The 57,671-nt window shown below is 43.8% G+C and carries 42 protein-coding genes and 1 pseudogene (1 of these 43 running past the window's edge); 38 read left to right on the top strand and 5 right to left on the bottom strand.

Annotation, left to right across the window (positions count from 1 at the left end; all coding sequences use genetic code 11):
* Window positions 1-64: pseudogene (locus K0625_RS17220) on the top strand (IS200/IS605 family transposase); the annotation flags it as partial.
* A gap of 129 nt (window positions 65-193) precedes the next feature.
* Here the strand turns inward: K0625_RS17220 and pyk are convergent.
* Window positions 194-1,633 carry a pyruvate kinase gene (gene pyk, locus K0625_RS17225; protein WP_012325159.1) on the bottom strand — a complete coding sequence of 480 codons (1,440 nt, stop codon included), beginning with the start codon at window positions 1,631-1,633 and terminating at the stop codon, window positions 194-196.
* 184 nt (window positions 1,634-1,817) lie between these two features.
* Window positions 1,818-2,672, bottom strand: coding sequence for a MurR/RpiR family transcriptional regulator (locus K0625_RS17230; RefSeq protein WP_012325158.1), 855 nt, complete (start codon window positions 2,670-2,672; stop codon window positions 1,818-1,820).
* 308 nt (window positions 2,673-2,980) lie between these two features.
* Between K0625_RS17230 and zwf the strand changes: the two genes are divergently transcribed.
* From zwf to K0625_RS17250, 4 genes are read left to right on the top strand one after another with little or no spacing between them, the layout of a single operon-like run.
* On the top strand, window positions 2,981-4,453 hold the full coding sequence (zwf, locus tag K0625_RS17235) for a glucose-6-phosphate dehydrogenase (protein WP_220110833.1): 1,473 nt from the start codon (window positions 2,981-2,983) through the stop codon (window positions 4,451-4,453).
* 12 nt (window positions 4,454-4,465) lie between these two features.
* Window positions 4,466-5,164, top strand: coding sequence for a 6-phosphogluconolactonase (pgl, locus tag K0625_RS17240; RefSeq protein ID WP_220110943.1), 699 nt, complete (start codon window positions 4,466-4,468; stop codon window positions 5,162-5,164).
* Window positions 5,165-5,173: 9 nt separating this feature from the next.
* The gene (gene edd / locus K0625_RS17245) at window positions 5,174-7,000 is read left to right on the top strand and encodes a phosphogluconate dehydratase (RefSeq protein ID WP_220110834.1); all 1,827 of its coding nucleotides are present in this window, start codon (window positions 5,174-5,176) and stop codon (window positions 6,998-7,000) included.
* A 16-nt stretch (window positions 7,001-7,016) separates the two neighbouring features.
* Window positions 7,017-7,658 carry a bifunctional 4-hydroxy-2-oxoglutarate aldolase/2-dehydro-3-deoxy-phosphogluconate aldolase gene (locus K0625_RS17250; protein WP_220110835.1) on the top strand — a complete coding sequence of 214 codons (642 nt, stop codon included), beginning with the start codon at window positions 7,017-7,019 and terminating at the stop codon, window positions 7,656-7,658.
* A 75-nt stretch (window positions 7,659-7,733) separates the two neighbouring features.
* On the opposite strand, the gene eco is transcribed toward K0625_RS17250, so the two are convergent.
* Window positions 7,734-8,306, bottom strand: coding sequence for a serine protease inhibitor ecotin (eco, locus tag K0625_RS17255; protein ID WP_220110836.1), 573 nt, complete (start codon window positions 8,304-8,306; stop codon window positions 7,734-7,736).
* 195 nt (window positions 8,307-8,501) lie between these two features.
* On the opposite strand from eco, the gene dmeF reads away from it, so the two are divergent.
* The 4 genes from dmeF (at window position 8,502) to K0625_RS17275 (ending at window position 13,079) form a co-directional block, all read left to right on the top strand.
* Complete coding sequence (gene dmeF / locus K0625_RS17260; RefSeq protein ID WP_220110837.1) at window positions 8,502-9,455, top strand: CDF family Co(II)/Ni(II) efflux transporter DmeF; 954 nt, start codon at window positions 8,502-8,504, stop codon at window positions 9,453-9,455.
* 27 nt (window positions 9,456-9,482) lie between these two features.
* Window positions 9,483-9,902 carry a MarR family winged helix-turn-helix transcriptional regulator gene (locus K0625_RS17265; protein WP_220110838.1) on the top strand — a complete coding sequence of 140 codons (420 nt, stop codon included), beginning with the start codon at window positions 9,483-9,485 and terminating at the stop codon, window positions 9,900-9,902.
* 318 nt (window positions 9,903-10,220) lie between these two features.
* Window positions 10,221-11,855, top strand: coding sequence for a phosphoethanolamine transferase (locus tag K0625_RS17270; RefSeq protein ID WP_220110839.1), 1,635 nt, complete (start codon window positions 10,221-10,223; stop codon window positions 11,853-11,855).
* Between the two features lie 180 nt (window positions 11,856-12,035).
* A complete protein-coding gene (locus K0625_RS17275) occupies window positions 12,036-13,079 on the top strand; it encodes a GGDEF domain-containing protein (protein WP_220110840.1) in 1,044 nt (347 codons plus the stop codon).
* A gap of 58 nt (window positions 13,080-13,137) precedes the next feature.
* Here the strand turns inward: K0625_RS17275 and K0625_RS17280 are convergent, their stop codons facing one another.
* Complete coding sequence (locus tag K0625_RS17280) at window positions 13,138-15,828, bottom strand: bifunctional acetate--CoA ligase family protein/GNAT family N-acetyltransferase (RefSeq protein WP_220110841.1); 2,691 nt, start codon at window positions 15,826-15,828, stop codon at window positions 13,138-13,140.
* An 837-nt stretch (window positions 15,829-16,665) separates the two neighbouring features.
* Between K0625_RS17280 and tssB the strand changes: the two genes are divergently transcribed.
* The 24 genes from tssB (at window position 16,666) to K0625_RS17400 (ending at window position 49,997) form a co-directional block, all read left to right on the top strand.
* Window positions 16,666-17,154: a type VI secretion system contractile sheath small subunit gene (gene tssB / locus K0625_RS17285; RefSeq protein ID WP_220110842.1), complete on the top strand. Its 489-nt coding sequence runs from the start codon at window positions 16,666-16,668 to the stop codon at window positions 17,152-17,154.
* An 89-nt stretch (window positions 17,155-17,243) separates the two neighbouring features.
* Complete coding sequence (gene tssC / locus K0625_RS17290; protein ID WP_220110843.1) at window positions 17,244-18,719, top strand: type VI secretion system contractile sheath large subunit; 1,476 nt, start codon at window positions 17,244-17,246, stop codon at window positions 18,717-18,719.
* A 6-nt stretch (window positions 18,720-18,725) separates the two neighbouring features.
* Window positions 18,726-19,151, top strand: coding sequence for a type VI secretion system baseplate subunit TssE (gene tssE, locus K0625_RS17295; RefSeq protein WP_012325145.1), 426 nt, complete (start codon window positions 18,726-18,728; stop codon window positions 19,149-19,151).
* Between the two features lie 2 nt (window positions 19,152-19,153).
* Window positions 19,154-20,920: a type VI secretion system baseplate subunit TssF gene (gene tssF, locus K0625_RS17300; protein WP_220110844.1), complete on the top strand. Its 1,767-nt coding sequence runs from the start codon at window positions 19,154-19,156 to the stop codon at window positions 20,918-20,920.
* Window positions 20,884-21,891 (top strand): type VI secretion system baseplate subunit TssG, encoded by a 1,008-nt coding sequence (gene tssG / locus K0625_RS17305; RefSeq protein WP_220110845.1) that lies wholly within the window; start codon window positions 20,884-20,886, stop codon window positions 21,889-21,891. The genes tssF and tssG overlap by 37 nt, the downstream gene beginning before the upstream one ends.
* Window positions 21,892-21,902: 11 nt before the next feature.
* A complete protein-coding gene (gene tagH, locus K0625_RS17310) occupies window positions 21,903-23,234 on the top strand; it encodes a type VI secretion system-associated FHA domain protein TagH (protein WP_220110846.1) in 1,332 nt (443 codons plus the stop codon).
* Entirely contained in the window at window positions 23,234-23,764 is a 531-nt protein-coding gene (gene tssJ / locus K0625_RS17315; protein WP_012325141.1) for a type VI secretion system lipoprotein TssJ, read from the top strand. Before tagH ends, tssJ begins: the two co-directional genes overlap by 1 nt.
* A gap of 2 nt (window positions 23,765-23,766) precedes the next feature.
* Window positions 23,767-25,101: a type VI secretion system baseplate subunit TssK gene (gene tssK, locus K0625_RS17320; protein ID WP_012325140.1), complete on the top strand. Its 1,335-nt coding sequence runs from the start codon at window positions 23,767-23,769 to the stop codon at window positions 25,099-25,101.
* A 2-nt stretch (window positions 25,102-25,103) separates the two neighbouring features.
* Window positions 25,104-25,889 carry a type IVB secretion system protein IcmH/DotU gene (gene icmH, locus K0625_RS17325; protein ID WP_220110847.1) on the top strand — a complete coding sequence of 262 codons (786 nt, stop codon included), beginning with the start codon at window positions 25,104-25,106 and terminating at the stop codon, window positions 25,887-25,889.
* Window positions 25,890-25,898: 9 nt separating this feature from the next.
* Complete coding sequence (gene tssH / locus K0625_RS17330) at window positions 25,899-28,520, top strand: type VI secretion system ATPase TssH (RefSeq protein ID WP_220110848.1); 2,622 nt, start codon at window positions 25,899-25,901, stop codon at window positions 28,518-28,520.
* Window positions 28,520-30,073: a sigma 54-interacting transcriptional regulator gene (locus K0625_RS24795; RefSeq protein WP_220110849.1), complete on the top strand. Its 1,554-nt coding sequence runs from the start codon at window positions 28,520-28,522 to the stop codon at window positions 30,071-30,073. Before tssH ends, K0625_RS24795 begins: the two co-directional genes overlap by 1 nt.
* 38 nt (window positions 30,074-30,111) lie before the next feature.
* Window positions 30,112-30,714 carry a type VI secretion system-associated protein VasI gene (gene vasI, locus K0625_RS17340; protein WP_220110850.1) on the top strand — a complete coding sequence of 201 codons (603 nt, stop codon included), beginning with the start codon at window positions 30,112-30,114 and terminating at the stop codon, window positions 30,712-30,714.
* Window positions 30,715-30,718: 4 nt separating this feature from the next.
* On the top strand, window positions 30,719-32,122 hold the full coding sequence (tssA, locus tag K0625_RS17345; RefSeq protein ID WP_220110851.1) for a type VI secretion system protein TssA: 1,404 nt from the start codon (window positions 30,719-30,721) through the stop codon (window positions 32,120-32,122).
* 17 nt (window positions 32,123-32,139) lie between these two features.
* Window positions 32,140-35,703: a type VI secretion system membrane subunit TssM gene (gene tssM, locus K0625_RS17350; protein ID WP_220110852.1), complete on the top strand. Its 3,564-nt coding sequence runs from the start codon at window positions 32,140-32,142 to the stop codon at window positions 35,701-35,703.
* A 71-nt stretch (window positions 35,704-35,774) separates the two neighbouring features.
* Window positions 35,775-36,980, top strand: coding sequence for a type VI secretion system ImpA family N-terminal domain-containing protein (locus K0625_RS17355; RefSeq protein WP_220110853.1), 1,206 nt, complete (start codon window positions 35,775-35,777; stop codon window positions 36,978-36,980).
* Between the two features lie 219 nt (window positions 36,981-37,199).
* Window positions 37,200-37,718 carry an Hcp family type VI secretion system effector gene (locus tag K0625_RS17360; RefSeq protein ID WP_012325132.1) on the top strand — a complete coding sequence of 173 codons (519 nt, stop codon included), beginning with the start codon at window positions 37,200-37,202 and terminating at the stop codon, window positions 37,716-37,718.
* Window positions 37,719-37,989: 271 nt separating this feature from the next.
* The gene (locus tag K0625_RS17365; RefSeq protein WP_220110854.1) at window positions 37,990-40,038 is read left to right on the top strand and encodes a type VI secretion system Vgr family protein; all 2,049 of its coding nucleotides are present in this window, start codon (window positions 37,990-37,992) and stop codon (window positions 40,036-40,038) included.
* A 9-nt stretch (window positions 40,039-40,047) separates the two neighbouring features.
* Window positions 40,048-41,433: a Tle-like phospholipase domain-containing protein gene (locus K0625_RS17370; protein ID WP_220110855.1), complete on the top strand. Its 1,386-nt coding sequence runs from the start codon at window positions 40,048-40,050 to the stop codon at window positions 41,431-41,433.
* Window positions 41,434-41,528: 95 nt separating this feature from the next.
* On the top strand, window positions 41,529-42,239 hold the full coding sequence (locus K0625_RS17375) for an ankyrin repeat domain-containing protein (RefSeq protein WP_232847159.1): 711 nt from the start codon (window positions 41,529-41,531) through the stop codon (window positions 42,237-42,239).
* 77 nt (window positions 42,240-42,316) lie between these two features.
* Window positions 42,317-43,336, top strand: coding sequence for a DUF4123 domain-containing protein (locus tag K0625_RS17380; RefSeq protein ID WP_220110857.1), 1,020 nt, complete (start codon window positions 42,317-42,319; stop codon window positions 43,334-43,336).
* Window positions 43,333-44,259: a DUF4123 domain-containing protein gene (locus K0625_RS17385; protein WP_220110858.1), complete on the top strand. Its 927-nt coding sequence runs from the start codon at window positions 43,333-43,335 to the stop codon at window positions 44,257-44,259. Before K0625_RS17380 ends, K0625_RS17385 begins: the two co-directional genes overlap by 4 nt.
* Window positions 44,256-49,415 carry an RHS repeat-associated core domain-containing protein gene (locus K0625_RS17390; RefSeq protein ID WP_220110859.1) on the top strand — a complete coding sequence of 1,720 codons (5,160 nt, stop codon included), beginning with the start codon at window positions 44,256-44,258 and terminating at the stop codon, window positions 49,413-49,415. The genes K0625_RS17385 and K0625_RS17390 overlap by 4 nt, the downstream gene beginning before the upstream one ends.
* A gap of 1 nt (window position 49,416) precedes the next feature.
* Window positions 49,417-49,755: a DUF7716 domain-containing protein gene (locus K0625_RS17395; RefSeq protein WP_220110860.1), complete on the top strand. Its 339-nt coding sequence runs from the start codon at window positions 49,417-49,419 to the stop codon at window positions 49,753-49,755.
* 53 nt (window positions 49,756-49,808) lie between these two features.
* Entirely contained in the window at window positions 49,809-49,997 is a 189-nt protein-coding gene (locus tag K0625_RS17400; protein ID WP_333473867.1) for an Hsp70 family protein, read from the top strand.
* A gap of 37 nt (window positions 49,998-50,034) precedes the next feature.
* Here K0625_RS17400 and K0625_RS17405 read toward each other — a convergent pair whose 3' ends face one another.
* Entirely contained in the window at window positions 50,035-50,883 is an 849-nt protein-coding gene (locus K0625_RS17405) for a hypothetical protein (protein ID WP_220110861.1), read from the bottom strand.
* Window positions 50,884-51,062: 179 nt separating this feature from the next.
* On the opposite strand from K0625_RS17405, the gene K0625_RS17410 reads away from it, so the two are divergent.
* The 5 genes from K0625_RS17410 to prpF all read left to right on the top strand — a co-directional run.
* Window positions 51,063-51,725 carry a GntR family transcriptional regulator gene (locus tag K0625_RS17410; protein WP_012325118.1) on the top strand — a complete coding sequence of 221 codons (663 nt, stop codon included), beginning with the start codon at window positions 51,063-51,065 and terminating at the stop codon, window positions 51,723-51,725.
* Window positions 51,726-51,773: 48 nt separating this feature from the next.
* On the top strand, window positions 51,774-52,652 hold the full coding sequence (gene prpB / locus K0625_RS17415; protein WP_220110862.1) for a methylisocitrate lyase: 879 nt from the start codon (window positions 51,774-51,776) through the stop codon (window positions 52,650-52,652).
* Between the two features lie 106 nt (window positions 52,653-52,758).
* The gene (gene prpC / locus K0625_RS17420; RefSeq protein ID WP_220110863.1) at window positions 52,759-53,883 is read left to right on the top strand and encodes a bifunctional 2-methylcitrate synthase/citrate synthase; all 1,125 of its coding nucleotides are present in this window, start codon (window positions 52,759-52,761) and stop codon (window positions 53,881-53,883) included.
* Window positions 53,884-54,056: 173 nt separating this feature from the next.
* Window positions 54,057-56,666, top strand: a complete 2,610-nt coding sequence (acnD, locus tag K0625_RS17425; RefSeq protein ID WP_220110864.1) for a Fe/S-dependent 2-methylisocitrate dehydratase AcnD — start codon at window positions 54,057-54,059, stop codon at window positions 56,664-56,666.
* Between the two features lie 91 nt (window positions 56,667-56,757).
* Window positions 56,758-57,671, top strand: partial view of a 2-methylaconitate cis-trans isomerase PrpF gene (gene prpF, locus K0625_RS17430; protein WP_220110865.1) — the 5' portion only. 304 nt of this gene lie beyond the right edge of the window; the window shows 914 of its 1,218 coding nt (coding positions 1-914); it begins with the start codon at window positions 56,758-56,760; the stop codon falls past the right edge of the window.

Raw genomic sequence — 57,671 nt, forward strand, 5'->3', positions numbered from 1 at the left:
AAGATATGTAAGGCATCAAGAAAAGGTTGAAAAACAGGAGCAGCCGCAATTAGATTTGAAGTAGACAACGCCCCCTTTTAGGGGGCTAATGCAAAGCCACCTTCTTCAGAAGGTGGATTCTTTACTTCTCTGTAAACTGTTAGACATAAAAAAGGTTCGCCGCGGCGAACCTTTTATCATCACTCGATAGAGATTATGCGACGATCAATACTTTACAAGTATTGGTGCCGCCGATTGTCTCCATTGAATCACCCTTAGTCATCAGGACCATATCGCCGCTTTTCAGATCACCAGATTCTGCAAGAGTTTCTAATGCTTTACGTGCGATATCATCTGCGCTCACTGTGGTTGAATCAAAGTGAACAGGCTTAACACCACGGTACAGTGCCATCTTGGCCAATGTCACTTCATGGCGTGATAGAGCAAAGATAGGCAGAGCTGAACTAATACGAGACATTAACTGCGCGGTAGCACCAGATTCCGTTAAGGCAACAATGGCCTTGATACCTTTAAGGTGGTTCGCAGCATACATAGTCGATAGGGCGATGGTCTCTTCAACTGAGTCAAAGCTCTCATCGAGTCTGTGCTTGGATACTTGCACGCTTGGGTGAGCTTCAGCGCCAAGACAGACGTTCGACATCGCTTTTACTGTCTCTTCAGGGAAGTCACCAGCGGCTGTTTCTGCTGAAAGCATAACCGCGTCAGTACCATCGAGAACCGCATTCGCCACATCCATCACTTCTGCACGGGTTGGCATTGGGCTAGTGATCATCGACTCCATCATCTGGGTTGCTGTGATCACACTCTTGTTCAGTTGACGAGAGCGACTGATTAACTTCTTCTGCACAGCGACTAACGCTGGATCGCCGATCTCAACACCTAAATCACCTCGTGCAACCATAACTACATCAGAGGCAAGGATGACATCATCCATCGCTTCATCTGTTGCCACAGCTTCAGCGCGTTCAACTTTAGAGACAATCAGTGCATTACTGCCTGCAGCTTGTGCTAATGAGCGAGCATAGTTAAGGTCTGCACCACTACGAGGGAAGGAGACGGCAAGGTAATCAACTTGAATTTCAGCAGCGGTGACAATGTCACGCTTATCTTTTTCAGTAAGCGCTGCTGCTGATAAACCACCGCCTTGCTTGTTGATCCCTTTATTATTAGATAAAGGACCCGCAACTGTGACTGTGGTGTGAACCTTATTGCCTTCTACTTTTTCAACACGTAGTTGAACACGACCATCATCAAGCATCAGGATATCACCGATGTTGACATCATTTGGAAGCTCTTTGTAGTCGATACCAACTTGATGCTCGTCGCCTTCACCTTTCTCAAGATCAGCATCCAAGATGAAGCTGTTACCTAAGTCCAGCTGCACCTTTTTGTTGTCTTTGAAAGTTGATACGCGGATCTTTGGACCTTGTAGATCGCCAAGAATAGCGACATGAACACCAAGCTCTTTTGCTATATTGCGTGCATCAGTAGCGCGCTTTAGGTGATCTTCAGGTGAACCGTGAGAGAAGTTAAGACGAACGACATTTGCGCCAGCTTTGATAATACGACGTAAATTGTCATCGCGGTCAGTTGCTGGACCTAGAGTTGTTACGATTTTGGTTCTGCGGAACATGGGATACTCCGGTAAGTTTAAAAAAAATCTGACACTATATTAACAGAGAATTTGTGGTTTTGTAGGAAAATTACAAACAAAATGATCTAGCGCAAGATATAAAATATGTGAAGTTAAGCTAAATTAGGGAAGAATTGTGGCAGTAATAAGAAAGTCGTACTGCCACTTTGGGGAGGAAATTGAGTTACAGTACTGAATCTTTGTCGATCCTAGACTCTTTTAAAACCTCTTTTACACGTTTTAAACTTTCTCTAAAACGTGGTCCGCGGCGCAGAGTAAAACCTGTTGCGAGGACATCAACGACCACCAATTGTGCTAAACGTGAGGCCATGGGGAGGTACATATCTGTATCTTCAGGCACTTCCATTGTCACCGGTAGAGTACACTCGGTTGATAAGGGGGAGTAACGGGCAGTAATACCTATGACTGCCGCGCCGTTTTCACGGGCTATACGGGCAATATCTATCATAGATTTAGTGCGTCCAGTGTGCGAAATGAGTACAATGACATCACCTTCTCCGCTATTGATACAACTCATTCGTTGCATCAAAACGTCATCAAAACAGATAACAGGGACGTTAAAACGGAAGAATTTATTTTGAGCGTCATGGGCCACAGAAGCCGATGCGCCTAGGCCAAAAAAGGAGATCTTTTTGGCTTGAGTCAAGATATCAACGGCCTTGTTAATGGCTGCTGTGTCTATACTTTGCCTTGCAGTATCAAGGGAAGCCATTGATGACTCAAAGATTTTTGTTGTGTATGAGTCAGGACTGTCATCCTCCTCAACATGTCGACTGACGTAAGGTGTACCATTCGCTAAGCTTTGAGCTAAGTGAAGTTTAAAGTCTGGAAAACCTTTAGTGTCCAAGCGACGGCAGAAACGATTTACAGTAGGCTCACTCACATCAGCCATTTTAGCCAGTGTTGCGATACTAGAGTGGATCGCGGTTTGAGGGGAGGCTAGTATAACCTCTGCTACTTTTCGCTCTGATTTACTAAAATGTGTAAGGCTTTTTTGAACCTTTTCTAGGGTATTCATATGCGTATATCCACTCGAAAGTAATGTAATTATATTTTTTCTTTTTTGTCGGTTTCGAAAGTTTCTAAAAGGTAGAAACTTGACCTGTACGACGAATTATAATTAATGAACTGATAAAACTTTCTACTATATATAGTAATTTAATCACAAAAAGCATATCAGATAATTCATAGAAATGCCTAGTTCAGTAAGTGTCGTCTTTTTGCAGAATTTTGATGCAATTCATAAATTCTGTTGTTATATTACAACAAACATGTGAATTCTCATCGATTCGATGGGACACAGCGATGAAAGGAGATTAAGAAGCTATGGGCATAACAACACCAGAAGCCAAAGCTTGTGATTTTGTATTGTTTGGAACTAAAGGTGACTTGGCTCGTCGCAAATTACTGCCTTCTTTATACCAATTGGATAAGGCTGGTTTGCTTAACGAAGATACGAAAGTGATCGGCGTTGCTAAAGATGCTTTTACCCATGAAGAGTTTAATGAGTTAGTCGTTAAAGCACTAAGAGGCTTTGTAAAAGAGGAACTCTGTGAAGAGACTCTGGCCCGTTTCCTAACTCGTTGTCACTACATAGGCACTAACTTTACAGAGTCAGAAGGTTATCAGGCTTTCCATGAACTGTTAGAACCACACAAGCGCGTGATGGTCAGTTATTTCGCTACTCCCCCTGCTATCTTCGGTGATATCTGTCGCTGTCTTCACGAACAAAACCTTATTCAACCTGACTCTCGCGTTGTACTTGAAAAGCCTATTGGCTCAGATCTCGCTTCATCGAAAGTGATCAACGATCAAGTTGCTGCGTTTTATAATGAAGATCAGGTTTATCGAATCGACCACTATTTAGGTAAAGAAACGGTACAGAATCTTATTGCTCTGCGTTTTGCCAACTCTTTGTTTGCTTCTAAGTGGGATAACAGAACCATAGATCATGTACAGATCACTGTGGCTGAAGAGGTTGGTATCGAAGGTCGTTGGGGTTACTTCGATAAAGCGGGTCAGATGAGAGACATGATCCAAAACCATCTTTTGCAAGTATTAACACTTGTCGCGATGGATCCTCCAGTCAACCTTGATGCTGACAGCATTCGTGACGAAAAAGTGAAAGTGCTTAAGTCACTTCGTCCAATTAATCTCGATAACATCTATGAGAATACCGTACGTGGGCAGTACTCTTCAGGATTCTTAAAAGGTTCGCCAGTTCCTGGTTACTTGGAAGAGGAGGGCGCAAATACCCAATCAAATGCAGAAACCTTCGTTGCTCTGCGTGTCGATATCGACAACTGGCGTTGGGCGGGCGTACCTTTCTATCTTCGAAGCGGTAAACGCATGCCAACTAAGAGCTCTGAGATTGTGGTGTACTTTAAAAATCCGCCTCATAATCTCTACCGCTCTAACTACCGTAACTTGCCGCCAAATAAGTTGACTATCCGTCTTCAGCCCCATGAAGGTGTTGAGATCCAGATGATGAACAAAGTACCAGGCCTTGAGCAGAAGCAGCGTCTTCAAACCACCAAGCTGGATTTAAGCTTTACCGATACCTTTAAAAATGAACGTATCGCGGATGCTTATGAACGTTTGCTACTTGAGGCTATGTTGGGTAACCAAGCGCTATTTGTTCGTCGTGATGAGGTTGAGCAGGCTTGGACTTGGGTTGATGGAATCATTCAATCTTGGGAAGAGAGTAACGAGAAGCCTAAACCTTATCCAGCGGGTAGCTGGGGACCGGTAGCATCAGTTGCTTTGATAGCAAAAGATGGCCGTTCTTGGGACGAGTAAAGGATTGAGATGATGATTAAAGAAAGTGTATTCAAATCATTTGATAACAAAGAAGCGTTAGAGAACCAGCTTGCTGAGCGCATTGCAAAGCAACTTCAAGAGGCTGTTGACTCCCGTGGAAAGGCAAGCTTAATTGTCTCTGGTGGCTCTACGCCATTGAAACTATTTCAACTCCTCAGTAATAAGCCGATTGAATGGAGTGATGTGTATATCACGCTAGCTGATGAGCGTTGGGTGGATGGAGACTCTGATGACTCTAATGAGAAATTAGTTAGAGCCCACCTTTTACAAAATAAAGCGGTAAATGCCAAGTTCCGTGGTTTAAAAAACATGTTCTCAACACCTGAAGAGGGGTGTGACATGGCGATAGAGCAGTTGTCGCACTTTCCACGTCCTTTCGATGTCGTGGTATTAGGCATGGGCAATGATGGACATACCTGTTCTTGGTTCCCCTGCTCGAAAGAGATTGAGCAAGCACTCTCAACGGATAAGCTTTGCATCGCCGTGAATCCTGGCGCTGCACCCAATCCACGACTTTCGCTGTCAAAAACAGCGATCTTAGCCAGTCGCCAAATTTATTTACACATTGTCGGTGAACAAAAGTTAGCTGTTTATCGTCAAGCGCTCGAAAGCCAAGATGCTAATAGCATGCCGATCAGAGCTGTCTTAGATCAACATAAGACACCTGTCGACGTTTATTGGAGCGCTTAAGGAGAAATTATGCACTCAGTAGTCCAGACAGTAACAGATAGAATCATAGCTCGAAGTCAAGCGTCCAGAGCTCAATACCTCGCGGCACTTGATGAGGCCAAGAACAGTGGCGTTCACCGTAGTTCTCTGAGTTGCGGTAATCTAGCCCATGGTTTTGCAGCTTGTAAACCCGATGAGAAGCAGTCAATCAAGGCATTAACTAAGGCCAATATCGGCATTGTTACCGCATTTAATGACATGCTTTCGGCGCACCAGCCCTATGAAACTTACCCTGATCTGCTTAAGCAAGCATGTAACGAAGTAGGCAGTGTTGCACAAGTTGCAGCAGGTGTTCCTGCTATGTGTGATGGTGTGACCCAAGGTCAACCTGGCATGGAGCTTAGCTTGCTGAGCCGTGAAGTTATTGCCATGTCAACAGCGGTCGGTCTCTCTCACAATATGTTTGATGGTGCTTTACTACTGGGTATTTGCGACAAGATTGTACCGGGTCTGTTGATCGGTGCATTGAGCTTTGGTCACCTACCAATGCTATTTGTACCAGCTGGCCCAATGAAATCAGGGATCCCAAATAAAGAGAAGGCGCGTATACGTCAACAGTTCGCTCAAGGGAAGGTTGATCGCAGTGCGTTGCTCGAAGCAGAGTCAGCCTCTTATCACAGTGCAGGTACATGTACTTTCTATGGCACGGCTAACAGTAACCAGTTGATGCTAGAGGTGATGGGCCTGCAACTACCAGGTTCATCATTTGTTAATCCTGACGATCCATTGCGTGAGGCGCTCAATAAAACTGCCGCTAAGCAGGTGTGTCGTTTGACACAAATGGGAACCCAATACACGCCTATTGGTGAAGTGGTCAACGAAAAGTCTATCGTGAACGGCATCGTTGCATTGTTAGCGACTGGTGGCTCTACTAACTTAACCATGCATATCGTGGCAGCGGCTCGCGCTGCTGGCATCATTGTTAACTGGGATGATTTCTCTGAGCTGTCAGATGCGGTGCCATTAATTGCACGCGTTTATCCAAATGGCCATGCAGATATCAACCATTTCCACGCCGCTGGTGGCATGGCATTTTTAGTTCGAGAGCTGCTTGATGCAGGTCTTTTGCATGAAGATGTGAATACCGTTGCAGGTTACGGTTTACGTAAATACACCCAAGAGCCTCGTCTTATTGATGGTGAGCTTACTTGGGTAGATGGCCAAGTCGATAGCTTAGATGCTGAAGTGTTAACTAAAGTCAGTGAGCCTTTTCAAGCAAACGGTGGCCTTAAGCTACTGAAAGGTAATCTTGGCCGAGCTGTGATTAAAGTCTCTGCGGTGCAGGAGCAGCATCGTATCGTTGAAGCGCCAGCTGTTGTGATTGACGATCAAAATAAGCTTGATGCCATCTTTAAAGCGGGTGAGTTAGATAAAGATTGTGTTGTGGTGGTAAAGGGTCAAGGCCCTAAAGCCGTAGGCATGCCAGAGCTGCATAAACTCACGCCGATTTTAGGCACACTACAAGATCGCGGCTTTAAAGTTGCGCTCCTTACTGATGGCCGTATGTCTGGTGCATCGGGCAAGGTACCAGCCGCAATCCACCTCACGCCAGAAGCGTTAGACGGTGGGTTAATCGCTAAGGTCCAAAATGGCGATATGATCAGAGTCGATGCTAAAACAGGTGAGCTAACACTGCTGGTTTCTGAGTCAGAAATTGCAGACAGAGAGCCTGAAAAGGTCGACCTTCGCAGTACAAGTTATGGAATGGGCCGAGAGTTATTTGGTGCATTACGTTCAAATTTAAGTAGTCCGGAAACTGGCGCTCGTTGCACCAGTGCCATTGATGAAAACTATTAATTAGGAAAATACCGCAATGTCTAAGAATAACTGGTCATTACAACCACAAGATATTTTTAATCGTAGCCCGATTGTTCCTGTAATGGTGATCAACAAGATTGAAGACGCTGTACCATTGGCTAAAGCGTTAGTGGCTGGTGGAATAAGCGTGTTAGAAGTTACGTTACGTACACCTTGCGCTTTAGAAGCGATCACCAAGATTGCAGAAGAGGTGCCTGATGCATTGGTTGGTGCAGGTACTATCTTAAATGAAGACCAGCTGCAGCAAGCGGTTGACGCTGGTGCACAGTTTGTTATTACACCTGGTGCAACTCCAAGTCTGTTGAAAGCGGCGATGGATGGTACTGTGCCATTAATTCCTGGTGTTGCCAGTATCTCTGAAGTGATGACAGGTATGTCGCTTGGTTACACCAACTTTAAGTTTTTCCCAGCTGAGGCATCTGGTGGTGTGAATGCGCTTAAGGCTTTTTCTGGCCCACTTGCTGATATCCGTTTCTGCCCAACCGGTGGTATAACCCCAAGTAGCTATAAAGACTATTTAGCACTTAAAAACGTTGATTGTATCGGTGGAAGCTGGATTGCGCCAACTGATGCGATGGAGCAGGGAGATTGGTCGCGTATTACTCAACTTTGTAAAGAAGCGATCAGCGGGATCTAATTCAATTAGAATTCGCGTTATAAGAAAAGGCTACCATCTGGTAGCCTTTTTTGTTGGGAATGAATTTAACTTAACTTAATTTACTTTAGAGACATTGAACTGGCTATCAACACACCAGATCCGGTATCTAAGCTCACTTCCTTGCGGTAAGTAAAATACCTTAGGTAAACGGCTGTCATAGTTAACTTTTAGAGAGCCTGGGATAGATAAGAAGGCTTCAGTTTTGGCTTTATCAAAGCAAGCCATCATGGTACTTGGCCCTGGGTTAATACTGTCTACTTGATAGTAGTTATAGCCCCAACCTTTGACAGCATGCTCTGTAAGCTCACCAGATAAACCATGTTTGTTGCAATCTACTAATTGTGTTTTCCCTATCTGTATCTCCACCATATAGTCACTTTCGTTGTCTAGTGGTTGTAAGGTCAAAATGTGCTGTTCCATACCTTCACTTGGCGCCGGAAACATCTCAGTTTTCTTTTCAGCTAGATAGTTAGTTGAGTCGAAAGCCGTTGAGGTGATCATGTTTTGATTGAGTCCGCTTGGGTGGGCAGGGCTAGTCGCCAATGCATTGAATGAAAGCATTGAGAGTGCCAATGCTGATGCTGTGATAATACGTTTAGCCGAAAAAGTGATGCTAGGTGTTGTCATAATGTCTCCGTATGGACTTATATAAAATATAATTTAACTCTATAAACGCATCGGATACAGAAAAGGGTTAATTATTTTTAAATTAAATATACTTTGATAATCAAACTATATTAGAATGATTTTAGTTTGATTATCAAAGTACCTTAATCAAAAAAGTGATAAATCACATCTACAAAAATATAGAGTTAGTTAGATATGACTGAGAAAGAGCATTCGATAGCACCATGGCAACATCCACATCAATTCGCACATCTCAATCATAATGGAGAGCGAAATACGCGCTACGTTCTCTATCTGACTGTGATCACTATGATTGTTGAGATAGCAGCAGGTACAATATATGGCTCCATGGCTCTACTGGCCGATGGCTGGCATATGGGGACCCACGCCGCTGCTTTTATGATCACACTTTTTGCTTACTATTATGCGAGAAAGCATGCTGATAATCCTGACTTTTCATTTGGTACAGGCAAGGTGAGTGTTTTAGGAGGGTTCACCAGTGCTATTGCACTTGGTATGGTTGCGTTAATTATGTTGGTAGAATCTGTTGTTAGGTTTTTTAGCCCTCACCAGATCCAATTTAGTGAGGCGATATTTGTCGCCATTATCGGTTTAACAGTCAACCTTATTAGTGCTGTACTGTTAAAAGATCACCATGGACATAGTCATGCTCATGGTCACCATCATAATGAGCATGAGCATGAAGGTCATGATCACAATCTACGTGCTGCTTATATGCATGTTCTTGCAGATGCTTTGACCTCTATTTTGGCCATTGTTGCTCTACTGTTTGGTAAGTGGTATGGCTTAACTTGGTTAGATCCCTTAATGGGAGTTGTTGGCTCTATCATTATTACTCGTTGGGCGTGGCAACTTTTAGGTCAAACTTCACCAATATTATTGGATCGGAGTATCGAGGATCGCTATCGACTTAAGATAACTGAGTTGATTGAAGCTGAGAGCGATCATCAAGTCGCCGATCTGCATATTTGGAAAATTAGTGCCGATCATTACGCTGCAGCTATCTCTATCGTGAGCCACAACCCAGAAGACGTGGAGTATTTTAAAGCAAAGCTAAGTGATTTTACTCAAGTTAGTCATTTGACCATTGAACTGAATACTTGCCGTCAGGCAGAATGCTTGTCATGAACAGCCCACATATGAAGTGTTATTACGATGAAGTCTACTGAAGATATGCTCAACCATGCCATGGTTGAGTTTTATGAAAAACTCTCATCTTGGGAGCAAGCCGTGGTTAAAGGGAAGGAGGTTTCATTACCTCAAGTTCATACGGTTGAGATTTTAGGGGGCAGTGGCCCCATGAGGATGAAAGAGCTTGCTGATAAAATTGGTGTCACGACAGGCACATTGACAGTACAAATAGATAAAATGGTTAAGTCAGGTTTAGTGATCAGAAAACCCAATGAGTTAGACAAACGCTCAATTTTAGTCGAGCTGACGGAGAAAGGGCTGGAGATGTTTGAGGAGCATGATGAGTTACATCATCAACTCACGAGTGAGCTAACCGTTAAATTTACCCAAGAGGAGAGAGAGCTGTTACTCAATTTCCTTGAGCGCGTTAACGCTGAGTTTTAATCTCACCATAGGATGAGTTTCTATATTTTCGGTTAAGGTTATGGATGAAGTTATAATTCATAACCACACTGAACTCCCCATTTTTTTCAAGGTCATAGCAATTAACTAGAGTAATACATCTCATATAGATAGCCAAATTGGCAATGTTTGTTACTGCCTCGTGTCGGACTGGCTGCTTCTTTGTTGCTATGCTTAATAAGTGTTAAAAGATGAATTGATGACTCTATGTTGCGTTGTTATTATGGCGCGCATTCATCTAACCTTAGATGTTTTGCTTATATATCTTGCTTGTTTATCAACAATTTGTGAGTGAATCCTGTGCTATCTCGTTTTAAAATACTAACCATTAACCAATTTACCCTGACTATTGCCATATTCTATGTGTGCATCTTTAATGTTCCTTTTTTTCATATTGTTCAGAAAGGAGTAGAGAAGCAAGCTGAAGTCGATCCGCTCTTTATCGCTAGCATTCCCCTTTTTCTCACTTTTGTACTTAGCTTTATCTTTTCACTTTTCAGTGTCAAATACCTATTGAAACCCATTTTTATTGCAATGACGCTACTTTCATCGAGTGTTTTCTTTGCTGCGCTTCAATATGGGGTAGTGTTTGATACCGGTATGATTGAGAACATGGTGCAGACAAATCAAGCAGAAGCCTTTACCTACATTAACTTCTCATCTGTACTCAACTTTATTTTGACAGGCTTAATACCCGCTTCTCTTATCTGGAAGGTGAAAATTGCCTATAAACCTGTCATGAAAGAGGCGATCCATAAACTGGGCTTTATGCTGATGATGTTGATAGGTGTGGGCGTAATAGGCTTCTTTTATTATCAGAGTTATGTCGCTTTTGGTCGGAACAATGATGAACTTAAACGTTTTATTGTTCCAACCTATGTCATTGCTTCAATAGCAAAATATACTAATCGTCACTATTTTCAAACTCCGCTAGATTATCAGCAGCAAGGCTTAGATGCTGTAAACATGCACACTAACAGTACCGGTAAGCCCAATCTTATGGTGCTCGTGGTTGGTGAAACGGCGAGAGCTAAGAATTATGAGTACTATGGCTATGATAAACCGACGAACTCCTATACCAAGAAACATGGCGTTACCGCATTTAAAAATATGACATCATGTGGAACGGCTACAGCGGTTTCTGTTCCCTGTATGTTTTCAAATATGAAGCGTGAGAATTACGATGCCAGAAGAGCCCAAGCGCAGGATGGGGTGCTCGATGTACTTGATCATGCAGGTATTCAGCAAGTATGGCTTGATAATGATAGTGGCTGTAAAGGTGTCTGCGACAGAATAACCAATATCACTATTAAACAAGACATCGACCCTGAGTTATGTGATGGTCATTCCTGTTATGATCAAGTACTGCTAGATCAATTAGATAAGGAACTTGCCAAGATAGAAAGTCGTGATGCTTTAATCGTATTACATATTATGGGCTCCCACGGTCCTACCTATTATTTAAGGTACCCATTAGAGCATAAGAGGTTCATACCAGATTGTCCTCGCAGTGATATACAAAACTGTAGCGATGAAGCATTAATGAACACCTACGATAATACGATCCTCTATACGGATTACATTATCAGTCGGGTAATAGATAAATTAAAAGCTGAGAGTGAAAAGTTTAATACTGGCATGATATATATGTCAGATCATGGTGAGTCATTGGGAGAGAAGGGGCTATATCTGCATGGCTCTCCCTATGTTGTGGCGCCAGATGAGCAGATAAAGATCCCAATGCTTACCTGGTTCGCGCCTTCGTTTGTAACTGAAAATAGGCTGGATCCTGTTTGCCTAGGAGAGAAAGCTGAAAAAGGTGGCTTCTCACACGATAACCTTTTTGACTCCCTCTTGGGGGTGATGAACGTGAAAACATCTATTTATGACAAAAATCTTGACCTATTTAACTCTTGTAGGGTGAAATCCAGTTAAAAACTTCAAAAAAATGGATGGCAACGCCATTTTATTTGGTTATTGTTATAGAATGGTTAAATGTCATACTTATTCATGAGTAGGTGTTAATGATGAATGATCTTTTATTTGATGACAGATATCATAGGGATGTGGCAATTTAACCATTGAAAATACAATAATAATCCATGGCGGTGAAGCATGAACTTAGCGAAACATCTTTCTGATATTGAGGTCTCAGCAAAAATTCTTAGGCATGCTGTACCTAAAATGTCTGAACTGGATATTCCTGTTACTCCAGATAACTACTCTGTTTGGTATGAGTATTTTTTGGGGGTTAATTTAGACTTAAATCGTACCATTGATGAGTATATCTCAAAAGGTGTGACTTTTACGGCCGAGATAAACAGTGAGCTGGTAAAAAATTATATTTTGGAGCAATCTCCTGAAGTGATAGAAAATGTCCATGTAGAGACACAATTGGTGATCAATAATCTACTGGAAAAAGTCACTCAGATGAGTAGCGGTACTGCAAACTTAACTGAGACATTAAGTGAGTTTCATCAAGAGCTTAAACAAACTGTTGATGCCGATGTTTTGTTGAAGTTGGTAAATACATTAGCCGACGAAATGGGAAGTGTCATCAGTGATAACAAGCAGATGGAGGCTAGTCTCAATACCATGAATGAAGAGGTTAACTCGCTTAAGTCTGAGATGGAAAACCTGAGTATTGTGGCGCAAACCGATCAGTTAACTTCTCTCTTTAACCGCCGAGCGTTTGAGAAAGAGATTGAATCGCACATGATACATTACAAGCAAGATCATAGTGCAAGCTGTTTGCTAGTCGTCGATATTGATCACTTTAAAACCTTTAATGATACCCATGGCCATTTAATTGGTGACAAGGTGCTCGCTTATGTTGCCTTAGCTCTTAAGAAAACAGTCAAGGGAACTGATTTCGTTGCCAGATATGGTGGAGAAGAGTTTGTTGTCTTATTGCCTAATACTGAGTTAAATGATGCATTGACGGTGGCGGAGCTAGTGCGCAAGAAGATAGCGAATCAAAAGCTCAGCATTGGTAAGGAGGATAAGCACTCCCTTGGTTCAATTACCGTTTCTGTTGGTGTTTCTACTTTGCACAACTCTGATGACAGAGAGAGTTACTTTATTAGAGCCGATGAGGCACTTTACCGAGCTAAATCCTCTGGCCGTAACTGCATCTGTAGTGAGTTGGCTGAATCTTAGTCGGAGCTAGGGTTTTAACGGCGACTTTCAAAGACTGTTAAAACCCCAAAGGCAGCTATTATTTTAGTTGCATATCCATCTTAATTAGATGCTCCTCCATATCAAAAGTAACTGTAAAACCTAAGCTTTTAGCCAGATTTGCCATGCTTCGGTTTTCAAACATGGTAAACCCTGTCAACACCTGTGTGTCGTTAGAACGATAGTAATTGATGAGTTTTTCAAGTAGTAATCGGCCTAAACCTTGTCCCTGATGATCGCTTCGTACCGCCATGGCAAATTCAGCTTCGGTGTTGTCGGGATCGATAGATGCTCTGATGGCTCCTAAGGTCAGATCTTCTCCGTTTTCATCTTTACCAATGGCGATAAATGCCATCTCTCTCGCATAATCTATCTGGGTTAATACCGCCATCTCCTCGTGGGTCATTTTAGATCTAACGCCAAAATAGCGTTTATACCTGTCTTCATCGGAGAGTGAGTTATCGAAAATAAGGTGTTTAGGTTCATCTTCTGGCAAGATGGGCCTTAACATCACATCACGACCATTTTTCAATGTGGTTTGCTGTTCGAGCTCTTTTGGATAAGGTGAGATTGCAAGCCTTGAGGCGTTATCTATCTGTACTTGATGCAGTTGAATATTCACATCAAGCAGGGTGATGTTTTCACCAGCGCACAGTACCGGATTGAGATCTAAACGAGCAATTTCAGGGCAGTCGATGACTAGGTGCGAGATCTGTGTCAGCATGACACACAAGGCGTTCATGTCTAGGCCTAGTGGCAAGTGCCTGTCTTTTAATTTCTGTGTCTTAAGTGCCTGAATCACCATATAACGGGCTAAGGTCATATTTAATGGCGGTAGTGCAACAACAGCATCTCTTGCAGGATCCCACTCTGAGCCTCCTTCTCCTAATAAAATCGCTGGACCGAAAACGGGATCGTCGATAACTGCAACTCGTATCTCCTGTGCACCGGCTGTTAGAGCCATCTTTTGGACGATTAATCCCTCAATCTCTGCATCTGGGTTGATATCATGTACACGCGTTTTAATCGCCTTTGCTGCAAGGCAAACCTCATCTTGACTGCTTAAATTTAGCATAACGCCATGTACATCAGACTTATGATGAATGTCAGGGGATTGCACCTTAATGGCGACAGGATAGCCAATCGCGTTAGCAATTTTTACGGCGTCTTCTGGGGTATCTGCTACATAGGTGTCGATGGTTTTTAATCCATAAGCTGATAGAATATCTTTCGACTCATGGGTTTCAAGAATGCGTTTGCCTGCGTCATAAGCTTGAGTGAGTAGCGTTCTTGCTAACTCAACATCTGTAGGTATATTTTCGGGGATGGACTCTGGGACTTCTTGGAGGAGTTTTTGGTTACGACGATACTCTACCATGTGCATAAAGGCACCTACCGCCCCCTCTGGTGTTCGATAGGTTGGGATCCCTGCTTTGTTAAAGTGCTTTCGGGCCAAATAAGCTGAGTCTTCACCACTCCAGTTTGTCAGGACGTTAACCTTGCTGTGTTTAGGGTGGGTTGAGATCATCTCAGCGAGGCAGCTTGCAATCTCTACACTATCACCTAGTGCAGAGGGGGAGTGCAGCACCAAAATGGCGTCTGCTGTACCACTGTCCATCATTATTTTAACTGTCTGTGTATAGCGTTTGGCGTCTGAGTCACCACCTATATCTACTGGGTTTTGTTTTGACCAGGTAGAGGGCAGTTGCTCATCTAGCTGTGTAAAGGTATCGATATCCAGTGTCGTACTCTTACCGCCTCCCAAGATCAACTGATCTAAGGCGAGGACTGCGGGGCCACCGCCATTACTGACAATGGCCAGTCGTTCACCCAGTAGAGGGGATGAGTGAGCTAAGGTCTCCACAGCGGCAAAAAGTTCAATCAGATCATTGACTCGTAACATACCCGCTCGTCGAAAAGCGGCTTCATAAACGGCGTCATTTCCCGTCAATCCCCCTGTATGTAACTTGGCCGCATTAGAGCCTTCAAAACTTCGGCCTGATTTGATCACTAAGATAGGTTTATTTCTTGCCGCTGCTCGTGCTGCTGAAAGAAAATGGCGCTTTTTATTGATAGAGTCAACATAGAGCAAGATAGCGCTGGTGCGAGAATCTCGTCCAAGGTAGTCGAGCAATTCATCGAAATCGATATCGGTCGCATCGCCTAAAGAGATAAAGGAGGAGAAGCCAATTCCTTTATTATTCGCCCAATCTAGCACTGTGGTGCAGATTGCAGCAGATTGAGATACGAATGCTATTTTACCTGGTAGGGCACTGGTATGGGCTAAACTGGCATTAAGTCCTAGGTTGGGTAGCATCATACCTAAGCTGTTCGGGCCTAAAATGCGCATTCCATAACGTTGAGCGTTCTGTTTCGTTTCCTCTAATAAACTGAGTCCATCTTCATGGCTTTGATCTGCCATACCTGAAGCCATAATGATCGCTACTTTACAACCAAATTGTGCCAAGGTCTCCGCTATAGCCGGTACACGAAATGCTGCTGTACAGATAATGGCAAGATCGGGAATTAATGGCAGTGCTTCAATATTGGGATAAGCCAACACCCCCATTACAGCTTCATATTTTGGGGTGACAGGCATGATTGGTCCTGAGAAGCCTCCTGCAAGCAGGTTCTTTATCACCACATTGCCCGCGCGTTTTTCAATATTAGAAGCACCAATAATTGCGATGGACTTAGGTTTGAAGAGGATATGAAGTGTTCGCTGGCTCATAGACGTTCTCTCAATACGGTTATCTCTTGAGTCTATCCTAAAACATCAAAAAACTTAACGGTTTAGTTGATTTTTAAAGAGGAGAAAGAGCTATTTACACTTTTAGATGGTGATTACTGATTAATACTAATCTGTATATTAAATAACCTTAGAATAATAATCTTATTAATAAGTATAAATAGATTGATATTGTACTGCTGGCCAAATAATGAGCAGCAATACTAAGAGTAAGATATAAAGTGATTAGTATTTTAATCTGTAAACGATTTATTAGAACAAAATTAATACGGTTACAATTAGTAGCAAACGGAATTTGTAAATTATTTGTTCTTTTTTTTATGTGAAATATATAAAAATGATAAGTGAGCAAGCTTATTAACTTAAAGTTCAGTCATTATTTAGACTTACAAATTTTAATGTGTAATTTATACTGTTAATTTACGTTTAAATGTATTGACTATTATGAAGTCTCGATTTTGAGACGGTTTTAATAAGACTTATAGTTTTAGTATTAACTCAGACCTTGCTGTTTGTTGTTTTTTTGTTAATTAAGCTAGTGCAAAAATATAAAGATATAGTACTTTACTACTAATTGACTTTATTTACTTTTCTGCAACATTTCGGCGAGACCTTTAATATTTTTTTACTTGCCTTTAATGTTTCTCTGGATAAAATGACTTTTATGATCTGCTCAATTGGTATTTTGTACTGTCTTGTAGATCAGGGCGATGTACTAAGTTGAAAGTTGATAACAAGATTAACTTATTACATTTAGGCTATAGCCTAATTTAAATTGGAATAGGGTATTCCCTATAAGCCGTATATGGAGATATTAAAATGGCAAAAGATGGCACAGTTGCGCCTAAAGAACGTATTAATATTAAATATGTTCCCTCTACAGGTGATCAACAGGCGGAAATGGAACTTCCACTCAAGATGTTGATTGTGGGTGACTTTAAAGGTCACGCAGAAGATACACAACTTGAAGAAAGACAATCAGTATCTGTAAATAAAACAAACTTCGAATCAATAATGAAAGAAAGCAGCCTATCTGTTAATACAACGGTTGCGAATAAATTAACTGACAATGAATCTGACGAGTTAAATGTAGAATTAAACTTCAGTTCCATGAAAGATTTCTCTCCTGATGCCATCGCTACACAAGTCCCTGAAATAAATAAACTCATTGAGCTAAGAGAAGCCCTTGTCGCTTTAAAAGGCCCATTAGGTAATATCCCATCATTTAGAACCAAGCTGCAGGAATTGATTGAGACCGAGGATTCTCGCGAACAACTTTTAGCAGAACTTCAAACTCTAGATAACTAGTACGAAAGTACAGGTCTCATTGAATATGGAAGAATGACGTGGACAGTGTACCCACTAATTTTGAAGGTTCATTTAAGGAATATAATTTCATGGAATCAATGGAAACAGCGCAGGAAAGTAGTCAGGTATTAAATGGTAATCTTCTAGATGAGATTTTGGCTCAAACCAAGATAACACCTATCGATGAAGGCTATGATGTTGCTAAAAAAGGGGTCGCTGCCTTTATCAGTAATATTATTGAAACAGAATCTAACAGTGAGCCTATCAATAAAGCGCTTGTTGATAAAATGCTGGTCGAGTTAGATAAAAAAATTAGTAGTCAGATGGATCAAATTCTTCATGATGAATCAGTTCAACAGATGGAGTCATCATGGAGAAACCTAAAGTTATTAGTTGATAGAACTGACTTTAGAGAAAATATAAAGATTGAAGTCCTTCATGTAACAAAAAGTGAGTTACTTGACGATTTTGAGTTTGCGCCGGAAACGGTTCAATCGGGTCTTTACAAGCACGTGTACTCTTCGGGTTATGGCCAATTTGGTGGTGAGCCGATAGGGGCTATTGTGGGTAATTATGCCTTTACGCCATCTTCTCAAGATATGAAGCTGTTGCAGTATGTCTCAGCAGTAGGCGCGATGGCTCATGCACCTTTCTTATCCTCTGTTGGTCCTGAGTTTTTCGGTATTGATTCGTTTGAAGAGTTACCGAATTTAAAAGATCTAAAATCCACATTTGAGAGCCCTAAATACACTAAATGGCGCTCATTAAGAGAGTCTGAAGATGCAAGGTACTTAGGATTAACTGCGCCTAGATTCCTACTGCGTGTTCCCTATGATCCTATTGATAACCCGATCGGCTCATTTAACTATCGTGAAAGTGTTCATGCAAGCCACGAAGATTACCTCTGGGGTAACACGGCATTTGCTTTAGCGACACGATTGACCGAAAGCTTCGCTAAGTACCGCTGGTGCCCAAATATTATTGGCCCACAAAGCGGTGGCGCCGTTGACGATCTTCCTGTTCATGTCTTTGAATCAATGGGAGCACTGCAGTCAAAAATTCCGACTGAAGTACTCATCACCGATCGCAAAGAGTTTGAACTTGCTGATGAAGGTTTTATTAGCCTTACCATGCGTAAAGGTAGCGACAATGCAGCCTTCTTCTCTGCGAACTCAATCCAAAAGCCAAAAGTGTTTCCGAATACCAAAGAGGGCAAGGAGGCTGAGACCAACTACAAGTTAGGCACTCAGATCCCTTATATGATGATTATTAATCGTCTGGCTCACTACATTAAGGTATTGCAGCGTGAGCAGATCGGCTCATGGAAAGAGCGTCAAGATCTTGAGCGAGAGCTCAATAGTTGGATTAAACAGTTTGTCGCTGATCAGGAAAATCCACCAGCAGATGTTAGAAGCCGTAGACCACTACGCGCAGCTAAGGTCGAAGTGATGGATGTGCAGGGCGATCCTGGTTGGTATCAGGTCTCCATGGCGGTTCGACCGCACTTCAAATACATGGGAGCTAACTTCGAACTCTCTTTGGTTGGACGTCTAGACCAGGAGTAAGTCGAGTTGTTTAATCATGACGACACTTTTGGAGTGAGTTTTTTTCAACGCTTAGGTGATGAAAATGAGCACGCTTCAAATGGATCTGAATCCATTGAATATGTCATCGCTTCGATTAAACGCAATATCTCTGGCCTGCTAAATACGCGGGTCGGAGAGTCTCAAAGTTGTCCTGAGCTTGGATTGTTTGATTTTAATGACGCCAATTCAGGGAGCTTTGATCTAGGCGTTAGGATCAAAGCAGGCATAAAGACATGCATTGAGCGTTTCGAACCGCGACTCACTCATTTAGATATTCGTGTTTTGCACGATACTAGCTGTCCATTCAGTTTGCGATTTCATATCCACGGAAAAATTAACGTTAAAACGGCTCAGGAAAAGATCGAAATTGATCTCTTTTTGGATAGTAACCGAACGTATAGGGTAAGTTAGCAGTGTCTCAAGACAAATATTTCAGGGATGAATTGTCTTTCCTCAGAGAGCAGGGGAAGCAGTTCTCAGATCTCCATCCACAATTGGCTCGCTATCTACATGGCAACAATACCGATCCCGATGTGGAACGTTTGTTAGAGGGGTTTGCTTTTCTAACTGGCAGGTTACGTGAAAAAATTGATGATGAGTTTCCTGAGTTAACTCACTCAATGATCAATATGTTGTGGCCTAACTATCTTAGACCTGTACCTAGTACCAGTATTGTGCGCTTCTCTCCTATTGAACGTGGTATTAGCCATAAGCAGACAATTGAGAAGGGCTGCATGTTAGATGCAAGGCCTGTCGATGGTGAAGTGTGTCATTTCACAACCTGTAGAGAGGTTAATGTCTACCCCTTAGTGGTAGATCACATCGGCTCATTTCACTCTAGAGAAGCCTCTATTGTTGATATTCACCTGAACAACTTAAGCGATCTTTCACTCAATGATATTGGGCTTGATGATTTAAGGTTTTACTTAGGTGGACAAGATTACAGTGCGCAGATGCTTTACCTCTGGCTCAATCATTATCTTGAAGGGATTGAGATCCATGTCGGTGAGCGGCATTACTCGCTGCCTAAGTCCAGTTTTAAATGTGTGGGGTTTGCCAGTGGTGATGGCATCTTGCCTTACCCTCAAAATGTCTATGAAGGGTATCGTATTTTACAGGAGTATCTCTCATTTTCTGATGCGTTTATGTTTTTTGATATCTGTAATATTTACAAATGTTTGCCCAGTGATTTAACCGGTAACTTTTCCATTAAGTTAACGTTTTCTCGCACATTACCTGCAGATGTATTGATTAGGGATGAGTCTTTTCAGCTCTATTGTGTTCCTGTACTCAATCTTTTTTCACATGATGCAGATCCTATCGATCTGACAGGTAAAAAAATAGAGTATCCCATTGCACCATCGAGTCGTAAACCGTCCCATTTTGAGATATTTAGTGTCGATAAAGTGCAAGGTTGGGTCGATTCAGATTCTGGTCGTTTTCGTGGTGAAGAGCGTATCTATACCCCTTTTGAAAGCTTCCAACATGAGATTGAGCGCGCTCGTGAGCGTGTGGCACTTTATTACCGTCTAAGAGTAAAAGAGAGTATTCGTGAAGATGGCTTCGACCACTTTATCTCTTTTGTCAGAGGCGATGAGACTCAAAGCTTTGATGCCAGTGAGGCGGTGTCGATTAGTTTAACCTGCACTAACCGTCAGCTACCAACCAAACTAGGCAAAGGTGATATCTGCGTTGCTACCGATACTTCACCTAATTTTGCCACATTTAAGAATATTACAGAGCCAAATGCATCCCTACGTCCTGTTCTCGATGGCAGCATGCTATGGACCTTAATCTCTAACTTGTCATTGAACTACCTTTCCTTGCTATCTAAAGATGCCTTGTGCTCGATTATTCGTGCCTATGATTTTAAATCTTTGATTGACAGACAAGCTGAGCGGATCACGCAAAAACGGCTTGATGGGATAGTGAGTATTGAGTCAAAGCCGACAGAGCGAATATTGCGCGGTATGCCTGTGCGCGGCTTGATGTCAGAAATCGTGCTTGATCAAAAGTTTTTTGGTTCTGAAGGCGAGTTATATCTATTTGCTACTGTACTTAGCCGATTTTTTGCACTCTACGCCAGCATCAACTCATTTCACCAGTTAGTAGTGATTAATGCAGCTAATCAAGAAAGGTACACATGGGATATTCAGATAGGTCAACAGCCACTGATTTAATCGATGGCGGTGATGAGCTAATTATTCCTGATGAGATTAGCTCCTATAATTTTTTTCAATTAGTTGAATTAATTCATAAATTAGATGGCAACAATCCTGAGGGACAGGAGTGGGAAAGCCTAGGGAATATGTTTTTCTCTGCTAATCCCAGTTTAGGTTTCCCTGCAAGTGATGTCACAAGAATTGAGCGCCATCCAAAGGAGAGGGTGCAGATTGAAACGACTTTTCTTGGCTTAAATGGGGCGCAATCGCCACTGCCCAGCTACATGCTGGAGGAGTTGCTTCATGACGATAGCAATATAAAACGAGATTTTTTAGATTTTTTTAATAACAGGTTAATCGCCCTATTTTACAGGGCTTGGCGTAAATACCGTTATTACATACGTTTTCAAGATAACGCCGTTGATAACTTCTCATCACAAGTGTTCGCACTTGTGGGCTTGGCAAATGAAGATGTACGGGGTGAGACCCCAATCAACTGGTGCAAGATGTTGGCCTATGCCGGCATGTTGGCAGGAAGAAGCCGTTCGCCACAGGCGGTAGCAGGAATTGTTGCTCACTGTTTCGATCTGGAAAATGTGTCAATTAGAGAGTGGGAGTTTAGGCATGTTGAGATCCCAGAGCAACAGCGGTGTCAATTAGGCAGATTTAACTCTCAGCTGGGAATCGATACGGTATTAGGCGAAAAGGTCGGTGATATCACCGGAAAATTTGTGCTCTGTATTAAAGATCTATCGCTACACAGATTTCAGGACTTTCTTCCCTCTGGAAAGGAGTTTATGCCCCTGTGCAAGGTGATGGAAGTGATCCTTCGAGAGCAGATGGCGTTTGATTTTGAATTGACGCTAAAAACGGATGAGGTTCCCTTGCTTAGGCTAGGGGAGGAGAAAGGTGGTCAGTTAGGTTGGTCTTCCTTTTTGGGACAAGCTGAGATTGAAAAACAGCATGTGTTAATACAAATAAGGCAGTAAAGAGGTGAAGATTGGATAAAACAATATCTCTCAATATCGTAAATTCTCAGATGTTGGAATCAGGGCTAATGCCTTTTGTCAATTTCACCCAGCAAGGCGGGGTTTTAGGTTGTGATATTAATGCCGATTGGCGCTTGAAGGATAGAAGTGGAGAGGTAAAACCTCAGCACTGCCGGATCATGTGGGTTGACGATCAGTTCTGTCTAGAAGATCTCTGTGGTGAGGTGTTCGTTAATAACTCATCTTTACCTATCGGTTTGGGCCGGTTTGCCAGTTTAAATGAAAATGATGAGATAAAAATTGGGCCCTATAAAGTTAGGATCTCATTGGGATTAAGCTCAGATCCTACCGCAAGCATGACCAAGCGTTTTTCTGAGATGTTCAGTGAAAATGACCTGTCTGGTCTTATGAAAGAGCCTGTTTCACAGGTGACTGAGCACAGTGATGACGCTTCTATTGACGATCCTATGTTGGCGCTAGATGCATTGCAGAATCGCAGCGGAGAAAACATATTGAGTTTTGACTCCAGGAAAGAGAAGAAACTTGATGATATTAACTTAATCGATACAGACATATCGATAAGTGACAGAGAGTTAACCATGCAAGCGGATTCGGAATACACACAAGATTCCGCGATTGCATTGAAGAAACATACTGAATTGGATGGATTTACCATGGATGAAAATACTTTAGATTTATTGGAATCTGAACTACATGCAGGACTTGATAAACAAAACGAGCAGTTAGGGGAGCATATTACCACTGGCCCACTGTTTAGAGGCTTGGGGGTACAAATTGGCTCATCGCAAAATAGTGAACAGATGCAAGATCTATCAGTGGATCTTGGCGCCGCGCTAAAGTCTGCCATTACAGGGCTACTCTCATTGCACCACACCGCAAATCATAGCCGCTATGAGTTAATGAATAAGAATCTTCAACCTATTGAAGATAACCCTCTGAGATTAGGCTTAGGTTATGAGGACACGGTTAAAACGCTGTTTGCTCATGACAGAAGTCCTGTTCATCTCTCATCAGCCGCTGCCATTGCGGAGAGCCTTAAGTCTATTGAACATCATAATGAGGCTGTTCAGTCGGCTATCACTGAAGCGTTGGATTACATCTTAGGCGCATTTTCTCCCGCTAAATTATTAAAGCGTTTTGCGCAATACCGTAAATCCAGCGATCTTAATCTAGACACAGGCGATAAGTGGGCTTGGTCTATGTACGAGCAGTACTACGAAGAGTTGACATCTAATCGTCAGAAGGGGTTTGAAAAACTTTTTTGGGAGGTGTTTGAGCAAGCCTACGATCGTAAATTACGTGAACTTCAAAAGGATTTTTGATGAAAACCCTGCGTCTTGCATTTCTCATTCTCTTGATGGGACAGCTGACTGCGTGTGGTTCTGTGTGGGAGGGGACGAAAAAGGTTGGGGCGGTGATCTGGGATCCCTCAATTCCTGTTGGAGAACCTAAAGATCTACCGACACAGCTCACTTACAGCATAGTGGCTCAACAGGATGTGAACCAAAACCCTAATGGAGATTCAACCCCCATCGAGTTTCAACTTTTTGAGTTAGAAGATGACTCTAAGTTGCTTGCCGCGGATTATGACTCGCTTACGGCTGACTTTGAAGATGCACTGGGGTCAAACTATATCGACCACAGTGATTTCACTATGTTGCCGGGACAGTTCAAGTTTATTGAGCCATTTGAGGTCGATGAGGACACACGTTACATAGGGGTCATGGCTCATTTTGGTGATCCAGAAGTTTCGCAATGGAAAAAGGTAATAAAGATCAAATCGATTGGTAGGGAGTACCACATTTTGATCTTATTTAAAGAACAGGAAGTCATTCTGGATAAAGTGGAATAAACATGTCGTCAAGAAATAGAGTAATTTGGGCTGAAGGTTTATTCATCAAGCCACAACATTTTCAGCAACAGCAACGTTATTTTGAGTATGTTACCGATGAGCGTATGACCTCGGTCAATAGCTACCTCTACGGTATATCACAGCTCGAGCTAAACCCTGAGTACCTTGGGTTTGGTCGTATTGCTATCCAACGAGCTAAAGGCGTGATGCCAGATGGAACAGTATTTAATATTCCCCAAGAGGATGTTCTGCCTAGTGCACTGGAAGTTGTTGATGGCTCATTGGCCAACCAGATCGTGTATCTGGCACTGTCACTACGCAGTGACTCGATAACCGAAGTGACGGAGAGTACCTCATCGGGTAATACCCGCTTTGTGACTCATCGCCATGAAGTGCGAGATATCCATAGTGAGCAGGGGGATTTTTCCACCATAGATGTCAGCCCTGTACAGATGAAGTTGATGTTTGAGAAAGAGGATCGCAGTGCCTACTCCTCGGTGGCGATAGCTAAAATATTGGAAAAACGTCCAGATGGAAGTGTGGTACTGGATCCTAACTTTATCCCTTGTCATTACAATGTACTAGGTGTGCCGTTTCTGCATCGATTTATTGGTGAGATGGCAGGGATGATGCGAGAAAGAGCTAAAAATATTGCGGTTAGAATTGGCTCGCCAAGCCAAGGTGGTGTGGCTGACGTGTCAGACTTTATGCTGTTACAAGCACTAAATCGGATGCAACCCGTGCTGCAGCACCTCTCGCAACTGAAAAGCCTGCATCCAGAGCAGCTATATCAGACATTGGTGAGTATTTGTGGAGAGCTGTTCTCCTTTACCGATGACAGTCGAATTGCGCCAATATTTAAACCTTACGATCATGACATGCCGATTACCTCCTTTGGCCAATTGATGAATATGCTACGTCAGTCATTAAGTATCGTACTTGAGCCAAAAGCCGTGTCCTTGCAGTTGCAGAAACGTAAGTACGGATTGATGGTTGCGCCAGTACAAGATCCTGACTTGATTAAAGAGGCTGATTTCATCTTAGCTGTTCGCGCTAAGTTGCCTTTAGAGGAGCTGAAAAAGCTCTTTATTCAACAAACTAAGATCGCTTCCGTTGAAAAAATCCGTGAGTTGATCTCATTGCAACTTCCTGGTGTCGGCTTAACACCGCTACCTGTTGCGCCAAGACAGTTGCCATACCACGCAGGTTATACCTATTTCCAACTTGATAGGACAAGCCCATCTTGGGAGATGTTGCAGCACTCAACTGGATTTGCTTTCCATGTTGCTGGTGAGTTTCCTGAGCTTGAGTTGCAGTTTTGGGCGATAAGGAGCTAGAAATGAAACCACAAAAACAGCCTTTGACAGAGCAACAACTCGATGATGTTTTGTTTGATGAAGTGAGAAATATAGATGCCGACAAAGAGTATTGGTTTCAATTACGTGGCGACAATATTAATCAGCTTATTGATGCAGCAACCCCGCTTATGGGTATGGTCTTTAGAGTGCGAAAGTTAGCTGCATTAGATGATGTACAAAAGCTCTATCACAATACGGTTGATGACATTATGGCCATCGAAGCTGAACTGACTGAGTCAGGTTTTGATCGGGCGATCATTCTAGCGTACCGCTATGTACTCTGCTCCTTTATCGATGAAGCGGTGATGAATACCCCTTGGGGAGCTGACAGTGTCTGGGCTGAGCACTCACTGCTGACCCGATTTCATAATGAAACCTGGGGTGGTGAGAAAGTGTTTAGCATCCTCCAGCGGCTTGAGACTGAGCCTACAAGTTACCGTGAACTACTTGAGTTTATCTATCTTTGCCTCTGCTTAGGGTTTGAAGGGCGTTACAAGGTGGTGGTTAACGGCCGTGAAGAGTTCGACAAAATCGTTAATCGTCTCTATGAAACCTTGAGGCACCTTAGGGATGAAGAGCCGGAGCTGCTATCCAATGCAACTGATCATGTGGTTAATACCAAATTTCAAATTGGCAGGCAGATGCCCATCTGGACTATATTTGCCGGCTTCTTTGTGATGCTAACGGTGATCTTTATCTTCTATTCGGTGTCGCTAGCCAATAAATCAGCAGGTGTGTTGGACCAACTGTTTCAGATCTTAAATTAAGGACGTTTTATGATCCGTATTGAATTAAGTACGCTTATTACTAAGTTAAATCCAATCAGCAAGCTTGCTATGGAAGAGGCGGCTTCATTGTGTATCGCGAGGCAGAATGAGGAGATAACTCTATCTCATCTGCTCTATAGCTTGTTAGAAAACCCACTGTCAGATGTGAGAGTGCTGCTTAAGCATACTGAATCTGACATTAGTGAGCTAAAAACACTTTTAGGTAATAGTTTACCAACTGGGGATACCTTAGATACCTATCCATCATTTTCTCCACTATTGGTCGAGTTACTGCAAGATGCTTGGTTGCTTTCCACCACTGAATTACAAGAGACTGAACTGAGATCCGGTAGTCTTTTCCTAGCAGCATTAATGCAATCGAGCCGCTACCTTCCTTTTGAGCTTGTTAATTTCTTCGCTGATGTTAATCGAGAGTCTTGGCGTAAAAATTTTGCAAGATTAACAGCTAGCTCTTCAGAGTCGAAAGCGCGCGAAGCCTATGCTGGCCGTCAGAGTGTTCAAGGTCAGTCTGTTCAAGGTCAGAGTGTCCAAGATAGTGCCAACAGTGCATTAGATAAATTCACCACCAACTTTACTCAATTTGCAGAAGATGGTGAGTTAGACCCAGTGCTGTGCCGTGATGACGAGATCAATCTGATGATTGATATTCTATGTCGTCGCCGTAAAAACAACCCCATCGTTGTCGGTGATGCCGGCGTGGGTAAAAGCGCTGTGGTAGAAGGACTGGCATTGCGTATTGTTGCTGGTAATGTGCCTGACTCCTTAAAAGGAGTACAACTGCTGTCGCTGGATTTGGGCCTGCTTCAAGCTGGGGCTTCGGTGAAAGGGGAGTTTGAAAAGCGCTTAAAAGGGGTGATTGATGAAGTTAAAAACTCAGCCATTCCCATTATTCTTTTTATCGATGAAGCACATACCTTAATCGGTGCTGGCAATCAAGAGGGAGGAGGCGATGCCGCCAACCTGCTAAAACCTGCCTTAGCACGGGGTGAGTTACGCACTATTGGGGCAACGACGTGGAAAGAATACAAGAAATATTTTGAAAAAGATCCTGCGCTCACTCGCCGTTTTCAGTTGGTAAAATTGGATGAACCTAGCGCCGAACAAGCGGTTGTGATACTGCGTGGTCTACATGGCGTGTACGAGTCAGAGCATAAAGTGTTGATCCAAGATTGCGCGCTTAAAGCCGCGGCGCACCTATCGAGTCGTTATCTTTCCGGGCGACAGTTGCCAGATAAAGCTATCGATGTGCTCGATACTGCATGTGCGCGCATTGCCATTAATCTTACCTCTCCACCTCGATATCTTGCAGAGTTGCAAGGCATTATTCATCAGACAGAAGTGGAGATCTCACTGTTATTGAGACAGAGAACCATAGGTCAGAGTATCGATGAGGAGCATCTTGAGCTATTAAGAGAGCGAGTGACGGATGCAATGTCAGAGCATGAGTCATTAGAGTCGACTTGGAGGCAGCAGCAGGAGCTGGTCTCTAAAATCATCGAGCTCAGAGGTACGATATTAGCAGGTGATACTGATGATGTGCCGCAAGAGTTGTGCATTAAGCTTAATGATGTTGAGGAGCAACTTGAACTACTTAGTGCCAAGAATCGCTTAGTTATTCCCCAGGTGGATGAACAGCAAATTGCGGCTGTGATCGCCGATTGGACAGGTGTGCCAGTGGAGCAGATGAACAGCGATGAGCTGCATAAAATCACCCATCTACCTCAGCTGCTTGGAGAGTCATTAAAAGGGCAAGATATCGCCATCTCTCGTCTACACCAAAATATGCTGACAGCAAGGGCCGATCTGCGTAAAGCCGGTCGCCCTAAAGGTGCATTTTTGCTCGTTGGCCCAAGTGGTGTAGGTAAAACTGAGACTGTGATTCAAATTGCTGAGCAGCTTTATGGCGGCAAGCAGTTTCTAACGACAATCAATATGTCTGAATACCAAGAGAAGCACACAGTATCTCGATTAATTGGCTCACCTCCAGGGTACGTTGGTTTTGGTGAAGGAGGCGTATTAACCGAATCCATTCGTAAAATGCCTTACTCCATTGTACTGCTCGATGAAGTTGAGAAGGCGCACCCCGATGTGTTGAACCTTTTCTATCAAGCATTCGATAAAGGGGAGCTTGCCGATGGCGAAGGACGTCTTATCGATTGTCAGAATATTCTCTTCTTTTTGACCTCCAACTTAGGCTATCAAACCATTGTTGATAATGCACAAACGCCAGAGCTGATTGAGAACAGCCTCTACCCTGAGCTCTCGGCATTTTTTAAGCCAGCACTGCTTGCTCGCATGGAGGTTGTGCCCTATCTCCCACTTGGTGAAAACGTGCTGCGTGAAATTATTGCTGCCAAGTTAGCCGCGCTGACCCAACGGCTTGAGCTTAGGTATAAAGCACAGGTGAGCTGCGATCAAGCGCTTACCGATGAGATCATCAGACGTACAACCCGTACTGAAAATGGTGCGCGTATGTTAGAGGCGATTATCGATGGCCAGATGTTACCTCCTATTGCATTGGCTCTGCTCAATAAATTAGCAGATAAAGAGCCTGTGCAAACCATTCGATTAGGTTGTGTTGATGGTGAGTTTGTCGGAGAGGTGAGCTAGTGAGCACGGCGCAATGGCTACAGCAAACATCTACCTTACTTGAGTGTAAGCAGGTGGATGATTTGATTGGGCAATTTATGCAGACTTTAGAGGATGAGTTAGGTCTATTAGACACTCTCCTGCTAACCCCCTCTGTTGATGGGCGCTATCTGCAGCCATCAAAGCCGACATCAACAGGTCTGCTTAAGGTGGATGGGCAAGTGAGCTGGAATGTTACCGATTTTCAACACCCATTTGCTCACGTATTGCAAACTGCAAAGCCGATGGTGCTGGACTATTACAGTTTGGCCTATTGGCATGACAACCCTCAGTTTGCTGCTTTTATCTCCGGTATTGAAAAAGATCACAGTTTGCTTCTCTATCCGTTAAAGCAAAATTGTCAGCTATTAGGCGTGCTCTGTTTTGCACTCGACTCAAGTCGTAGCCTGCTTCAGAGGCAAGATTGGCAACAATATAGTGAGGTCTTTATACGGCACTGGCAGTGGTTAACCTCAGTTGCCGATCAAACTGGGCAGGCTTGTCAATTGACGGACTCGATCGCGGAGATACGCGATGAGATGACACTGCAAACCAACCTTAATCGTTTGTCAGGTGAGCTGGTGGGTGAGTCAAGTGAGATGGACAAGCTTCGTAAAGATATCTTACGTGGTGCAGGCACTGTGTTATCTGTACTTGTACAGGGTGAAACGGGTACTGGCAAAGAGTTAGTGGCCAAAGCGGTTCATGATTACTCCTCTCGTCATAAAGCGCCATTTATCGCCATCAACTGTGCGGCTATTCCTGAAAACCTGCTTGAATCTGAGCTCTTTGGTTATGAGAAGGGCGCGTTTTCTGGGGCGAATAGCAAAAAAATTGGCTTGATCGCCCAAGCAGCCAAAGGGACGCTTTTTCTCGATGAGATAGGGGATATGCCGTTAAGTTTGCAATCTAAGTTGCTGCGGGTACTTGAGTCTGGTCACTTTCGTGCTGTCGGCGGTTCAACAGAACTCCACTCAGATTTCCGCTTAGTTGCAGCGACTCACGTTAACTTAAAAGAGAGAGTGAATGCTGGAGAGTTTAGGCGCGATCTTTACTATCGCTTAAATCAGTTTCCCGTCACTGTGCCTGTGCTTAAGGCAAGGCTTGGCGATCTGCCGCAACTTATCCGCCACTTCATAGGACGTTTTAATCGTCATCATCAAGCGCAGATAACTGGTATTCGTTATGAAGCTTTATCGAAATTAACAAGCTATCACTACCCAGGCAATGTACGAGAGTTAAGAAATGTTGTTGAGTATGCATGCGCGCTTACGGCTCATCAGGGGGAGATTGATGTTAATGCTCTGCCCACGTTCGAAGAGTCAAGCTGTGAGTCCTCAAATGTTAGTGAGCTTGAAGGTCATGAATATGCAGATATTGGAGATTTGAAAGAGGCTGTTGCACAGTTTGAACGTAACGTTATTCGCACTCGAATCAATCGATTTAAGGGGGATCGAACTAAAGCTGCAATGAGTTTAGGTCTACCTAAAAGAACGTTTTCTCATAAATGTTTAAAGCTGGAGATAAATGAATAATGTCACAGGGTAATGGATGGATCCTGTTTGGATTGCTAATGACAGCTGCTAGCTGTTATGCATCACCCCTGCAATTGAGCGATCCCAAAGCGTGCGTGCAGATTAAAAGTAAGCTAGAGCGACTTTACTGCTTTGACCAAGCTTTTATGACACCTATCGCTGTTGATGCAACTCAAGGTAGTGAGCAAGCCCGAGTTGCTGAGTGGGTTAGGGCCGATGCTAGCGAAGCGAATCGACAAGGCGAAACGCACTTTTTATTAGGGCAACAAGAGGATAATCCTAACAATGTATGGCTAACAGCAACGGCCATAGGGGCACTTCCTCCAAGGCCTGTCCTTATGCTGAGTTGCATTGATGAGATCAGCCGCGTTGAGCTTGTGCTGTCTGAGGAGGTCGCGGAAGGATCGATATATGTGGCGGTGAACAAGCCAAGTTCTCAAGGAGAGCTATGGGTCAGTGATAACTCGGGTTTAGTGTTCAGAACGGGGCGCGGTATTCCAGCTATTCACCTGATGAAGAAGATGCTTTTAGCTCAAGAGTTCACGCTCAGCTCTGATAATGCGAACTTCAATGACTTGCAGTTTGACGCAACGGGTTTAAAGCAAGCCATTAAGCCGCTACAAAAAGCATGTCGCTGGTAACTATATGACACATCAATATATTGAAAAGATAGCGAAACCCATTGCTGGAGATAATCCTGTCGGTGAAAGACTTTTTGACGATGTTTTGTTTGATTTTGTCGAAGGTCAATTGATGAAGGTTGGGTCTCTCTCTCATGCAGAGGTTCAGTGGGGAGAGGTGGAAACCGCTGTGGTCACACTATTGGAGACTCGCACTAAAGATCTAAAGCTCATCATCTATTTGATGCAGTGCCTTCAATACCAAGCCAGCCTTGAGCGATTTAGTTTATCCCTTGGTGTTTTAGATATCTTCATGAAGGAGTATTGGCTGACTTGCTACCCCGCACCAGGGGATCGAGGCGTACTACCTAGGCGAAAATACTTCTCTCAGATTGTTCAGCGAACGGTAAAGTCTGGCGAAAGTATCGATACGCAATTTTGTGAGCCACAAAGTAAAGAGTTGCTGCTTAGTCGCTTATCCAGCTTACTCGATGCGGCTGAGAAGTTGGAGCTGCCTACAGAGGGGCTCTCCTCATTAGCAACAAGATTAACTAGGCAACTAGAGCAAAATGAAAACAGAGTATCTGCAACAAAGCAGAACGCAGTCAGCGAACCTGCTGAGGAGGCGGCAAACAGGAGCGCACCTAAGTTAGAGATAGATTCGAGCAACGATAAAGCGACCAAGCAAACCTTGCTGAAAGTGGCGGATTTTATCTCTGAGTTTGAAACTGGCACTGGGCTAAGCCTGCGGATCCGTCGATTTGCCACTTGGTCATCTGTGAGCAGCGTGCCAGAAAATGCCAATGCAGCCGGTGAAACCAGTTTGATGCCGATTGCAGCTGATAGGGTCAGTGAGTATCAAAGTCAGCTAGAGAAAGGAGCCGATATGGCGCTGCTTAGGCGCGTTGAGTTGAGCCTGACGTTAAGCCCTTTTTGGTTAGATGGACACCACTTAAGTGCCCAAATTGCTATGGCTCTTGGGCAGTTAGAGTGGGCTAAGGCGATACATGAAGACACTGCGGCCTTTGTTGAACGTCTGCCTAAGCTACTCATGATGTCATTTAAAGGCGGCATTCCTTTTGCCAATGCCGAGACTCGAACTTGGTTAGATGAAGGTTACGGACGCAACAGTTTTGAAGGGAACGGACAGGGAGTTGAGCAAAAAAGGGCTGAGGTGGTTGAGCTGGCCGAATCGGGTGGCTTATCGGTCGCTTTTGCCAGTTTGAATGAACACCTACAGCAAGCATCGGAGCCTAGAGATGCATTTTATCTACGTCTGCTGGGTGCAGATCTAAAACAGAGTCATCAATTGTCAGCGATGGCAACGGTGGATTATCAAGTCTTGTATCAACAAGCGAGTCATATGGTCTTAGCTGATTGGGAGCCAACCTTGATGGCTCGATTAAAACAAAAAGCAAATTTGGATTAAGTACAGGGAATAAGTATATGTGGTCTAAGCTCAAATCTTTCTTTATTAAGCTATTACCGGAACTAAAATCGGCTTTGCCTATTTTGTTAGTTGCCATTTTTGTTTTGATCAATGTGGGGATCTGGTGGGCAGGCCCTTGGCTTGTGATTGATGAAAGTAAACCTCTGTCGAGTGTTAACTCAAGACTGATCGCAACTGTTATCTTCTCCTTGTCCTGTTTTACCATTTGGGGTTGGTTCCAATGGAGAAAGCTAAAACAATACAATGTTGATAATGAGAAGTCACAGCAGTTAAAAGACGATCCCATCATTGGCATGGTAGAGCGTCAGGAGGTTGAACTTAATGATGTGATGTTGGGGCTTAAGGAAAGCCTTAACACACGAAACTATCTCTATGCGCTTCCTTGGTATCTAGTACTAGGGGTAGAAAATGCGGGGAAAACCAGTTTGATTAACCGTTCTGGTCAAAAGTTTGTATTCTCCTCTGTGATGAGGGCATCGGGTAAGAAAACCGAGAACCCTTACTCATTTGATTGGTGGATCAGTGATGATGCGGTATTGATCGATCCCGATGGAGAGCTATTGACCCAGAGAACGGAAGAGGGAAGCAACAACGGTGAGATGAGCAAGCGGCTCTGGATGCATTTTGTCGAATGGCTGGATAAAACACGCAGCCGTCGTCCATTAAATGGGGTAGTCCTGGCTCTGGATATGGCAAATATGGTGAGTGCGCCAACATCTGATCGTAAAGCCTATGCTCACCTAATGCGTGCGCGTTTACGTGAGTTGATGGAAACCCTATCGACTCGTCTTCCTGTCTATATCACCTTGACTAAGCTTGATCTTTTGTTGGGCTTTGAACCATTTTTCCGTCACTACAACCAGGCTGAGCGTGATGAGATCATGGGATTCACCTTTTCACTAAACTCAGTCAATGATCTTGATAGTTGGCTTGAAGAGTTCAATGAAGATTATACCAATTTTATCAGTCGTATTAATGCCCATCTTCCACGCGCGCTACTTCAATGTCGTGATAAGGAGGAGCGGGCGGCCATCTACAGCTTTGTTAGGCAAGTTGCTGGTGCTCATCAAGTTCTTCAGGAGTTTTTTGCAGATGCACTGGCAAGCGATCAGTTCTCGACCTCTGCACTGGTGCGAGGCGTCTATTTTACCTCTGTGTATCAGCAAGGGGTGCCGACCAATGCTTATGTCGATAGTGCTTCTCGTCGCTATGGACTTAGAGAATCGATAAATAGCGCACAAAAAAGCGATAATTCAACGCCATATTTTATTCATACTCTGTTTCAGAAGATCATCTACCCTGAGGCAGGTTTAGCCTCTGATAATTTTAAAGTCGCAAAGCAGAAAAGGCGGCTTATGTTGCTCTCCTTTGTTGCTTGCTCTATCGCTTCTGTACTGCTGGTGGGCACTTGGCATCGCTACTACTTACAAAACAGCCAGCAAGCCGATGCTGTACTGGATAAGGTGACTGAGTTTAATGAGCTCAACGATCAAACCAGCTTTGATCAACTCGGTAAGAGTATTATTCCGCCGCTAAATACCATACGTACGGCTACGTTAGAGTTTGGTTTTTTCCGTGAAAAACCCAAGTTAATCTCTGACTTTGGGCTGTATCAGGGCCATACCATAGGTCCAAAAGTTGAAGAGACCTATTTAAAGCTGCTCTCTTACCGTTATTTGCCAGCACTGCTAAAGCAGGTGGCAACAGATATGTCTGATGCACCGACCAATAGCAATGAGAAACTGGCTATGCTCAGAGTGTTTCGAATGATGGTGGATAAAAGCGGACGTCATGATGATTTTGTGAAAGCCTATTTCACCCAAGCATGGCAAACATCCTATGAAGGCGACAGGATTTTGCAAACTCAGTTGATGGAGCACCTTGAGTACGCACTGCAACATACCGACCTTCAAGCGATGCGAGACGATGGGGCTGTGGAAGCGGAAAATAAGTTACGACCCTATGACCGCTTGATAGCAAAAACTCAAAGAGAATTAAGCAGTCTACCCATAGAGCAGCGGGTTTATCGCCAGCTTAAGCAATCAGCTTCTTCACAACTGGGTAGTGCTCTAGACCTTAAGGTTGCAACAGGTCCCGCTTACGAGTTGGTGTTTGAGCAAAGAGTGAGTGATGAAAATGCACCGAATGCGATGAAGATCCCACGTTTATTGAGTAAACAAGGTTTCGAGCGTTACTTTATCCCACAGTCTGATTCCATTGCCGATCTGGCCTTGATTGATAGCTGGGTACTTGGTCAATCTGAGTCAACGGATTTTAGTGATGCAGATAAGATAAGTTTGCGTAATAAGATCATTAACCAATACACGTTAGATTATCAGTCATCTTGGCGAAAGGCGCTAAACGACTTTGAATTAAAGGATTTTACAGACATTAACCACGGGGTATTAGTGATTGATAATTTTGCCATTAGCAATCGTCCTGTGAATCGCATTTTAGACAATTTGACTAGAAACACTGAGCTATTCCCATCGATGCCAGATGATGCCAGTGCTATGGCGGAGATTATTGAGACACCTCAATATCAGATAGCGGCCAAAATTGATGGTGATTTCACAGATTTAAACCAACTGACTAAGACTGATGGAACTCAACCTGTCTATTTAGATGAGGTGATGGAGTCTGTCGGGCGTTTACATGCTTATCTTAAGTCTATTCAAGATGCACCCGATGTTGGTAAAGCGGCGCTTAAAGCGGCTCAGGAGCGTCTGACACTTAATGATGCCGATCCTATTTATGCGCTGGAAAGGATCTCTGCCAGTTTGCCAAAACCTATGGATACCATGGTCGGCAAACTCGCGAGTGAAAGCTGGAAAGTGGTACTACAAAGTGCCATTAAACACTTAGAGGTGCGTTGGTATAACGAGGTGTATCAGGATTATCAACAAAACCTAGCGTCGCGTTATCCGTTTAATCCCGAATCGACAAAACAGGTCTCTATCGATGACTTTCAAAGTTTTTTTGGTCCCGAAGGCACATTAAGTCGTTTCTATAACGATCAGATGAAGATGTTTCTTGAAGAGAACTTTGATGCACTAAACCAATTTAGTAAAGGAGATTCCAATCTAGTACGCCGCGAGGTACTTCAATCGCTTAAGCAGGCACAACAGATCCAGAAAGCTTTCTTTAATCCGAAAGGAAACTTGGATGTGGAGTTCTCGTTAGAGGCGCTGCAGATGAGTCCAAATAAACGTCGAAGTGTGATGAATATTGATGGTCAGTATGTGGAGTACACTCATGGTCCTAAACGAGGTATCGATCTGGTGTGGCCAAATACGTTACGTGACTCTACCGTCAGTAAATTAACCTTGGTGCCAAGTGAGTCAAATGCGTCACCACGCTCGATTGTGTTCGAAGGGCCTTGGGCATTTTTCCGCTTATTAGATAGCGCAAGAATGTCCGGTAGTAGTTCAACCAGTATCGATTACCAGTTTGAAGTCGATAAAGGTGATGTCACCTACCGTCTACGTACGCGAGATAATGTGAATCCATTTACCAGCAAACTACTGAGTAGTTTTGAGATCCCAAAAACCTTGTATTAATTGATGACAGGGGATATTCCCCTGTTTTTACGTAAATAAAAACAACACTATACGTTGTTGGTGATACTTAAATGGACAACACGAGTCGTAAACTGGACTGCTTTAATCTTGCATCTGAATTAACAGAGCTTAGGAACAGCCCTGCTTATCAACAAATGAGAGTCGAGATCAATCGACGTAATAACCCACTGAGCGGTGGAACTGATTGGGAGAGGGTGTATCAACTCGCCCTGCAAATTTCATCGGGATTGGGTGCCGACCTATTAACCTCTGCATACTTCGTTACGGCTGCATCAAAAACGCGAGGGGTGTCAGGTCTTGCTTCGGGCTTAGATTTGATGCTATCGGTCGTATCATTCTCCTCAGAGTTAAGCCAACTTCCCAATGAAAAAGTATCTGAGATCATCAACTGGGCAGTGACCAAGGTCACCCCAGAAATAAAGAAGATGGCGGTCACATCATCGAATGTACGTGACTGGTATCGCTGTGAACATGCATGTCAGAAATTATTTGAATTGATCACTCAAAAGCAGCCTCAACATGTTCCAAATTTAGATGTGTTGGGCTACCTCATTTTCGAAAAGATCGATCTGCTTGAAACCAATAAGGTGAGCGTGTTACCCAGCACTGCTTCAAATACAGCACCGGTTAAGGTAAAAACCAAACGTTGGCCCTTATGGGGACTGAGTAGCTTAATTGTTATTTGTAGTCTGTTAAGTGGTTACCTGTCAGTACTCTACCATCAAGAGGTGGGGGAAAAATTACCATTATGGCTGTACCAAGTGCCTGAAAAACAAGTAGTACCTGAGTCATCGATTGCGCAGCGTATTGATAGGGCATTTAGCTTGCCACAGGGCGAGCCTCTAGTCTCTATCTATCCTGAACAGGTGAGCTTACTGGTTGAGTTAGATAAAAATTATCAGAGGTTTGCTAACGCAAGAACCATCATGGCTAATCTAAGTCAGCTTTCACAGGCTTTGCCAGAAAGTCGTGACAAAGTGAAGCAGGAAACCCTCTCTATTGCCCAATACGCCAGTAGTTTATCACCCATTCTAGGAAGAACTTATTACATTGGCGATCTGTTAGAGGACAAGAAGTACGGTAGGGCTGAAGTTGAACTAAATCAGCTAAATAGCCAGTTAAAGGCCTTATTGATAAAAAGGACCTTGCTTGCCCAGCAGCTTCATAATCAACAGTCTGATGAGTCTGGTACACCGCCACTAGAGCTAAGTTCTCAACCTAGCAGTGACGTTATATCTCAAGATGGGGAGAGGTAATTTCTTTAAATATTTCTACTAAAAGTCCAGTTGGGCCATTTATTGCTCGCTGGGCCATATCTTGCTCAACACTGGGCCATTTATTGCCCAGCCTACACCTAGATATAGCAATGGCCATTAATATCAACAACTTAAAAGTTGGCACGATACTCGCTAAATAGATATTAGGTTTATCACTAAACCAATTCTAATCCACTACTTATTTAAAAGGAATTATCCATGCCAACACCATGTTATATCTCAATCAAAGGACAGACTCAGGGCGATATCACTGCAGGTGCGTTTACTGCTGACTCTGTCGGTGACATTTTTGTCGAAGGCCATGAAGATGAGATGCTGGTTCAAGAGTTTGATCATATCGTGACTGTGCCGACAGACCCTCAATCTGGACAACCATCTGGCCAGCGTGTGCACAAACCATTTAAGTTCACCGTTGCGCTAAACAAAGCAGTGCCATTGATGTACAACTCTTTAGCTTCTGGCGAGAAGATCACTGAAGTTGAACTTAAGTGGTATCGCACTTCAGTTGAAGGTAAGCAGGAGCATTACTTCAGTACTAAGTTAGAGGGCGCGACGATCATCGATATTCAATGTCAGATGCCACACTGTCAAGATCCTAATAAATCTGATTTTACTCAGCTGGTTACTGTGTCTATGGCTTACCGTAAAATCGACTGGGATCATACCGTTGCTGGTACTTCTGGTTCTGATGACTGGCGTAAGCCGATCGAAGCATAAAATCGGTCGTAAAACTGATAAGCACTGGTTTACGTTAAGTAAGCGGTGCTTAAGGTGAATAAGCGGGGCACTTAGGTGCTCCTGTTTACATAGAAGGCTTAATTGGCACGGTTATGCTTCATATTTTTTCATGACAGTTTAATCAGTAAAGATCATAGGTTAGCGCATTCTTTTAAATGAATGTTGAATGCATGAGTTTTGAATGTTTTAGCCTTTGATTTTTAATCTCATTGGAATGATGAGGTTGCCCCATTTAAATAAGGATATTGGTATGGCGCTTTTAGGCTCCGGATTGCGGTTTCATTTTAAAGCGCAAAGCTTAGCTGATGATAGCTTTGACGTGCTTGATTTCAATTTTATTGAAAGCTTATCGAGTCCTTTTGAAGTCAAGCTCACTCTGCTGAGTCGGCTCGATAATCTGACCCCAGAGGCGATTGTTGATCAAACAGGTTTAATGAGCTGGTCGCAAGGGGAGAGTGTTGAGCGCCATGTTCATGGCATCGTCAGTCAGTTCAGTAAAGGTGACAGTGGTCATCATCATACTCAATACAGTGTCACTATAGTTCCTGCTTTATCACGCCTGAAATTAAGAAAAAATAGTCGAATATTCCAGCAGCAAAATGTGCTTGTCATCATCTCAACCCTGCTAAATGAGATGGGAATAAGTGATTACGCCTTTAGCTGTGATGCAAGGTTTGAATCTGAAATACGTGAGTACTGTGTGCAATACAGTGAAACGGATTTCGAGTTTATTAGTCGTTTAGCTGCGGAAGTGGGGCTGTTTTACTATTTTGAGCATACTCAAGATATTCACACACTTATCTTCTGTGACAGCACAAGTAAATTGAGTGGCTTAAAAAGCCCATTTCCCTATAACGCGCTCAGTGGTGGGGTTGCCGAAAACACCTTTGTTAATCAATTTAGTTACCAACACCAAATTAAGCCCGCCAATATCAGCTTAAAAGATTACAGCTTTAAGAAGCCTCAATATAGTTTTCTGCAAAGCAGTAAGGGCCAAGAGCTCAAGTTTCAAAAGCCTGACTATGAGCATTTTGATTACCCTGGTCGTTATAAAGATGATGCTGCTGGGGTTCCTATTACACAAGTTCGTCAAGAATATCTGCGCCGTGATGCTCAAGTTGCCACTGGGCAGAGTAATATTTTGCAGGCTATCCCAGGTTTTAAGTTCGATCTCATTGAACATAATGACCGAGCGCTTAATCGTGACTGGATATTAACGTCGATTGAACACACTGGTGAGCAGGGTGCGGCAGCTGAAGAGGCAAACACACAAAAGCCCACACGTTACAGTAATCAATTTCATGCAGTCCCAGGTAACAACCCTTGGCAGGCCGAGCCAAACAGTAAGCCTTTGGTTACAGGTCCACAAATTGCCATTGTGGTTGGCCCCAAAAATGAAGAGATATTTTGTGATGAGTTTGGCCGAGTAAAAGTCCAGTTCCCATGGGACAGATATGGGGAGAGTAACGAACACTCCAGTTGTTGGGTACGAGTGAGTCAAGGCTGGGCAGGCGGGCAATATGGCATGATGGCAGTGCCACGTATTGGTCATGAAGTGATTGTTAGCTTCTTAGAGGGCGATCCCGACCAGCCGATTATTACTGGTAGGGCTTACCACACTACCAATGTGACACCCTATATCTTGCCCAATCATAAAACCCGAACCGTAATTAAAACCCAGAGCCATAAAGCCGAGGGGTTTAATGAGCTGCGCTTTGAAGATGAAGCCAGTCGTGAGCAGATCTATGTTCATGGACAGAAAGATATGGATATGGTGATTAACAATATTCATAGAGAGGAGATTGGTTACGATCAGCATCTGACAGTTGATCATGACAAGTTTGAGCTGGTTAAACAGCACCGTCACACAACAATAGGGCAAGATGAGATAGCTCAAGTTGGGCGCGATCACCAAGTCCTTGTTGGGCGTAACCTTATTCACCGAGTGGTGGGTATGGTTAAGCGTTATATCGGTGGGGGTATCATTACTCAAATTGATGGCGCCAGCCAAACGAGTATTGCTGCTTCTGAAGAGAAAATTATTGGTGCCAATCAACAGATCAAAGTCGATAATGAGAGCTACCTAAAAGCCAGCAAAATAGTTCTTGAGGCTGGTGATGAACTCACCATTAAAGGTCCTGGTGGTTTTATTAAGATTGATAGCGGTGGTGTAACCATCTCTGGTAGTAAAGTGAAGATCAATGAGGGTGGCTCCCCTGGAACAGGGACAGCGCCTAAAGCGGTGAAACCAGAAGAGCCCGCTAAACCTTCAATCCCAGAAACTGCTGATAGGCGTTAAGGAAGCGTTATGCCAAAAGCAGCTCGATTAGGGGATAGTTGTGCAGGCCATGGGTGTTTTCCTGCAACACCGATTATCGCAGGCAGTGGTGATGTCAGTGTCAATGGCAAACCCGCAGCACGTAAAGGTGACCCGGTATTGCTCCATGCTTGCCCCTGTCCACATATGCCTCACGGCATCCATGGTCGCAGTATCTCTGCGGGTTCCTCCAATGTTTCTATCAATGGCAAACCTGCTGCCCGTGTTGGTGATGCTGTGGGTTGTGGGGGCTCAGTTGCTGCAGGCAGTGGCGATGTGCTCATAGGTGATACCCCCTATAAATCGCCGACGCACAAATGTGGTGAAAATGCGGTTAAAGATAACACGCCGCTGTTAGCGATGGCGCCTATGCCGATTTTAGCGGCCATCAAGTGGGGGAAGCCTGCTAATCAGTTCATCACCGCGGATTCTGTTGTTACAACGGTGAAGCAGAGAAAAGCGCGCTATCAGGCCCGTAAAAAGTTGGCAAGCTCCACGGCAAATGAAAGTGAGCCTAAAGTCAAAGCGGCCAGTGAAAGGTTAGATTTTAATAATGACAGTATTTTGCGTGCTGAAGCGGCGCAGTATGTCTACAGGGTTGATGAGAACCGGCGGGATCCCGCAAAATATCCACTGCCTGAAGCACCATTAGGGCTTGAAGTGCTTGATACTAAGGCTATTCCCGGGTTAGAAAATGCAGTGGTAATGAGTAAAAAATCTGGATTTGGTGCTGCTTTATTTAAATCAGAGATAAATGATGCCACCATGTTGACTTTCCGTGGCACCAATAATGGTGTTACGGGTAAACAGGATTGGAGAACTAATGGCGCTCAAGGTATTGGTAAACAGACAAAGCAATATGATCAGGCGATGCATTTAGCCCGGCAAGTTAAACGCTCTCTTGGTAAAGAGGTTGAAATTGTAGGCCATTCCTTAGGTGGAGGCTTAGCAGCGAGTGCGGTAGGTGTGACAGGAATCAAAGGTTATAGCTTCAACTCGGCTGGATTACACCAGAATACAGTTAGTCGCCAGGGAGGGTTAAAGATTGAAAAAATCAAGGGGTTGATACAAAGCCAGTCGGTTGATGGTGAAGTGTTGACTCTGCTACAGAGTAATAGAGGCGTTGTTGCCCCATTGTTAGCGGGTGTTGGCAGTGCATTAGGTGGCACAGTGGGCACTGCAATTGGTGGAGTCTTAGGCGCCGCGATTCTCAATAGTGGCGCCGCACCTGAAGCTCCGGGTAATATGCGAGAACTTAAAAGTATCGAAGGCGGTAACCCTGTTACCCGTCACGGCATGGATCAGGTGATTGCGGGAATTGAAGCGCAGAAAAAGCAGGATATCAGTACATTGACGCAATACCACTGGGGACAATAATGAGATTTAAACGAACATTTACCCTTGGATTATCGCTACTATTGGGCCTTTTTTCGGCTTGCCATTTTTCAGCCATTGCGAGGGAAGACACAAATATGAAAGCAGAACTGTTTTTTGAACCAAAGATGGTCCAACTGTTAAAGAGCATTCAAACAGATGATATCAACACTGCAAAACAGCTTATTGCTGAGGGAGAAGACCTTAATGTGCTGGGGGATGAGGGGATCACACCGCTACTCTGGCTGATCACTCAAACTAATGATTTAAAAGCGACACAACGCGCGTTGGATTTAGGCGCGGATCCAAATTTTTCCGATGGGAATGGTGACAATGCGGTCAACTTTGTTACCCGTGATTATGCCTCTGAGTGGCTAAAAATGTTACTCGAAGCGGGAGGTAACCCAAACTCTATCGATAGTGATGGTCAGCCTGCAATGTTTGATGCCATTGGTGGTGAGAACTGGGACAACATCAACACCTTATTGGAGTATGGCGCTGATGTGAACTTGAAGGACAGAAGTGGTAGCAATAGTGCTCTGTATCCTACTTATATCATGAAGTATGAGTTTGCCTATTTCTTTCTTCTTAAAGGCGCAGATCCCTATATTTATGACGATACAGGTTCAGATCTAGCGTGGAGCGTATATGAACCTATTGAAGATGAGATTATTGCGCCAGATAGTTTCAACTACCCCTGGGTTATGAAAATTAAGCAGCACCTTATTGAGCAAGGCGTTAAATTTCCGCCACCAACGCCACAAGAGGTGCGCGCTATGTGGGAGAAAAATGGCAGGCCAGCCCATTAAACAGCTCTCGTAAAGGTTAGGTAGTATCCACCCGTGAGGGTGGCAAGGATTTTAATGGCGGCTAGGAGGCTGCAGTCATGAGTGATAACCGCAGTCTTGCTGAGCATTCTAAGCAATACGATCTCTTTAAAATCTTAAGTGAAGGTTCAAACAAGCAAGTTTATCTGCTTGTTGATCCCAATCATTATGATGATTTTTGGACTTTTTGGTCCAGCTTTCAGCCTAAGGCAAGGCAGTTATGGTGTTATCTCTTTCAAGAGTCTGCCTATGAAGCGCTAATGTCTGCCTCCCCTCTGATAGTGGTTATAGAGGAGGGAGGGGCTGGTGAAACCCTCTATTATTGGTTACTTGAGCAGACAAGCTTATTCAATAAAGCCTGTATTTTGCTAGAAAGCCAATGTTCGTTGACTGAGCTACGTCACTTTTGGCACCAAAGGATATCCGCGATTTACCCTAATGGTGAGCAGGAGCTTCTAGCTTGTTATTCCCCTGTTGTGCTTGCAATGCTCTGGCCCAGCTTAGCTTCGAAAGAGCAGCTCGATTTCTTGGGGGCTAACATACAGATCTATCTGCCTAGTGAGTTATTGCTTGATGAAGAGCAAACAGTTCAAAGTGATGGAAAGGGGGAGGTTCGCTTTTCACTCTTATCCGTGCCTGCTGGTACTGCGGCGGCAACTGAAGTGATATTTAGTCGTGATAATCCCTACAGGCTAAGTGATAGTCAGTATGAGCGGCTTAGCCGAGAGCAACGTCGCCATCGTATGGTTAACGATATCTTTTTGCGGCTTTCTCAGTACTTTGCCTTTGAACTCAATATTGACCAACTGAGTTGGCTTTTCTTAAACAGCATCGAAGTAGCAAAAGAGGGTTACCCCGATGAGAGTGAATTTTCATTTGAAACATTCGCTGTGTACCGGTTTGTTTTAGAACATGATTACTTTGAAAAGGAGGCATTTAAAGCGCTGATGCTTAAGCATGACCTTCGAACAAGTATTCAGATGTTTAACCAACTTAATCCACCCATTTATGATGAGATTTTTCGAGCTAAACAGGCGTTGTGGCTCGCGGGTGTAGAACAAGGAAGTGATGCGGCATGACTGAAAAAAAGCATTCTAACGTGCAGATAGCAGACATTGATTCTGAGCTGTGGCTAAGCGCTATTGCTGAAGGTGGATGCTTTATTCTCGCAGAGTCAGCCATCAATGATGAGGTTCCTTCACTGGCTGAAAATATCAATGGCTTCTCGCTGGAGTACAGTCGCCTTTATTGGGGAGAAACGGGTCGAATACACGCTTCAATCTCGCCCTATCTTATCTATGTGACAGAAGATAACTGGCCGACGCTTAAAGAGAAGGTATGCCAGCAAGCAAATTGGGGAGTAGGCATTCAACTTGAGTGGTATATGAATGCCTATACGCCTGCCCAACAGCTAACAGAGCTACTGAGCCACCTTAGAGAGTGGACCTGGTTAGAGAGTCAAAACGGTGAACCTAGGCTATTACGACTAAGTGATTGGAAGGTACTGTCGACCTTGATGCAGGCCAGCAGTAACGATGAAATATCGGCCATTTTTGGCCCCATCGCTCAATTTATCTCACTTGAGGGTGAAGCCTTAAGTGCCATGACTCGTTTAGTGAAGCAAAAATCAGCTATTCCTCAACGCACACCTCAGCAGTTAAGTGAGCAGCAATGGCATGCGCTTGAGCACATGGAGCAAGGCGATCAGTTTGCTGCTTATAAAGATCATCTGAAAACTCACCATAAAGAGACCTTAAGTTGGCCTGAAGAGCGTCTACACAGCTTTGTTGAACAGCAGACAAAAGTGGCAAATGAGCAAGGTTTTAGTAATCGACAGGATACGGTGAAGTTTTTAAGTTTATCGCTCATTTTTGGCCAAAAATTTGTTAGTCAAGAGTGGGCAAAAAAAGTGTTAAAGGCGAAACAAGAGGGCACAAAAACTAAGATGGAAAAGCTCTATCAAGCTGCCTTAAATGAACTGGATAAGGAAGTTTCAGTATGAGTAACGATCGTAAGGCAGAGTTGATATCGAGTGAGCAAGCAGCTGAACAAAACTTTTCCACTGATAATGTCGTATCAGGTGGTTGCACTGAGTGTGGCTGTACCGCCTTGATCCATTACCACTATGACGATGGTAAGCCTGTCCCAGAAGCGCCTTTTATTCTTACCGACAGTAATAACAAAGAGATCCAAGGCAAAACAGATAAAAAAGGCTTATGTCTCATTAAAGATATGGGTTGTGGCGGTTTCGATATGCTACTCGATGAGGGGAGTGATGATTTCGAACCACCAAAAACGGTCATTAATAACCCTGTAATACAAGATAATCCTGAATATGCAGCACTGGCTGGAGAGTATTTTACCCTGTTTACCTTACTGCGTAATAAGGGGTACTTAGAGTACGACGCCAGCGACAGTTCAGATAATGAAGTCGATGTCGATGACACCAGTTTTTTTATGGATGTTGCCGATGAATATGAACCTGCCTACAAACGGTTTTGGGAGCTTAACGATCAGATTAATGATGGCAGTAAATCATTAAAAATTGCGATCAACAAAATTCACACCAGCCTGCCTGCAGAGGTTGTCAGTAAAGCGGGCGATAACAGTGCAGTACTGCTTTTTTGCCAAGTGGCAGTTGGTTTTATCCCAGTTGTGGGCCAAGCGGTTGATATTTATGACTTAGGTGATTGGGGCTGGCAAACCTATCGATATGAGGAGAATCGAAGTGATCCTTGGCATTGGGCTGCGGGTAGCTTAGCCGTTATAGGCTTTATTCCAGGCTTAGGTGATGCCCTTAAAAAATCAGGCAATGCCATTATCAAAGCGATGAAAAAATCTGATTCAAAGTCGATTCAGTTTGCGATAAAGACGCTAAGAGGCTTATCAAATGGCAACTTAGTCAAGTTTCTTTCGACCTTCGAGAAGAGCATACGAGAGAAGGGAAAAGATGCCATTGTCCTGCTCAATAAGATCATCGATGGATTAAGACGTACTATAGCGAATGCGGCTAAATCCAGCTGGATAATCCGTTTGATGAAGGGCGCATTTGAATCCTTAATTGACATAATGATGAAGCTGTCAAACAAGATAGATGAGATGATTAGTTGGATCTGCGCTAAGGTCTCAGATTTTATTGGCAAAATCGTTACTAAAGTCAGTGGAACACCTAGGCCTAAAGCAAGTAAAAAACCAAAAGTGCAGGCCAATGCGGGCAAAAACAGTGGTGAGGTAGACAATGCTGGCGCTAAAGCGGGAGTGGATAAGAAAAATAGAGGAGCATCAAGTAAGGAGGGGGTGTGCACTAAAGGCTGCCCTATTGATATGGCAACGGGCTATGTTGTCGATTGGCGTACCGATTTCACTCTTAACGGTCGACTCCCTTTAATCCAAAAACGTTTTTACCACTCTGCGGGCTTGATGTTACCTGGTTTATTAGGCTCGCGTTGGCGAAGTATTTGGGATATGAGCCTTGATCTTGAAGGGGAGCAGGCGACTTTCACCGACGAGCAATACACTCAAGCGGTCTATCTTTTGCCAAAAGAGAGGGAGGAGAGCTTTGCTGCTCATCTGCCTGAATGGCGTTTAACACGACAGAATAAGCAGTTGGTGATGCGCCATGTGAGTGGCCTTTTATATTGCTTTGATCATGCTATAGGCACCACCTTGCTGCTCACAAAAATCAGTGATGGTAAGGGCAACAGTAATCACTTTCTCTATGATCGTGGCACACTAAAGCAGATTGTTTTAGCCGATGGCCAGCAAATTCAGGTGGTTTGTCATCAACACCATATCAGCAAGCTCACGTTACTTGATAGTGAGCTTAATCCAATCCAGACACTAGCCCGTTATGAATATGATAAGCATGGGCAGATGCTCAGTTGTCGTGCGGCGCCCGGTTGCAGTTTTGATTATCAATACAGTGAAGAGGGGTATCTGCTGCGTTGGTCTGACTTAAGTCAGACTTGGGTTGAGCATGATTATGATGAGAAGGGACGTGCTATTGCATCGAGAGGCGCCGAAGGCCGCTTTAGCGATCAAATTCGTTTTGATGATACTAATCGCATCGTTTATTACAAGAGCGCTATTGATGGGATTCAACAGTATTATCATGACGAGCGTAATAATATTGTGCGGATCATCTTTCCTAATGGTGATGAAATCCACAACGAGTGGCTTGATAATCAGCTGGTGGCTCAAAGTAATGCCTTAGGCGAGCGAACCGAGTTTAGCTACGATGCGTGGGGGCAGATAGAGCAGGTTATTGCAGCCGATGGGAGTGTGACATCCTATCAGTATGATGATAACGGCCGATTGATTGGGCGTATTAACCCCCTTGGTGCAGTCTGGAAATATGAGTATGACGTCCAAGGTAATCTAACTTGTGTGTCAGACCCACTTAATCAGCAGTGGTTTTATCAATATACCAGCTTAGGTCAAGTGGCTTGGATGATTTCCCCCGAGGGTGCACAGACAGGTTATCAATATAATGATTCTGGTCAATTAACCGAGATCCTTCCCCCTCTTGGTGAGAAGCTGATACTAGATTATGACGCCTTGGGGCGTTTATCGACTCAGACTCGTGTGTCATCTGAGGCCTCTGTCGGTGAAGGGCTGGCAGCAGAGCGAAAACGAGTACAGCGGTGGCACTATCAGGGGAGTTTGCCCTACCCAAGAGCGATCACCCATGAGGATGGTACGCAAAGTGTTTATGACTATGACATTGAGGGCAATGTTACCCGCTTTACCGACGCACTAGGTCATCAATTTCATTATGAGTATGGCGCCTTCGACAAGATGCTTGCCAGTCTCGATCCCCAAGGTGCTAAGACGCAGTATCGTTATAATGGAGAGTGCCAATTTGAAGGTGTGATTAACAGTCAGCAACAAGAGTGGTGCTATCACTACAATACCAGTGGCCAAATTATTGAGGAGCGTCACTACGACGGTCGGATCACCAAATTTACCTATGACGGTGCAGGTCGTATTAGCAGTAAAACAGCTGCAGATGGTACCAGCCTGCACTATTTTTATGATGCTGTTGGTCGATTAACTCAAAAACAGAGCCGCGATCTAGATGCACGAATAATCGGTAATACCTATTTTGAATATGATGAGGCCTCACAACTTTTAAAGGCAGAAAATGCCCATGCGCTTATTGAGTTTGAGTATGATGAACTAGGACGGCGCATAACTGAGCGTTTAAATGGAGATGCAGTTAATAGCCAATACACTCAGATGGGGCATCGTAATCGTATCGAGTTTGCAAGGGCTGGCTCTGAAATGGATGAGTCAGATAAGCAAGCTGTAAAACATCTTGATGGACAAGCTCAAAATGCTATTGCGGATGCGATTGAGTTTAATTGGCAGCTAGGTCAACTGAAAGGTCTGCAGATAGGCGCTTATCATCCGTTAGCGTTTTCCCATAATCAATTAGGTCAAGAAACTAAGCGCAGCAATGGATTAGGTTTTCATTTAGCTCAGCAACATGGACCTGATGGATTACTGTTAAATCAGCAACTTATTCCTTCAGCTCATCATGCTGAGTCATTGATGGGTGAAGGGAGCGATCCGCTTAATAACGTACATCAAGCTACAGGAAGGGGCAAAGGTGACAGTCGTTATCAGCACCTTCAGCGCAGTTATCAATATAACGCATTAAATCAGATCAGCCAGATTGATGACAGCCACTGGGGGCTCAGTGAGTTTGAGCATAACTCAGTAGGTCAAATTACTCAGCATAAGCAATATGCCCCAGGGGTTGAAAATGGGACTGTAATAGGTGCTGCCAAAGATACAATAAAAGGCACTACGCAGACAGGGCAAGCACAACAAACACAGGCATTTAGCTACGACAGTGAGCAAAACCTGACGCAATCGAGCCAAGTGTTATCAGCCGATAACGGCAATGTGATTGATTTTGTACAAAAGCGAGTTGAAAAAGCACTTAAGTATCAACAAGCAGGCCGAGTTGAGACCGTTGGAGATCATACCTACCGTTATGATGCAAATGGTCGAGCGGTTGAGAAATGCACCAGAAAAGCCGGCTTTAGGCCGCAAACTACCTTCTACCAATGGGATGAGGAAGACCAACTCATTCAAGTGCGTCTTGCCAATGGCGATTGCTGGCATTACCAATATGATCCTTTCGGTCGCCGTATCGCCAAGATAAAACAGAGCACTAAGCATCAAGAACAGCGGCATACCCCCTCACAGTTTCGCTATCTGTGGGATGGCAATAACTTAGTCGAGCAGCAAAAATACTATGCTGATGGCACGCTTGCTCACACCACACAGTGGGTCTATGAGCCTAATAGTTTTAGGCCGCTAGCGCAGTTAACTCAAAGTCATGGTCAAAGTTCACATGAAACAGCTGAAAACTTAGCCTCTGAGCTGCACTATATTGTTACCGATCAGGCTGGTACACCGCGAGAGCTGTGTACAGAAAACGGTGACATAGAGTGGCGTGGTGAGCAAAGCTTATGGGGCGACCACCATAAGTGGCGTCTCAGTGTCCAAGCAAAAAGTAAGCATAAAAAGTACCTTGAAGATGCGGCAAATGATCCCGTAAACTGTGACCTTAGGTATCAAGGTCAAGTGTTTGATTCTGAAACAGGTCTGTATTACAACCGTCACAGATATTATGACGTAGATACCTGCCAATACTTAAGCCCAGACCCCATAGGCATGGCGGGTGGACTAAGACCCCAAGCCTATGTTCATAACCCATTGGAATGGGTGGATCCGTTTGGTTTGGCAGGGTGTGAGGATTCTACAGGTAGGCCATTAAATAGCCCACACTATTCAGTTTTACATGAGTCTAAGTTGGAAAAAGGTACTGACTTTCCAAATGTATCAGATAAAAGACATTTTCAATCTTCTAATAAACAACTGCATGAGGCTATGATGAATGATGCTGATTATGCTAAAAATTTAGAAGAACTATACCCTGGAATTTCTAAGGGGGCGGCACCTGGTCCAAGAGGAGCTTTTTCTAGAAAGTCACCACATAAGGATTTAACGTGGCATCATCACCCAGATCAAGAAGGGTTAATGCAGTTAATTCCAAAAGGCCAGCACCAAGCTAAAGGGGCTGTGCAGGCGTCGCTTCATCCGAATGGTAAAGGTGGAATGCAAAATTGGGGAGGAGGAAGGTAGTATGAGTAAAGATACAGAGGCAAAAAATTTAGGTGACATTCTATATAATTGTGATGATATTGATTGGGATTTAGCACTTTATTTAGGTTCTAATGATAGTTTCAATTTAAATATGGAGGTCATAATCCATGATCCAGATGATGTTGAAGATGATGAAGATGATAACCCTAAGGTTGTAGAAGAAAAAAATTATATGTATATATTGAGTATTCAGGATATTCAAAGTATTAAAGACAATTTAGAACAGCAAACTAACAGAATAGCGACAAGAGAAGAACTATTACTAGCATTTGAGTATTATTATAGAAATGATGCTTTTATGGAAGTTGAACTTAAGTAATATACCACTCATTTTTTGTATCCCATGGATGGGAATATGTCATTAATATAAGCATAGATCTAGGATCAACAAACAGTTTGGTGTCTTATTGGGATGGTGAGAAAGCGGTCATCATCCCCAATGCATTTGGCGATAATCTAACGCCCTCGGTTGTTGGCTTAGATGATAACAATCAAGTCCTAGTCGGGGCTGTAGCCAAAAGCCTCATTACTCGCTATTCATCCTCTAAAAGTCCGTTATGACTATTACCAAGCCTGTGAATGTGAGAGCTGCTTCTTATCAGATAACTTGCTGACAATAGGCGAGTCGTTGACGAATATCGTCTAAGTATTGTGATGCTTGATTATCAACTAAGTACCAAAAAGAGGCGGTTTGTTCAGGTGTTTGGTTAAAGAACATCTGCTCACTGTTCAATAGCTTTTCTTGAGTTGAATGTTGTAACCAAAGCTCAATATGAGTTGTAGATAGGTAACTTAATATATTGAGCATGTTTACTGATGACGTAAATTCATTGTGTGCATGTTGATGAACCTGAGTGAGCAGTGCAAAGGGGCATCGATGTTTATAGTCTGCTAGCTCGGTTTGATTATCTAATACTTCATTGGATAAAGGTTGAGTTAACTGTAGTTCCGGCCAGCTAAGATTAGGCGCCGATATGGCTAAGGCAATGCGTCGCTCACCAAGCCAGTTGTGAACCATGCAGGGTAAGTGCTCCTCTATTGGCATCTCCATTTCACGTTTAAGACTTGGTAGTAGCGACATACGCTTTACCTCTATCTGTGTAGAGACTCTACTCATCAGAACTATGGTCACTAGTCCAGTTGATGGCCAACAGTTAAGCTCTTTCTCTAATGATTGCGCGATCTCAATAAGTTGAAGCGTGAGGGATTCGCTATCATGCTCATCTAATGAGCCAGAGATAACAAAAGGGCAGGTTGAGCCAGCAAATGGGCCATTGGAGATATTAATCAGGGTTTCGGCTTTTCCACTTTGGTTATTATCAGGTTTGGTACCGTTAAAAATAAAGGTGGCACCACTTGATGGGATATCTAACTTTCCGTTTGCATTGCCTATAATGGTCACTTTACTTAGTGTGGATAATAGTTCGTTTGAACTGACTGTCTGCATGCTAGCCTTCAACTGGAGTCACTTAGCTGGCCATTATACCCAAACAACTCTTCTCTACTAGTCCCTTCCTATTTAAACGTTTAATTGATTGTCGACAATTTAAGGTGGTTTAATTGACCTTCGCGTATAATTTGGCTATATTGTCGACAATCTATTGTGTAATGTGAATGTTAGCTACTATGACATTTTTTGATGAAACAGCAGTAACAGCAGCTGATAAGACCTTTTTTCAGTTACGCAAAGATATTGTTGAAGGTGTTGTTTTAGCCGGTTCAAAACTCAGTGAGACTGAGTTGTCGACAAAATACAGTGTCAGTCGTGCGATTATACGTGAAGCGATTAATCGTCTGGAGTCTTGCAACTTGGTAGAGCGCAAAGCCAATGTGGGGGCGCGTGTGGTGGCATTAACACCAGAGGGACTGATTGAACTGTATCAGGTTCGTGAATCCTTAGAGGGGATGGCAGCGCGCTTAGCTGCTAAGAATATGACCTCCCAAGAGATAGACGACCTTAACGCTTTACTTAATACCCACTTCCAAAAAGTTAAAACTGGTGAGTCCTATTACCAGGAAGCTGGTGATGTAGACTTCCATTATCGAATTATTCTAGGCAGTAAAAACAGACACCTTATCACCATGTTGATTGATGGGATCTACCATCTTGTGCGCATGTACCGAGTGCAGTTAGGGATGTCCGGACCTAGGATCACTACCGCCTTTGATGAACACCGACATATTGTACAAGCCATATCGAATCGTGATGAGGAGCTCGCAGAGATGCTGATGCGTCGTCATATCATGTATTCACAGAGAAATGTCGAAACCAAATTAGAGCAAAGTTAATAGAACAAGATTAAGCGTAATCGTTGAGATAAAAAGAGGATTTGAAAGATGAGTGCAGGGAAAAAATTTCGTCAGGCATTAGCAGATAACAAGCCACTGCAGATAGTCGGTACCATCAATGCATATACTGCAATGATGGCAAAACAGATTGGGCATCAGGCTATCTACCTTTCAGGTGGTGGCGTCGCTAATGCATCCTATGGATTGCCAGATCTTGGTATGACATCACTTAACGATGTGATTGTTGATGTACAGCGCATCACCTCAGCATGTGACCTTCCTCTGATGGTGGATATTGATACGGGGTGGGGTGGGGCATTTAATATTGCCAAGACCATTCGTGATATGGAGAAAGCTGGCGCAGCTGCTGTTCATATGGAAGATCAGGTTGCTCAAAAACGCTGTGGTCATCGCCCGAATAAAGAGATCGTCTCTACAGAGGAGATGGTCGATCGTATCAAGGCGGCTGTTGATGCCCGTACCGATCCAGACTTCTTTATCATGGCTCGCACCGATTCATTCGCTCAAGAGGGGCTCGAGGCTGCCATTGAACGTGCTAAAGCCTATGTGGCTGCAGGCGCAGACGGGATCTTTGCCGAAGCGGTTAAAACAGAGGAGCACTACCGCGCATTTTCAGAAGCGTTAGATGTGCCTATCTTGGCCAACATCACCGAATTCGGCCAAACTGAACTGTGGAATAAAGAAGAGTTAGGCGAGTGGGGCGCAGATATGGTGCTCTACCCATTAAGTGCATTCAGGGCGATGAATAAAGCCGCTGAGATGGTCTATACATCAATACTTGAAAATGGCGACCAAAAAGCGGTAGTTGATTCGATGCAAACTCGTATGGATCTCTATAATTACCTTGGTTACCACGACTATGAGCAGAAATTAGATAGTCTTTTTGCTGAAGGTAAGAATCTGTAATTATTTAAAAATGTAATGAATACCCTACAGCCTATGCATCTATAGAAGGTTACCCAAGAGAGTGATCAATGCATAGGTCGATAATTAAAAGGAATAGGAGCAAGTTATGGTAGACAAGAAACTCAGTGGTGCAGGTCTTCGTGGTCAAAGTGCAGGGGAGACATCACTTTGTACTGTGGGTAAGTCAGGTTCAGGATTAACTTATTGCGGTTATGATGTGGCCGACTTAGCTGACAACGCGACTTTTGAAGAGGTGGCATACCTACTGTTTAATGGTGAGTTACCTAATCGAGCACAGCTTGATGCCTATAAAACAGAGTTGATGGCGATGCGTGACCTACCTCAGGCATTAAAAGAGGTATTACAACGTATCCCTGCCGATGCTCATCCAATGGATGTGATGCGTACTGGTTGCTCATTTCTAGGTAATTTAGAGCCTGAAAATAACTTTAGTGAACAAAACCAAGCTGCTAACCGTCTACTTGCCGCTTTCCCTGCAATCATGTGCTACTGGTACAAGTTCTCTCATGACGGAGTTGAGATTAATTGTGTCACTGATGAAGATTCACTCGGTGGCCACTTCTTGCACCTGTTAAATGGCAAAACCCCTTCAGAGCAACATAGGCGCGTAATGGATGTGTCGCTGATCCTCTACGCTGAGCATGAGTTCAATGCTTCAACCTTTACTGCTCGTGTGTGTGCTTCGACTCTATCTGACATGTTCTCATGTATCACAGGGGCTATCGGTACACTTCGTGGTCCTCTGCATGGCGGCGCAAATGAAGCGGCAATGGATATGATCCAGAAGTTTAGCTCGCCTGCAGATGCCAAGGCGCAGATGGCGGGTATGCTTGAGCGTAAAGAGAAGATCATGGGCTTTGGTCATGCGATTTACCGTACCTCTGATCCACGTAATGTGATCATTAAGGCGTGGTCTGAAAAGCTAGCACAGGAAAATGGTGACACCTCACTATATGATATCTCAGTGGCTTGTGAAGAGTTTATGTGGGACACCAAGAAGCTATTTTGTAATGCTGATTTCTTTCACGCGTCGGCTTATCACTTTATGGGCATTCCTACTAAGTTGTTCACGCCTATATTTGTCTGCTCGCGTCTTACGGGGTGGGCCGCTCATGTGATGGAGCAGCGCTCTAATAACCGTATTATTCGTCCAAGTGCGGATTACACAGGATCTGAGCCAAGAATGGTTAAGCCTATCGCTGAAAGATAGTAGTAATAATTATCATATTTTTTGATGGGGTTAGAAACTCCTAACCCCATAATGATTGAATTTCTATTTATCAACTAATAATAAAGACTTTTTATCTATCAAATAATTTCATCTAACTATCGATATTTGGCCGATAAACAGCATTAAACCAGTATGTGAGCTGGGGATATCTTATGAATACAAGTTACCGTAAATCTTTACCGGATACCGATCTCGATTACTTCGACACTCGTGCCGCCGTTGAGGCTATCAGCCCTGGTGCCTATGATAAGCTGCCGTATACCTCCCGTGTATATGCTGAAAACCTCGTTCGCCGCTGTGAGCCTGCAAAATTAACAGATTCCTTAAAACAGATTATTAACCGTCAACGTGATCTGGATTTCCCTTGGTACCCAGCACGTGTAGTTTGTCATGATATTTTAGGTCAGACAGCGCTGGTGGATCTCGCTGGGTTGCGCGATGCCATTGCTGATAAAGGCGGCGACCCTTCCAAGGTAAATCCTGTGGTACCGACACAGCTGATTGTGGATCACTCATTAGCGGTAGAGCATGCAGGTTTTGAGAAGGACGCGTTCGATAAGAACCGCGCCATTGAAGACAGACGTAATGACGATAGATTTCATTTTATCAACTGGACCAAAACAGCCTTTAAGAATATCGATGTGATCCAGCCGGGTAACGGCATTATGCATCAGATCAATCTTGAGAAGATGTCACCTGTGATCCAAGCCCGTGATGGCGTGGCTTTTCCAGACACCTTGGTAGGAACAGACAGTCATACTCCCCATGTGGATGCATTAGGTGTGATAGCAATTGGAGTTGGTGGACTTGAAGCTGAGAGTGTCATGCTTGGCCGCCCCTCCTATATGCGTCTTCCTGATATCGTCGGTGTTGAGCTGGTGGGTAAGCGTCAAAGTGGGATCACTGCAACCGATATCGTACTGGCTATCACTGAGTTTTTACGCAGCGAGAAGGTGGTGTCTACCTATCTTGAATTCTTCGGTGAAGGCGCTTTCGCGCTTACACTTGGAGACCGAGCGACTATCTCAAATATGACGCCTGAGTTTGGCGCTACAGCGGCCATGTTCTACATCGATGATAAAACCATAGACTACCTTAAGTTGACTGGTCGAGATGATGCTCAAGTAAAACTGGTTGAAACCTATGCTAAAGTCAGTGGGTTATGGGCTGATAGCCTTAAAAATGCTGAGTATGAGCGGGTGCTAAAATTTGATTTATCATCGGTTGGCCGTAATATTGCGGGACCTTCAAATCCGCACCGCCGTGTTGCGACCAATGAGCTTGTTAAGAGTGGTATCGCAGGTGTGGTAGAGAACGAAGAGGGCTTAATGCCCGATGGCGCTTGTATCATTGCAGCTATTACTAGCTGTACCAACACCTCAAACCCTCGAAATGTGATAGCAGCCGGTCTGCTTGCGCGTAACGCGAATGCCAAAGGCTTAACGCGTAAGCCTTGGGTTAAAACCTCTTTAGCACCAGGATCCAAAGCGGTACAACTCTACCTTGAAGATGCCAACTTGTTACCTGAGCTAGAAAGCCTTGGTTTTGGTATTGTTGGATTTGCCTGTACCACTTGTAATGGCATGAGTGGAGCACTTGACCCTGTTATTCAACAAGAGGTGATCGACAGAGATCTTTACGCCACAGCAGTGCTTTCTGGTAATCGTAATTTCGATGGCCGTATTCATCCCTACGCTAAACAAGCGTTCTTGGCTTCACCACCGCTAGTGGTGGCCTATGCCATTGCAGGAACAATACGTTTCGACATCGAGAGAGACAGCTTAGGCACAGACTCTCAAGGCAATGAGATCACACTCAAAGATATCTGGCCATCGGATGAAGAGATTGATTCGGTCGTCGAGGCGAGCGTAAAACCTGAGCAGTTCCGTAAAGTGTATGAGCCTATGTTTGACATTAAAGTTGAGTATGGAACAAACAATAATCCGCAGTATGATTGGCGACCACAGAGTACCTATATCCGTCGTCCTCCTTATTGGGAAGGAGCACTGGCTGGTGAGAGGAGTATGAAAGGGATGCGTCCCTTAGCGGTACTGGGTGACAACATCACAACAGATCACTTGTCTCCTTCAAATGCGATCATGCTCAACAGTGCAGCTGGTGCGTATTTAGATAAGATGGGTCTACCTGAGGTGGACTTTAACTCCTACGCAACTCACCGCGGCGATCACTTGACAGCGCAGCGCGCCACTTTTGCTAACCCAAAGCTCTTTAATGAGATGGTAACCACATTGGGTAAAAATGGAGAGGCTGAAGTTAAGCAGGGTTCATTAGCTCGTATTGAGCCAGAAGGTGAAGTCTCACGCATGTGGGAGGCGATTGAAACCTACATGGAGCGTAAGCAGCCACTGATCATCATTGCTGGTGCTGATTACGGTCAAGGTTCAAGCCGTGACTGGGCCGCTAAAGGTGTTCGTCTTGCTGGCGTTGAAGTGATTGTGGCAGAAGGGTTTGAGCGTATTCACCGTACTAATTTAGTGGGAATGGGCGTATTACCTCTTGAGTTCACAGGTGGTGAAAACCGCCATACCTATCAAATCGATGGTACAGAAACCTTTGATGTGGTTGGAGAGCGAACTCCTGGTGCTAGGTTAACGCTTATTATCACCCGTAAAAACGGCGAGTCTGTTAAGGTTCCGGTTAAGTGCCGTTTAGGTACCGCAGAGGAGGTCTCTATTTATGAAGCTGGCGGTATTTTGCAGCGTTTTGCTCAAGATTTCCTTGAGTCTTCATCTGTTGCCTAAGTTTATTTGTCTGCTTGACGACTTGGTTGTTAATTATTAGGTATTTATCGTGGCGCTCTATTGCGCCACTCTTCATTAAAGGGTGATATTTATGTTTCATGATGAGAAAGGTAAGACTGTATTTTCTCCTCAGATAAAAGTACCTGCGACCTATATACGTGGTGGCACGAGTAAAGGAGTCTTCTTTAATCTTGAGGACCTGCCTGTGCAGGCTCAAGTTGCGGGTAAAGCCCGCGACGCACTGCTGCTGAGAGTGATCGGCAGTCCAGATCCTTACGGGAAGCAAACTGATGGTATGGGAGGCGCGACCTCAAGTACCAGTAAAACAGTCATTATCTCCAAAAGTAGTCAGCAAGATCACGATGTTGACTATTTGTTTGGGCAGGTTGCCATTGATAAGCCTTTCGTTGATTGGAGTGGTAACTGCGGTAATCTGTCTGCGGCTGTCGGTTCATTTGCTATTAGCAGTGGCTTAGTTGATGCTAGTCGAGTTCCCGATAATGGCATTGCTGTGGTGCGAATTTGGCAAGCCAATATCAGTAAAACCATTATTGCTCATGTTCCCATGACGGATGGTGAAGTCCAGGAAACCGGTGACTTTGAGCTGGATGGCGTCACTTTTCCAGCTGCCGAAGTGCAAGTTGAATTTATGGATCCCGCCGATGGTGATAGCTCCATGTTTCCAACGGGGAACCTAGTGGATGAGTTAGCCCTACCTATCGATGTTATTGCAGCAGGTAGTGTTAATGCGACAATGATCAATGCTGGGATCCCGACGATCTTTATCAATGCAAGCGATCTTGGTTATACTGGTGCAGAGCTTCAAGATGACATTAATAGTGATGCCGAGGTCCTTAAGCGCTTTGAAACAATCCGAGCACATGGCGCTGTTAAAATGGGGCTTATTAGCCATATTGATGAAGCGGCAGGCCGACAACATACACCTAAGGTTGCCATCGTTGGCAAGGCTTGTGATTACATCTCTTCAAGTGGAAAAAGGGTTCT

It is taken from the genome of Shewanella nanhaiensis (genome assembly GCF_019457885.1).
In the GTDB taxonomy this organism is placed as follows: domain Bacteria; phylum Pseudomonadota; class Gammaproteobacteria; order Enterobacterales; family Shewanellaceae; genus Shewanella; species Shewanella nanhaiensis.

What these genes read in the sequence shown, in the direction of transcription:
- K0625_RS17395 (WP_220110860.1), top strand. Translation starts at nt 49,417, where the DNA reads ATGAGTAAAGATACAGAGGCAAAAAATTTAGGTGACATTCTATATAAT.
- K0625_RS17410 (WP_012325118.1), top strand. Translation starts at nt 51,063, where the DNA reads ATGACATTTTTTGATGAAACAGCAGTAACAGCAGCTGATAAGACCTTT.
- tssB (WP_220110842.1), top strand. Translation starts at nt 16,666, where the DNA reads ATGGCAAAAGATGGCACAGTTGCGCCTAAAGAACGTATTAATATTAAA.
- pyk (WP_012325159.1), bottom strand. Translation starts at nt 1,633, where the DNA reads ATGTTCCGCAGAACCAAAATCGTAACAACTCTAGGTCCAGCAACTGAC.
- tssA (WP_220110851.1), top strand. Translation starts at nt 30,719, where the DNA reads ATGACACATCAATATATTGAAAAGATAGCGAAACCCATTGCTGGAGAT.
- prpB (WP_220110862.1), top strand. Translation starts at nt 51,774, where the DNA reads ATGAGTGCAGGGAAAAAATTTCGTCAGGCATTAGCAGATAACAAGCCA.
- K0625_RS17250 (WP_220110835.1), top strand. Translation starts at nt 7,017, where the DNA reads ATGTCTAAGAATAACTGGTCATTACAACCACAAGATATTTTTAATCGT.
- prpC (WP_220110863.1), top strand. Translation starts at nt 52,759, where the DNA reads ATGGTAGACAAGAAACTCAGTGGTGCAGGTCTTCGTGGTCAAAGTGCA.
- tssG (WP_220110845.1), top strand. Translation starts at nt 20,884, where the DNA reads ATGGGATATTCAGATAGGTCAACAGCCACTGATTTAATCGATGGCGGT.
- K0625_RS17405 (WP_220110861.1), bottom strand. Translation starts at nt 50,883, where the DNA reads ATGCAGACAGTCAGTTCAAACGAACTATTATCCACACTAAGTAAAGTG.
- edd (WP_220110834.1), top strand. Translation starts at nt 5,174, where the DNA reads ATGCACTCAGTAGTCCAGACAGTAACAGATAGAATCATAGCTCGAAGT.
- tssJ (WP_012325141.1), top strand. Translation starts at nt 23,234, where the DNA reads ATGAAAACCCTGCGTCTTGCATTTCTCATTCTCTTGATGGGACAGCTG.
- icmH (WP_220110847.1), top strand. Translation starts at nt 25,104, where the DNA reads ATGAAACCACAAAAACAGCCTTTGACAGAGCAACAACTCGATGATGTT.
- eco (WP_220110836.1), bottom strand. Translation starts at nt 8,306, where the DNA reads ATGACAACACCTAGCATCACTTTTTCGGCTAAACGTATTATCACAGCA.
- acnD (WP_220110864.1), top strand. Translation starts at nt 54,057, where the DNA reads ATGAATACAAGTTACCGTAAATCTTTACCGGATACCGATCTCGATTAC.
- K0625_RS17365 (WP_220110854.1), top strand. Translation starts at nt 37,990, where the DNA reads ATGGCGCTTTTAGGCTCCGGATTGCGGTTTCATTTTAAAGCGCAAAGC.
- K0625_RS17385 (WP_220110858.1), top strand. Translation starts at nt 43,333, where the DNA reads ATGACTGAAAAAAAGCATTCTAACGTGCAGATAGCAGACATTGATTCT.
- K0625_RS17380 (WP_220110857.1), top strand. Translation starts at nt 42,317, where the DNA reads ATGAGTGATAACCGCAGTCTTGCTGAGCATTCTAAGCAATACGATCTC.
- K0625_RS17390 (WP_220110859.1), top strand. Translation starts at nt 44,256, where the DNA reads ATGAGTAACGATCGTAAGGCAGAGTTGATATCGAGTGAGCAAGCAGCT.
- K0625_RS17355 (WP_220110853.1), top strand. Translation starts at nt 35,775, where the DNA reads ATGGACAACACGAGTCGTAAACTGGACTGCTTTAATCTTGCATCTGAA.
- zwf (WP_220110833.1), top strand. Translation starts at nt 2,981, where the DNA reads ATGGGCATAACAACACCAGAAGCCAAAGCTTGTGATTTTGTATTGTTT.
- K0625_RS17280 (WP_220110841.1), bottom strand. Translation starts at nt 15,828, where the DNA reads ATGAGCCAGCGAACACTTCATATCCTCTTCAAACCTAAGTCCATCGCA.
- tssH (WP_220110848.1), top strand. Translation starts at nt 25,899, where the DNA reads ATGATCCGTATTGAATTAAGTACGCTTATTACTAAGTTAAATCCAATC.
- K0625_RS17230 (WP_012325158.1), bottom strand. Translation starts at nt 2,672, where the DNA reads ATGAATACCCTAGAAAAGGTTCAAAAAAGCCTTACACATTTTAGTAAA.
- tssC (WP_220110843.1), top strand. Translation starts at nt 17,244, where the DNA reads ATGGAATCAATGGAAACAGCGCAGGAAAGTAGTCAGGTATTAAATGGT.
- pgl (WP_220110943.1), top strand. Translation starts at nt 4,466, where the DNA reads ATGATTAAAGAAAGTGTATTCAAATCATTTGATAACAAAGAAGCGTTA.
- K0625_RS17360 (WP_012325132.1), top strand. Translation starts at nt 37,200, where the DNA reads ATGCCAACACCATGTTATATCTCAATCAAAGGACAGACTCAGGGCGAT.
- K0625_RS17370 (WP_220110855.1), top strand. Translation starts at nt 40,048, where the DNA reads ATGCCAAAAGCAGCTCGATTAGGGGATAGTTGTGCAGGCCATGGGTGT.
- vasI (WP_220110850.1), top strand. Translation starts at nt 30,112, where the DNA reads ATGACAGCTGCTAGCTGTTATGCATCACCCCTGCAATTGAGCGATCCC.
- dmeF (WP_220110837.1), top strand. Translation starts at nt 8,502, where the DNA reads ATGACTGAGAAAGAGCATTCGATAGCACCATGGCAACATCCACATCAA.
- K0625_RS17375 (WP_232847159.1), top strand. Translation starts at nt 41,529, where the DNA reads ATGAAAGCAGAACTGTTTTTTGAACCAAAGATGGTCCAACTGTTAAAG.
- K0625_RS17275 (WP_220110840.1), top strand. Translation starts at nt 12,036, where the DNA reads ATGAACTTAGCGAAACATCTTTCTGATATTGAGGTCTCAGCAAAAATT.
- tssM (WP_220110852.1), top strand. Translation starts at nt 32,140, where the DNA reads ATGTGGTCTAAGCTCAAATCTTTCTTTATTAAGCTATTACCGGAACTA.
- tssK (WP_012325140.1), top strand. Translation starts at nt 23,767, where the DNA reads ATGTCGTCAAGAAATAGAGTAATTTGGGCTGAAGGTTTATTCATCAAG.
- K0625_RS17265 (WP_220110838.1), top strand. Translation starts at nt 9,483, where the DNA reads ATGAAGTCTACTGAAGATATGCTCAACCATGCCATGGTTGAGTTTTAT.